This window comes from Chryseobacterium sp. FR048 (genome assembly GCF_056844665.1).
In genome coordinates this window covers 115343-173013 of sequence record NZ_JBXDSE010000011.1, presented here as the reverse complement: position 1 = coordinate 173013, position 57671 = coordinate 115343, and the positions used below count along the sequence as shown (strand labels likewise).

General features: G+C 39.2%; 36 protein-coding genes (1 of these 36 cut by a window edge). 26 read left to right on the top strand and 10 right to left on the bottom strand.

Features of this window, described 5'->3' with window-relative positions:
• The 5 genes in view from AC106K_RS24865 to AC106K_RS24845 are tightly spaced (at most 19 nt apart) and all read right to left on the bottom strand, a layout consistent with a single transcriptional unit that may run on beyond the window.
• On the bottom strand, positions 1-1352 hold the 5' portion of the coding sequence (locus AC106K_RS24865; protein ID WP_482448248.1) for a glycosyltransferase. The gene continues 1051 nt to the left of window position 1, outside the view; 1352 of the gene's 2403 nt are visible here — the first part of the coding sequence; the start codon lies at positions 1350-1352; its stop codon lies beyond the left edge, outside the window.
• A complete protein-coding gene (locus AC106K_RS24860; RefSeq protein ID WP_482448247.1) occupies positions 1345-2127 on the bottom strand; it encodes an alpha/beta fold hydrolase in 783 nt (260 codons plus the stop codon). The genes AC106K_RS24865 and AC106K_RS24860 overlap by 8 nt, the downstream gene beginning before the upstream one ends.
• Complete coding sequence (locus AC106K_RS24855) at positions 2118-2417, bottom strand: acyl carrier protein (protein ID WP_002977699.1); 300 nt, start codon at positions 2415-2417, stop codon at positions 2118-2120. The genes AC106K_RS24860 and AC106K_RS24855 overlap by 10 nt, the downstream gene beginning before the upstream one ends.
• Entirely contained in the window at positions 2405-6670 is a 4266-nt protein-coding gene (locus AC106K_RS24850) for a type I polyketide synthase (RefSeq protein WP_482448246.1), read from the bottom strand. The genes AC106K_RS24855 and AC106K_RS24850 overlap by 13 nt, the downstream gene beginning before the upstream one ends.
• Before the next feature lie 19 nt (positions 6671-6689).
• Positions 6690-13730 carry an SDR family NAD(P)-dependent oxidoreductase gene (locus AC106K_RS24845; protein ID WP_482448245.1) on the bottom strand — a complete coding sequence of 2347 codons (7041 nt, stop codon included), beginning with the start codon at positions 13728-13730 and terminating at the stop codon, positions 6690-6692.
• A 1216-nt stretch (positions 13731-14946) separates the two neighbouring features.
• Here AC106K_RS24845 and AC106K_RS24840 point away from each other — a divergent pair.
• Positions 14947-15801, top strand: coding sequence for an alpha/beta fold hydrolase (locus AC106K_RS24840; protein WP_482448243.1), 855 nt, complete (start codon positions 14947-14949; stop codon positions 15799-15801).
• 63 nt (positions 15802-15864) lie between these two features.
• Here AC106K_RS24840 and glsA read toward each other — a convergent pair whose 3' ends face one another.
• Together glsA and AC106K_RS24830 are read right to left on the bottom strand one after the other, a co-directional pair.
• Complete coding sequence (glsA, locus tag AC106K_RS24835; protein ID WP_482448242.1) at positions 15865-16878, bottom strand: glutaminase A; 1014 nt, start codon at positions 16876-16878, stop codon at positions 15865-15867.
• A 365-nt stretch (positions 16879-17243) separates the two neighbouring features.
• Positions 17244-18476 (bottom strand): hypothetical protein, encoded by a 1233-nt coding sequence (locus AC106K_RS24830; RefSeq protein ID WP_482448241.1) that lies wholly within the window; start codon positions 18474-18476, stop codon positions 17244-17246.
• Positions 18477-18930: 454 nt separating this feature from the next.
• Here AC106K_RS24830 and AC106K_RS24825 point away from each other — a divergent pair, with 454 nt between their 5' ends.
• Together AC106K_RS24825 and AC106K_RS24820 are read left to right on the top strand one after the other, a co-directional pair.
• On the top strand, positions 18931-23796 hold the full coding sequence (locus AC106K_RS24825; protein WP_482448240.1) for a PKD domain-containing protein: 4866 nt from the start codon (positions 18931-18933) through the stop codon (positions 23794-23796).
• A gap of 69 nt (positions 23797-23865) precedes the next feature.
• Positions 23866-25731, top strand: coding sequence for a T9SS type A sorting domain-containing protein (locus AC106K_RS24820; RefSeq protein WP_482448239.1), 1866 nt, complete (start codon positions 23866-23868; stop codon positions 25729-25731).
• 360 nt (positions 25732-26091) lie between these two features.
• Here the strand turns inward: AC106K_RS24820 and AC106K_RS24815 are convergent, their stop codons facing one another.
• Positions 26092-26370, bottom strand: coding sequence for a hypothetical protein (locus AC106K_RS24815; protein ID WP_482448238.1), 279 nt, complete (start codon positions 26368-26370; stop codon positions 26092-26094).
• Positions 26371-26695: 325 nt separating this feature from the next.
• On the opposite strand from AC106K_RS24815, the gene AC106K_RS24810 reads away from it, so the two are divergent.
• The 18 genes from AC106K_RS24810 (at position 26696) to AC106K_RS24725 (ending at position 51475) form a co-directional block, all read left to right on the top strand.
• Complete coding sequence (locus AC106K_RS24810; RefSeq protein WP_482448237.1) at positions 26696-27262, top strand: hypothetical protein; 567 nt, start codon at positions 26696-26698, stop codon at positions 27260-27262.
• A gap of 133 nt (positions 27263-27395) precedes the next feature.
• On the top strand, positions 27396-27923 hold the full coding sequence (locus AC106K_RS24805) for a hypothetical protein (RefSeq protein WP_482448235.1): 528 nt from the start codon (positions 27396-27398) through the stop codon (positions 27921-27923).
• Between the two features lie 160 nt (positions 27924-28083).
• Entirely contained in the window at positions 28084-35577 is a 7494-nt protein-coding gene (locus AC106K_RS24800) for a beta strand repeat-containing protein (protein WP_482448234.1), read from the top strand.
• 176 nt (positions 35578-35753) lie between these two features.
• A complete protein-coding gene (locus AC106K_RS24795; protein ID WP_482448233.1) occupies positions 35754-36362 on the top strand; it encodes a TMEM175 family protein in 609 nt (202 codons plus the stop codon).
• A gap of 58 nt (positions 36363-36420) precedes the next feature.
• On the top strand, positions 36421-36852 hold the full coding sequence (locus AC106K_RS24790; protein WP_185287727.1) for a transposase: 432 nt from the start codon (positions 36421-36423) through the stop codon (positions 36850-36852).
• Between the two features lie 23 nt (positions 36853-36875).
• Positions 36876-37217, top strand: a complete 342-nt coding sequence (locus AC106K_RS24785) for a helix-turn-helix domain-containing protein (RefSeq protein ID WP_482448232.1) — start codon at positions 36876-36878, stop codon at positions 37215-37217.
• Positions 37218-37429: 212 nt separating this feature from the next.
• On the top strand, positions 37430-37768 hold the full coding sequence (locus AC106K_RS24780; protein WP_482448231.1) for a helix-turn-helix domain-containing protein: 339 nt from the start codon (positions 37430-37432) through the stop codon (positions 37766-37768).
• Positions 37769-37862: 94 nt separating this feature from the next.
• Positions 37863-38561, top strand: coding sequence for a DUF1826 domain-containing protein (locus AC106K_RS24775; RefSeq protein ID WP_482448230.1), 699 nt, complete (start codon positions 37863-37865; stop codon positions 38559-38561).
• A gap of 224 nt (positions 38562-38785) precedes the next feature.
• Complete coding sequence (locus AC106K_RS24770; RefSeq protein ID WP_482448229.1) at positions 38786-40414, top strand: helix-turn-helix domain-containing protein; 1629 nt, start codon at positions 38786-38788, stop codon at positions 40412-40414.
• Between the two features lie 309 nt (positions 40415-40723).
• Complete coding sequence (gene gndA / locus AC106K_RS24765; protein ID WP_482448228.1) at positions 40724-42121, top strand: NADP-dependent phosphogluconate dehydrogenase; 1398 nt, start codon at positions 40724-40726, stop codon at positions 42119-42121.
• A 12-nt stretch (positions 42122-42133) separates the two neighbouring features.
• Entirely contained in the window at positions 42134-43654 is a 1521-nt protein-coding gene (gene zwf / locus AC106K_RS24760) for a glucose-6-phosphate dehydrogenase (protein WP_482448227.1), read from the top strand.
• On the top strand, positions 43647-44375 hold the full coding sequence (gene pgl / locus AC106K_RS24755) for a 6-phosphogluconolactonase (protein WP_482448225.1): 729 nt from the start codon (positions 43647-43649) through the stop codon (positions 44373-44375). Before zwf ends, pgl begins: the two co-directional genes overlap by 8 nt.
• 22 nt (positions 44376-44397) lie before the next feature.
• On the top strand, positions 44398-45273 hold the full coding sequence (locus AC106K_RS24750; protein ID WP_482448224.1) for an AraC family transcriptional regulator: 876 nt from the start codon (positions 44398-44400) through the stop codon (positions 45271-45273).
• A gap of 530 nt (positions 45274-45803) precedes the next feature.
• Positions 45804-46955 (top strand): iron-containing alcohol dehydrogenase, encoded by a 1152-nt coding sequence (locus tag AC106K_RS24745; RefSeq protein WP_482448222.1) that lies wholly within the window; start codon positions 45804-45806, stop codon positions 46953-46955.
• A 347-nt stretch (positions 46956-47302) separates the two neighbouring features.
• Positions 47303-49339 (top strand): M13 family metallopeptidase, encoded by a 2037-nt coding sequence (locus AC106K_RS24740; RefSeq protein WP_482448220.1) that lies wholly within the window; start codon positions 47303-47305, stop codon positions 49337-49339.
• Between the two features lie 241 nt (positions 49340-49580).
• Positions 49581-50678, top strand: a complete 1098-nt coding sequence (locus AC106K_RS24735; protein ID WP_482448218.1) for a thioredoxin-like domain-containing protein — start codon at positions 49581-49583, stop codon at positions 50676-50678.
• A 120-nt stretch (positions 50679-50798) separates the two neighbouring features.
• Entirely contained in the window at positions 50799-51017 is a 219-nt protein-coding gene (locus AC106K_RS24730; protein ID WP_482448217.1) for a DUF4287 domain-containing protein, read from the top strand.
• Positions 51018-51037: 20 nt separating this feature from the next.
• Positions 51038-51475: a nuclear transport factor 2 family protein gene (locus tag AC106K_RS24725; protein WP_482448216.1), complete on the top strand. Its 438-nt coding sequence runs from the start codon at positions 51038-51040 to the stop codon at positions 51473-51475.
• A 76-nt stretch (positions 51476-51551) separates the two neighbouring features.
• Here the strand turns inward: AC106K_RS24725 and AC106K_RS24720 are convergent, their stop codons facing one another.
• A complete protein-coding gene (locus AC106K_RS24720; protein WP_482448215.1) occupies positions 51552-52265 on the bottom strand; it encodes a 2OG-Fe(II) oxygenase in 714 nt (237 codons plus the stop codon).
• 626 nt (positions 52266-52891) lie between these two features.
• On the opposite strand from AC106K_RS24720, the gene AC106K_RS24715 reads away from it, so the two are divergent.
• Positions 52892-53515, top strand: a complete 624-nt coding sequence (locus tag AC106K_RS24715) for a hypothetical protein (RefSeq protein WP_482448214.1) — start codon at positions 52892-52894, stop codon at positions 53513-53515.
• A 138-nt stretch (positions 53516-53653) separates the two neighbouring features.
• Here AC106K_RS24715 and AC106K_RS24710 read toward each other — a convergent pair whose 3' ends face one another.
• Positions 53654-54367, bottom strand: a complete 714-nt coding sequence (locus AC106K_RS24710; protein ID WP_482448213.1) for a 2OG-Fe(II) oxygenase — start codon at positions 54365-54367, stop codon at positions 53654-53656.
• Positions 54368-54502: 135 nt separating this feature from the next.
• On the opposite strand from AC106K_RS24710, the gene AC106K_RS24705 reads away from it, so the two are divergent.
• The 4 genes from AC106K_RS24705 (at position 54503) to AC106K_RS24690 (ending at position 57561) form a co-directional block, all read left to right on the top strand.
• Positions 54503-55435, top strand: coding sequence for a ring-cleaving dioxygenase (locus AC106K_RS24705; protein WP_482448212.1), 933 nt, complete (start codon positions 54503-54505; stop codon positions 55433-55435).
• A gap of 93 nt (positions 55436-55528) precedes the next feature.
• On the top strand, positions 55529-55822 hold the full coding sequence (locus AC106K_RS24700) for a GNAT family N-acetyltransferase (protein ID WP_482448211.1): 294 nt from the start codon (positions 55529-55531) through the stop codon (positions 55820-55822).
• 155 nt (positions 55823-55977) lie between these two features.
• Positions 55978-56931, top strand: a complete 954-nt coding sequence (locus tag AC106K_RS24695) for a ring-cleaving dioxygenase (protein ID WP_482448210.1) — start codon at positions 55978-55980, stop codon at positions 56929-56931.
• A gap of 9 nt (positions 56932-56940) precedes the next feature.
• On the top strand, positions 56941-57561 hold the full coding sequence (locus tag AC106K_RS24690) for an alpha/beta hydrolase (protein ID WP_482448209.1): 621 nt from the start codon (positions 56941-56943) through the stop codon (positions 57559-57561).
• Positions 57562-57671: the final 110 nt, after the last annotated feature.

Genomic DNA, 57671 nt, shown 5'->3' with positions numbered 1-57671 from the left:
TAAGATCCTCCTTCCGGAATATGTTTGCTGTCTAAAGGCGTAATTCCAAACCATTTTACTTCATGGCCACGGGCAATCAGACTGGCACCCACGCTTAATGTAGGGCTCACATGTCCGAAAAACGGCGGAACAACGAATAAAAATTTAGATGGTTTTTCCGGTTTTGAAGCCTTTGTGATGGCTTCTTCCAATAAATTAGCTGCTGTAGCTGCACCTCCTGCTTCCATAAAAGATTGTCCTACTTTTTGAGCCGCCTCACGGTAGCTCGGGTTATTTAATATTTGTTGTACAGCCTCTCTCAGGTGATGGGCTTTAAATCTGTTGAAATTCAGTCTCTCACCTGCTTCCGTACGCACCACACGTCCTGCAACATGCGATTGGTCATAAGCAATAGGAATCACGACTAAAGGAATTCCGTTGGATAAAGTTTCAGAAACGGTATTGTGACCGCCATGGCAAACCACGCCATCAAGATGAGGTAACAGATCCAATTGAGGAACCTGCTGATAGACCATAAAGTTATCCGGCCATTGCTCGAAAAGCTGTGGATCAGAAACTACAACAACGGTTAAATCTTCATCTTTAAAAGCATCCACAACCTTTTGGAAGAATGCTTTTTTATGATCGTGATCGAAAGTGGTTCCGATGCTTACTAAAATCTTTTTGTTGGTGGCACTTTTCAATCTGTCCCAATCAAACTCACAAGAGATACGACGCTCGGTAAGAACGGGTCCTGTGAATTTGTATTGAGGTTCCAGATCTTCCATTTCCCCAAAGAAATAATTCGAGGTTAAAACAAGGGTTAAAAGATCTGACGTTGCTAAAGAGCGTTCTTCATTAAAGCCTAATTCTTTCTGCAGATCAATGATCTGATTCACTTCCCATTCGTGAACTTTAGGCAGTTCATTCATGATTTTAATGGCAGCCGGAGCGGTAACGGAAGTAGCACAAGGAATTCCTAATGCTTTGGCAGCTACCGGAGCTGCAAATAACTGGTGGTCACCAATGATTAAATCAGGTTGATATGTTTTTAATAAAGCAACAATTCCATTATAGCAATGTCTGTTCAGTGGAATAAGAACTTCTTCGTAAAGGAACTTCACGCTGTCGATTCCGTAGACTACTTTTTTGGAAATAATATCGAGATACTGTTCGCTTTCTTTCTTTTCTGCGTCGGTCTGATCGTATTGGATCAGTAATAATTTTCCGCCTTCGGGAAGTTTAGCCTCTAAAGTCGGGTCAAGGCTGATCCAGGCTACTTCGTGCCCTCTTTCCAACAGAGTAGCACCGATGCTTAGGGTAGGGTTGACATGTCCTGTCAAGGGTGGAACTATAAATGCAAATTTAGCCATGGTTCTTCGTTAAAATATTAGATAAAAACTGAGCGATCGTCTCTGCGATAAGCTGAGGTTCCTGAATCGGAATATTGTGATCGCCGGAGATTAATTCAAGTTCGGATGAACCGATTTGAGTCTGCAGCCATTCTCCTGTAGGTCTGCAGTTGGAATCAGCACCGTAAAGCAATAAAGTGGAAGCGGTCAATCCATTGAAATCGGCTTCCCCAAGGAAATGTTTTTCCTTAATCATATCTGCTTTGATGCTGGTTTGATTAAACAGAAACTCATACATACGATGGTTCTTTTCCATTTGTCTTTTGCCCATCTGCACTTTGGTAGTATCTGTAAAATTGGCTACATAATGCTCAAGGAATTCCTTGCTGTACTCATCAATGATATTACGGGCTTTTTCGTCCTGAGGATCCGGAGCTTCCATCACCACCAGTTGATTAATACGTTCAGGGTATTTCAATGCTGTTTTTAAAGCAATAAGACCTCCGAAGCTATAGCCTACAAGATGTACTTTTTCCAGTTGAAGGTGATCTATTAAACCAATCAGATCGGATGACATGTTTTCAAGGTCGTACCCATCCAAAAAGCGTTCACTCATACCGTGACTTTTCAGATCGTACATCACCACATGGAAATGTTTTGCCAGAATAGGGGCAATATTAAAATAATAAATGGACAGGTTACTGAACATACCGTGGATTAAGACCACGGTTTGTTCGGCTCCTTTATTGAGTTCCTGTATATGAACTTGTCTGTTATTGACAGTGATTATTGGCATTCGTAGATATAATTGATGATCATACTAAGGTCAAGATTAATAAGCTGGTCAAGATCCATAGAAGATAACCAACCTGTAAAGTCGATCTGATCGCCAAAATGCGCCTTGATCTTTTCAGAGAAAGAGACAATCTCGATGCTGTCCATTTCAAGATCTTTGGTGAATGAACTTTCCGGAGTAATGTCCATCTCCTCTACAAATTCAGCACCTATCACTTCAGTAATAAAACCTTTTAATAAAGTAAAAAGTTCTTCGTGGTTCATTTTTAATGTTGCGTTTACAGTGTCCATCCGATAATATAATTTTTATGTTTAATAGTTTTGATTTCAATGTTGTTGATCCACAAGTGATCGTCTTTTATTTGTTCTACTTCGAAGGCTTTTGGATTTCCTTTCAATCCGGTTCCTAAGAATTTTCCGTAGGCTTCTTTGGCTACCCAGAAACGGGTGGTCCATTCTGCCTGATCTTTTCCTTTTAATAAGGCTAATTCATTGTCTGTAAATACCAGATCATAGAATCCTTCGCTGCGTTCTTCCATAAGCTCCATATCGATTCCTACAGATTTACCATATCTCGCAATTCCCACAGCTTCTTTTCCTTTGTGAGCGAGTGAAATATGAATGTCTTCTGTAAAATCACTGATGAGGTAAGGTTTCCCCACTTCATCGGAACGGATCTCAAAGGTGATCGGGAAGCAGGCATGATTTTTTTCCTGACGAAGAAGGTTTCTCACGGCATCTTTCACGGCAACACGGCTTACCATCCAGTTTTTCTTTTTGTTGGGTAATAATTGCTGGTGATGCTGTTTTTCTGTCTGGTTGAAATATCTTTTCAGGATAAAATCCCATGAAGCAACTCTGGTATAGGCCTGGTGGAAGAAAAATACTTCAGGAGCAATCTCTTTAGAAAGACGGTTATGCAATGGCGACATGGAAACATTCCATAGTGCGGCATCAATTTCCAGTCTTCTGTTCTGCCAGCCTGTGATGGCACACCATACTTTTCCGTCTCTTTTAAGAACGATATTAGCAATGGCAAACTCATCATTAAGCTCAGTCTGCATACAGGTACATTCAAAAATACCTTCCTGATCGTGCATGTCTCCGAAGAATTCAATATCTCTGATCTTCACCGGGAAAGCGATACGGTCTTTCACTAAAGTAAGCTGCAGCCAAAGCCCAAATAACTGTCCGGCATTATCCAATAGAGATCCTTTTCCGCCGTTTCCTTTGATCTTTCCTATGATTCCTTTGGTTCCAACCGCTGAAACTTCAGTAATTCCCTGGTATTTGTCACCATGAAACATATGCATGTCGTAGATTTCTTCAGGGGTTCTTTCAATCGGTAAAAGATCACCAATGGAAAGGTTGAAGGTTGGAGTAGGAACAGGACCTGATTTTAAGGTAACTTCTGCATTGGCGAAGTTCTCAATATCCAGATACGCATGATTTTCCCCACGCCATTGTCCTTTCACGGTTTTCTCAAAAGGCTGCGCTACGTTCATCCATTGGAATACACTTACGTTCATGATTTTATGAACCTGCGTTCCCGGGATTTCTGCTTCTGCAATTTCTGCAAGCTGTTCAAAGATCATGGTCATCGGAATTACCGGTTCCATATCGGCTACATGAGCCCATCCTTTAGGCTGTCTCAATAAGCTGTGATCGATCAGGTACGGATGGCTTTCCAGTGTTACGTACAGATCTTTTGTGAAGGTTGTACTTCTTGGTGCTTGTGTAGCAGCATATTGTGCTACAGGAGCCACCTGAGCAGGACGTGGAAGGGTAATCTCCGGACGGTTTTGGAATAAAGTCAATACTTCTTCCTGCATACGGATCATATCATTAACATTGTCCTGGAATGCCTGTACCAGCGGATGACCACTTTTAGCAGTCCTGGCTGAAGCTGAGGCAGTGTATTGTTTTGGTGTTTCAAAGGCTTGAGCTAAGGCTTTTACTTCTTTAAAGTTTCGGATAATAGGTGAGCCTAATTCCAGTTTAATGCCTTTTCCTGATGATTTTTTTGATGGCTGTTGAAGCTCTAAAAAGTCAAGAGCAATGGTTTTCCCTTCTACAAATAACGAAGCGACAACACGTTGTAGCTGTGCCAATGCAGAACGGGCAGGAACGCTGGAAGGAATCGTACTAAATGCTTTTCCTTTCAAGGTATCATCAATAAATCCGAGCAGACCACCGGTACCCACCTGAATGAATACTCTGGCGCCTTCTTCGTATAGTTTATCTGTCAGTTCACGGAAACGAACAGGTTCTACCAAATGCTCCGCACTCAGTTTTCTGATCGCTGCCTGATCTGCAGGATAAGGTGCTAAAGTAGTTGCAGACCATAAAGGAATCTTCGTTTTCTGGAACTGTGCTTTTTCCATTCCGGCAAGGATTACATCCAGTTTATCAGCGATAAATGGAGAGTGGAATCCAGACTGGAACGGCAGTACCTGATGGAAGATCTGTTTTGATTTTAATAACGGAACCAATTCATCCAATGCGGCATTGCTACCACAAAGAATCACCTGATTAGGGCAGTTGTCATTAGAAATATACAGGTCTGAAATTTCAGAAATAAAAGGCTGTACAACATCAATTCCGGCTCCGATGGCAATGAATTTAGAATCTTTTAGTTCAAAAGTTTCAGGATTCAGAACATCGATTAAGGCTTTTACAGAATTGGCCTCTGCTAACTCTGATGAATAGCCTGCCAGCCATTCTCCTAAACTGTGTCCTGCATTCATGTCTGGGATAATACCCAGTTTTTTCAATGAATTGTCAAGGATACTACAGTTGTTGAAGATGTTTAAAGCATCGGTTAAAAGCCCTTCACCTTCAGTTTCTATAGGCGCTGTTAATCCGAAATAATGGCTAACGCTGTCTACTTCACCTTTTGCCAGACCATCTAAACCAGGGAATACAAAGGCTACTTTGCCGCCATCTTTTAATAATGGGTTAGAAGTGTACCAAATATCCTGTTTATTTTTCCAGATCAGGTTTTTAGAAACAATTTTAAGGGCTTTTTCTATTCTTGCAGGAGTCGGATCAAATATCGCTACTCTGAAATCTCCTTCTCCTAAAGTCGTATCATTATTTTGTAATGCAGAAATTAATTCTGCATGCGTAGGTCTTGCCAATAGCAATACTTTGTCTTTTTTCGGCATATCATAGCCTTCAAGAACAACGTGAGCATTGATTCCTCCAAATCCGAAAGCGTTTACCGCGGCTACTTTTGGTAATCCGGTTTTTGACCAGTTTTTAGCTTCCTGTACCGGTTCAAATCTTGTGTTCTGCATGTCAGCAGTCGGATTTTCACAGTACAATGTTGGTGGTAAAGTATCGTGGTGTAAAGCCAGGCATGTTTTAATCAATCCCGCAATTCCGGCAGCCGGCATGGCATGTCCGATATTGGATTTCACAGAACCGATTCCTGCTACCGGAGCCGCTTCTTCTTTTCCAAAGAACTGTGCTAAGGTCTGAAGTTCTGTTTTATCTCCAAGCGGAGTTCCGGTACCATGGGCTTCAAGGTAACCTACTTTATTTTTATCCAGATCAGCATTGATCCAGGCTTGTTCTAAAGCTTTCAACTGACCTTTTACGGATGGGCTCATCACGCTGGTTCCGTTACCGTCACTGCTTACGCCCACACCTTTAATCACCGCATAGATTTTATCCTGATCGCGAACAGCGTCTTCCAGTCGTTTTAACACAACGAAACCACAACCTTCTCCAATCAGCAGTCCATCAGCATCCCTACTGAACGGCTTGATCTGTTCCTGGCGGGACATAGCTCCCAATTGAGCAAAAATACTCCAGAAAGCAGCATTCTGTCCGGTGTGAACTCCTCCGGCGATCATCATATCAGAACGTCCTCTTTGAAGTTCCTGTACAGCATGATCTACAGCGATTAAAGCACTGGCACAAGCGGCATCCACTGTAAAAGCAACACCTCCAAGATCAAAACGGTTGGCTACCAATGAAGCTACCAGATTGGGAATTAATCCCATGGCAGTATCGGCAGCGAAACGTCCTTTACGTTCCTGGAAAGCATGTTTTACTTTTTCAATATCAGCAGAAGATACCTGAGGCAGCAATTCCTGTAATAAAGAGGAAATCTGTTCTCCGGTTCTTACAATTTCAATGGCACGGGTAGCTCCCGGCCCGGTATAATTTCCTTTCCCGATGACAATTCCGGTCTTTTCAAGGGAAGTATTCTTTTGAAATACTCCGGCATCTTCTAAAGCTTTCTGAACTAAATCAAGGGTCAGTAAATGATCGGGTTCTGTTCCTTCCACGGCAAGGGGTAAAATCCCAAAAGTGGTAGGATTAAACTCATAATCAGGAATAAACCCGCCTCGTTTGCAATAGAAACGATCGACAGGGTTGGTGGCATCGCTAAAATGCACCGGATCTATCCTATCAGCCGGAGCGGATTGGGTAGAATCTACTTTATTGACAATATTCTGCCAAAAAGTTTGGGCATCCTGCGCCCCGGGAAAGACGCAGGATAGTCCAACTACAGCAACATCTGTTTTTTTCATGCTTAGTGTATACAGAGGGTTACCAATTATTTCCTGACATGATAAGCACCTGGCTTTCAGTTCCGTATTTTATTTCGTTAAGGAAGATTTCTTTTCCTTCGTCCAATGGGATCATGGAAATTCCTCTACGTTCGTATTCAGATTCAAGGGTGGAAGAAACCATTCCTGCTCCTTTCCAAGGTCCCCAATTGATGGAGATTACTTTTCCTTTTAATCTTTTATTCAGAGCGTTAGCGTAATCATCCAGTACACTGTTGGCAGCCGCATAATCTGTTTGGCCTTTGTTACCGTATACGGATGCAATACTTGAGAATAATACCACGAACTGGCAGTCTGTACGAAGTTGTTCAGCCAATACACGAAGGGGTTTTACTTTGGTATCGAATACACGTCCGAAAGAAGAGGTAGTCTTTTGTTTGAATAATTTATCTTCTAAAAGACCTGCTCCGTGGATCACTCCGTCTAAACGGCTGTATTTTTCATAAATACTGCTGATTAAATTACTTAATCCTTCTTCGTCACAAAGATCTAAAGACCGATAGATAATAGTGTTTCCAAGCGCTTCCATATCACGGATGGTGCGTAGGATCTGGTTGTTTTTATAAATTTTTGTGGTCTCTTTTTCAATCTCAGCAGGTGAAGTGAATTTTCCGGATTTAATCAGGTAAGCTCTGATTTCTTCCTTAGTTTTCATGCCTTCGAATTCTTTAGCAGAAGCTTCATTTCTTGGATCTGCTGATCTTCCTACTAAAATATAAGTACATGGATATGCCTGAGACATGTGTTTTACCAATTCTGCAGTGATTCCCTGTGCCCCTCCAAGTACCAATACCACTGATTTTTGATCCAACTGAATGTGAGCTTCATTTAAACTTGTTGACAATGGGGAAGGGATAATGTCTACCTTGTGTCTTTGCTCGTTTTTATAAATAACTTCAGCAGGTTTATCGTTGGTTAAGATTTCCTTTAAAGTAATGTCAGCAATCTGATCTACTTCCTGAGGAGTACTTAAGCTGATGAATCTGCAAGTCGTATGATCGAATTCTCTCGCCAAACTTTTGAAAAGTCCAGGATACCCTTGATGATGACGTAGAACACTTACATCAGTTATTTCCTGAATATGAGCAGCAATATCAGAGATTAAATACACCCATTTTGCTTTATCGAAATCCAGTTTTTTAATCAGATCAACGTGATCGATAATGCTTGGTTTATCTGTTGCTGAGAACAGGTCTAACATGATTAATCCGTCAACATGGGAAAGATCTTTGTCTGCGTCTACCAATTCTACGATCGCTCCGTGTTTTTCCAACTCAGTTTTGATGGCTGAGGTTTGTTGAGTGTCATCCTGAGTGATGGCGAAACGCTTTCCTTGAAGAACTTCTGTATTTTGTACTGAAGAAGCATCTGTAGGCGTGATGTCAAAACGAAGACGTGATAATACATTGTTAGTCGGTTCAGAAGTTATTTCTTCCTTTACTTCGTTTTTTGTTTCAGTAGTGTCACCACTCATTTCACTGATCCAGCTTGCCAATCCACGAAGGGTTTTAATGGCTGCCAGTTTTTCCATCACATCATCGGCTTGTTCAAGATTTTCTCCGAAACCGATCTTGTTTTTCAGATCAGCAATGATTTCCATACGTTTGATGGAATCGATACTAAGGTCTGCTTCTAAATCTAAGTCAAGCCCTAACATTTCTTTCGGATACCCTGTTTTCTCGCTTACGATATTTAAAATACCGTTTTGAAGGTCTTCTAATGATAATGTAGATTTAGCCTGTGGCGTTGAAACCACTTCAGCAGCTGTTCCGTTTTTTTCAGGAGTGGTTGTCGTTTCAGCCCCAGAGAATTCAGTAAGCCATGAAACTAATCCGCTTAAAGTTTTAATAGCCGCCAATTGTTCCATCACCATATCTTCATTGGTGTTTCCATTGGCTAATGTTCCTAATTCGCTGCGAAGTGTTCCGATGATTTCCACTCTTTTGATCGAGTCAATACTTAAATCAGCTTCAAGGTCCATTTCCATACCCAGCATTTCTTGCGGGTACCCAGTTTTATCACTTACAACCTGTAGTAATAAAGCTTTTATATCTCTTGTAGGAGCAGCTTTTACGGCAACAGCAGTAGCAGCCACTGCAACAGTTCTTTCCTGCTGAACTGCTTGTACCGGAATGGTACGTTCAGGTGTAGGAGCCGGCATTGGAGTATTGTAAACAGGCATCGGGTTCACCTGAGGATTCTGTCCCATAAAGGAAAGCATCACATCACGTTGTGCCTGTATCATGAGTTTCATGCTGTTCAAATATTCCTGCAGCATACGTTCTGCCGTAGATAGGCCTTCCGGTGCAGGAGCTTGCGTATTATGAGTAGTAAAATTGTTCATAGGAATAGGATTAATGATAGGGAGTGCACCATTAGCAGGCAATGAACCTGTTGTCGGATGTGCAGCTTGTCCGTTAACACGCCAGATGGCAGGGCTTTTCTTATAAAGTTCAGGCTGATTGATGTCAACACGCTGAACGAAACGGCCATCGAAAAGTTTCTCAATATTGAAGCTGCGGCCTGTTCCTAAATACTGAGCCAACATGCAAAGTAAATGGGTGAACTTATTACGGCTGCTGTCTTCAACGTATAAAGTCAACTGATCTTTTTCAAGACATGATTTTGCCAATCCTGTAAGGACTTTTCCTGGTCCTACCTCGATGAAGATTCTTGCTCCATCGTTATACATCGCCTGCATCTGCTCTACGAATCTTACAGGCTGAACTAAGTGATCAGTCAATCTTTCTTTGATGTCTGAAGGATTCGAAGGATATACTTCTGCTGTTGTGTTAGACCATACAGGGATCTGCATTTCCTGGAAAGGAACATCTTTTAATACATCGGCATATAAACCTTTAGATTTTGCCAATAATGGGCTGTGGAATGCACATGCCACTTCTAGTTTTTTAGCAGAAATACCTTCGTGTTTAAGGACTTCCAGCAGTTTATTGATAGCTTCCGTACTTCCAGCGATAACACATTGAGTAGGAGCGTTGAAGTTAACCGGATAACATCCTTCTACCTTTGCAATGATCGGTTGTAAACGTTCGTGAGTAGCACTTGCAGCTAACATAGAACCCGGATCACCACCTTCAACTGAGTTTAAGATAGATTGAGCTCTCTGAATACTTAAATCAACTAACTGATCTTCTGCAAATACCCCTGAGAAACATAAAGCCGGTAATTCACCATAGCTGTGACCTGCCAGCATATCAGGAATAATTCCCAATGATTCTAAGAATTTAGCCAATGCTAGATCAACAATTCCTAAAAGCGGTTGTGCCAGACGGGTATCTTTAATGGTTTCTTTCTGTTGTTTTAGATCCGCTTCATTGAATGTTGTTGAAGGGAAAACCACTTTTTCAAGCTCAGGATAATTGTCAATAATCTGACGCATAGCCGGGAAGACTACGAATAAGTCACGAGCCATATTGATTCTCTGACTACCTTGTCCAGGGAATGTGAAAGCTACTTTACCTTCTTTTTTGTTAACAGTGAAAGTGTCTTTTGTCTCAATCCCTAGCAATACTAGTTCGAGCTTCATCATCAGGTCAACTGCGTTATCTGCAACAATGCTGAACTGAATTGGTTTTTCTGAAGCGATGCTTAAACTATAGGCAATATCTTTTAATGGAATTTCATCATTGATTTCCAATAATGTTTTGATCTGGCTTGATTGTTCTTTGGCCTCTTCATACGTATCTCCACGGAACACGAATAATTCTGAAGGCCAGGACTGCATCGCAATTGAGTCATCTTTTTTCGGATGGTTTGCAATGACAGTGTGAAAGTTAGTTCCTCCAAATCCGAAAGCACTGATTCCTGCATATCTGTTTTTCTCAGTCCATAATCCTGTTTCCGCATGGAAAGAGAACGGGCTGGTTTGTGCGTTATAATAAGCGTTCGGCTTCTTAAGGTGAAGGGTAGGAGGTTTCACACCATGATAAACCGCAAGAGAAGCTTTGATTAAACCTGCTAATCCTGCAGCGCACTTGGTGTGTCCGATCTGTGTTTTCACAGAACCTAAATGCGTTTGTCCCGGTAATGCACCTGAACGGCTGAATAAGTTAGTCAAGGCACTTAATTCTGTTTTGTCTCCAACAACAGTTCCGGTACCGTGAGCTTCTACCAATCCTACAGCTGCAGCACTAATTCCTGCCTGAGTATAAGCACGTTCTAATGCTCTTACCTGACCTACTTTTCTAGGGGCAGTCAATCCAAGGGCTTTACCGTCACTGGATCCGCCAACACCTTTGATTACTGAATAAATACGGTCACCATCGTTGATCGCATCTTCATATCTTTTCAGAACAAGGATAGCGATTCCTTCTCCAAGGGCAATACCGTCTGCTTCACTGTCAAATGTAGCACATCTTCCTTTTCTGGAAAGGGCATGCGTACTGGAGAACATCAGGTAATCGTTGATGCCGTTGTGTAAATCTGCACCTCCGGCAAGAACCATATCGGATTTTCCTAATACAAGTTCCTGACAAGCTAAGTCCAGAGCAGCTAAAGACGAAGCACATGCTGCATCTACGGTAAAGTTTCTTCCGCCTAAATCCAGACGATTCGTAATCCTACCTGCGATCACATTGGCCAAGATACCCGGGAAAGAGTCCTCAGTCGTATGTGGGAAAGCTTCTTTTACTTCTTCGTGAAGTTCTCCGAAGACTTGTTTATAATATCCTCTGAAACTATAGCTGTTGGCAAGGTCGTTGCCGCCTTCAGCTCCGATAATAACAGAGATGTTTTCTCTATTGATATGTTTTTCGCCATATCCGGCATCTTCCATCGCACGTTTTGCTACCAATAACGTAAGCAATTGGGTAGGTTCAATAGCGGCAAGAGACTGTGGCGGAATACCGAATGCCAATGGATCAAAATCAATTTTTGGAATGAAACCACCCCATTTTGAATGAGACACATCTGCTTCGTCAGAATCCGGCTTATAATAAAGTTCTTTGTTCCATCTTTCGTCAGGAACTTCAGTTACACTGTCTTTTCCTAGAATAATATTTCTCCAGAATTCATCCAGATTTTTAGCTCCAGGGAAGATACATTCCATTCCTACGATAGCAATGTCTAATGGTTTTTCACTGGATGTTGGTAATTCTGATAATTCAGCGTTTTGAATATATTCGTAGTTGTTGATGCTAACGTTCTGATGAAGTTCTTCAAGCGTAAGCACCTTGTTGTGCATGGTCGCAATCTGCCCGATCATGTACATTCCAAGATCCAGCTGATCGTCTTTAGGAATATTCACTAACTGATCTCCCTGACGTTCGATTCCTTTAGCGGCAATTCTTAAACGACCTACATTGAGTTTTTCCAGCTTTTCCCAAACTTCTTTTTTATCTGTTCCGGCAGCTAAAAGTTTAGCTTTCTCGGTATTGAAGTGGTTGGCAAATGCTGTATTTAAACAACGGGTTTCGTGACCTGGAGCTGTTTCTAATAAAACAGTATCCTTAGCCTGCATCGCCTGTAGCTGGAACTCTTCCTGAATAGCTCCTGTTTGTACTGCTTCCTGAGTGTACAGATAAGCAGTTCCCATCAAAACACCCACTTTCACTCCTCTGGCAGCTAATGGAGCAGCCATGATAGAAACGAATGCAGTTGAGAAATCATTATGGATTCCACCTGCGAAAAATACACTGATATTTTCCGGATGGTCTTCTTTTAAGATACGTTCAATTTGTTTTTCCCAAAGCACCATGCTGGATAGTGGACCTACGTGGCCACCGCATTCACGGCCTTCGAAAATAAAGCTCTTAGCTCCTTCTTTAAGGAAAATATCTAATAGGGCAGGAGATGGAACATGTAGGAATGTCTTTATTCCTGCTTTTTCAAATACTTTAGCCTGTGCCGGTCTTCCGCCTGCAATTAAAACGACAGGTGGTTTCGCTTCAAGGATATAAGAAGTCTGTTCATCCCTTAGTTCCTGAGGTGCAAATCCTAAAATTCCTACACCCCATGTTTTGTTACCTGCCAGCTCCTTGGTTTCCATTACCAAAGATTTTGCTGAGTTTCCTTTCAATAAGGATAAGGCAACAAAAGGTAAGGCTCCTGCTTCTGCGACTGCATTGGCAAATCCGGGAACATCACTTACACGGGTCATCGGTCCCTGTGCAATCGGATAAGTAAGTCCAAGTTCCTGAGCTAACGGATTATTCTGATCGATCACCTGAAGAGCTTTTGCCTGCTTCAGATGGCCGTACATGGCCTCTTTAAGTCCGAAGGTTAATTTTTTTAATGTTCTGAATTCCTCATACAGATCTACTGCCAATGAGATGTCTTGCCCCATCGGAATGTAATTCTTACTGACATCCAATCCTGTGAAATATGATTTGAGTTCCTCAGCAGTGATGTCTTCAGGTAATGAAGGGGAATTAGGTCTTACCAATACGCGGTGATTGGCAATGATCTTCGTCTCTGTTCCGTTCAGTTTTGATGATAAATCTTTAATATCTTGCGGGACAGAGCTTTCAGGGAATAAAGCAAGTTGGCTGTCCAGAACAACTCCTGTTGCTCCTAAAGCTTTTACAGCTGCAGCGGTATGGAGTCCTATTCCTCCTTGTACCCATACAGGAATGCTTTTTATTTCCTTGATAATGCGCTGGAACAATACGAATGTAGATTCGTAACCGATTTGGCCTCCTGCTTCATTTCCTTTAATAATAATTCCTTTTGCTCCTGCTTGCTCCGCTTGTCTTGCTTCCTCTAAACTGGTTACCTGACAGATAAGATTCAGGTTTGAGTTCTGATTAATTGACATTCCGGACGGTAGGATGGCAAATGTCACTTTCTCGGGAAATTGAAGTGCCAAAAAAATCTCGTTAGAAATGTAAATACCATACGAAGGTATATCTAATTGGTCAAGGAGGCTCAAAGCTTCCTCGGCAGTTGACAATTCATGCCCTAAGCTTAAAACAGGAAATATACCCGCCTGATGCATTTTAGGCATAAGATTGACATCCGGCCTTTCAAAAGGCGTTAGTCCAATAATGGTTAAGTTTTTCATGGCGTTGATATGTTAGTAAAAAATTCCACCACAAACATCAACTCTTTGATATAGAGAGTTAATGCCTGCTATGAACGAATAAAATTGGTTCTTGTTATATCTTTAATTATAAAGTCTTTTTTATAATTATTTTTCAATAAAGTACTGTCAGCCCGGGAATCGTCGGGAGTAAGGTCGGTTTTCGGCTTTTCATAAGGCTTTAGCCTTGCATTGGTCAAGTTTTTCATCTCATCTATAGTATTGAAAATAATATACGGTTTCATAATAAAACTCTAATCCTGTAGGGAAAAAGAGTGTTTTCTTATTATGAGTGAATAAAAATAATAAATTTATGATATATGTTCAATCATAAATGCAATTTAGTAATAATTTTTTAACAAACAAATGTTAATTATTCAAACGCTATTAAAGTATACAGTTTATTTTCTTATTCATGATAAACAAGCCGGCACAATCCTAGTAACTACAATTATAAAGAATTATAGTTAAAGAAATGTTAAGCAAAGATAGGAATAAAAAATAAAATATTTCAAAAAGAAGAGATTTGTTTTATTTAATATTACCAAAAAATAATATACCAATATTGAGGTTAAATGTCTGTAAATCGGCTTTCCGAAAATCGTAAAAATTCCAATTTATTTCACATGAAACTGAATTGTAATAATATAGAAGAAAAATAGGGAAATGTGTTTTGTGAATTATTTGTACAGGTAGGTTAAGAAATTGATAATTTTAATAGGAATAAAAAAATTGTTTTATACATATCATTTTATAGTTTATTGTTATGATCATTTTATTTTATAGTGTTTTTCCTTCTGAAATTTTCATATCAGTTCAAAAATGTTACGGATGAATCCTGAAAGTGGAGTGGCAGAATGAAATTTTCAATTTATTAATATGATTCACTTTTTTTCCTTGCCGGAATTTTGTAATTTTGCCCCGTTATAAACCTATCGTATTCCATGATCTATTGGAAATCGGTTTTATATATGCCTGCCTCAGATAATACATGATTAACTTTTTTAAGTCATTGCTGTTATCAAAATCCATTAATAAATTGTACTGATCCACCTTTATCCGGCGGATTATCTTTCATTATTATCCATTTTGAATGATTTTTATTTGAAAAGAAATGAAGCCCTCCTTTTTTAAGAATGACCAGATGCAGAAATTTATTTTGGATTCTAAATAAAATTTAATTCAAAAATAGGTATATATGAAACAGACTGCTGTTTTTAAATCAGATGATTATAAAGAAAGCGTATTGGTACAGTACAATGCTTCTTTGTCAAATTTCAATGGAAATATCCGGGAGGAAATAGTGGAGACCCGCTTTGGGAAAACGAATGTTTTGAGCTATGGAGATGAAACTGCTCCTAAGTTGGTTTTGCTTCATGGTGCTAATTCTAATGCTACATCATGGATCAAAGATTTTGCTGCTTATGCTTCTGAATATAAGGTGTATGCTGTCGATATTATCGGTGAGCCGGGGAAGAGTGAAGAAAACAGGCTGCCTTATGAAAATGATAGCTACAGTGACTGGCTGAATGAAGTATTTCAACAATTAAAATTAGATAAACTCTCTTTGGCAGGTCTTTCACAAGGTGGGTGGATTGCTGCTAAATTTGCCATAAAGTATCCGGAAAAAGTGAACAGGCTGGCGCTGCTTTCACCGGCAGGAATTGTAAATACAACGGGTAGTTTTATTTTTAAAGCTGTATTGTATTCTCTTCTTGGAAATTTCGGAAAGAAAAAAATCAATGAACTTATCATAGGAAATCAAAAGGTGAATCATCAGGTTTTTGATTTTATGAATCTTATGCAGTCAGCCGTTAATTCCCGGATGGATAAGGAGTATATTTTCTCTGATGAAGAACTGAAGAAACTCACGATGCCTGTATTTTTTATCGGTGGAGCTCATGATGTGGTTCGGGATTCAGAAAAAATCAAGGTAAGGCTTCAGGGGTTGCTGCCCGATTTTGAATATTTTATTGATCCTGAAAAAGGACATGTGCTGGTAGGTCTGGCAGATGCGATCAGCTCATTTCTGCTAAAAGAGAAAAACAAATAATATAAAAGCTCCAAAAAGTTATTGTTTTTGGAGCTTTTTATAGATTGTGACTTCTTGAAAAATTTAGAAAATACTCAGATTATACTGTTTGACCAGATCCAGAATCATATGATAACCTGCCAATGAATTTCCATGCTGATCCAATGCAGGACTGAATACTCCGATGCCCATTTTTCCAGGAACACTCACGGTGATTCCGCCTCCAACACCGGATTTACTTGGTAATCCCACCATTCTGGAATATTCTCCGCTGAATTCATACATTCCGGCAGTCAGCATTTGAGATTCGATAAGTTTGGCTACTTCTGCATTTTTATATTGGGAATCTCCGTCGAAACGAACGCACTGATTGGCAAAGAAATATCCGATTTTTGCAAGGTCTTCAGCGGTTAGTTCAATAGAACATTGTTTAAAATAATTATCCAGCTGGTCTTCATTCCCTGAGATCAGGCCGCTGTTTTTCATGATGTAAAACATTCCACGGTTACGGTGTCCAGTCGATTTTTCAGATTCATAGACTGATTTGTTGTATTCAATACCTGGATTTTTGGTGATGTATCTTACCATATCCAGCACTTTAAGGAACGGTTTTTCACCTTCTCCGGAAATTAAAGAAGTGGTAAGGATCGCTCCGGCATTCATCATCGGATTAAGCGGTTTACCTGTGGTTTCAAGATTGGAAAAATGGTTGAAAGGTTTATCAGAACCAAAATATCCTATTTTGTCAAAAACATTAGCTTCCCCTCTTTCATTGACTGCAACCATCAGAGCAATGATCTTTGAAATGCTTTGCATGGTAAACTTTTTCTGAACATCCCCTGTATTGAATACTTTACCATTCTTGTCTACCACTGAAAAAGCAATAGCTTTGGCATCCATTTTTCCAAGTTCAGGAATATAATCCGCTACTTTCCCCTGGGTGTAATAAGTTCTGTTTTTTTCCAGTATACTGTTTAATGTCTTTTCAGAAATCGTTGATATATCTGCTGTTTTCTGAGCATAAGTAATGGTATGTAAGGAAAGAAACGTTGCAAGAACAATTCCTTTTGCGGAAAATAAAAAGCTATTTTTTTTCATAAAGAATCTTTTCGAATAAAATGTTAACATAAACCTCGAGGAAACAAAGATAAAATTTTTCATCTTCTGTGAGCAATTCTCCGTTGCAATATCCGTTCCATCCCATATGGATTGAGGGAAAAAGTGGGGTAGAGGTCTGTTTTAGACGATTAAGTCTAATGTTATTTTCAGTTTGTTTTGCGATTTGTTTTAAAAGCTCCTCGATGCTTTGATCAGGATTGATGGATAATTAAGAATAAAATTCGTTCCTATAAATGAAAAATATATTCTAAGCCAGGTTCAATAAAAAAGAAATCCGGAAGTTACGATGGAACCGAAACGAATGCCTTTTCAAAGATCTGCATAAAAAATAGGAATCAAAAAAGTTAAAAAATCTCCCCGATATTGGCGAAAAAGCCATGAGAATTATTCTGTCCGAAGGCATAGTCAATACACAGATTGGTATTGCTGTGCTTGTTGAGTTTGATACGCAATCCTGCTCCATATCCGAAAAGGAGTTTTTTGTATTCATCAGAAAGATCGGCTGAGAAAGATTGTACATTCGCAAAAACGACACCACCCAGTAGGCCGTTTCTGGTGATTCCGAAACGGTATTCGTTTTCATAATAATACATATTCCGTCCACGGAACCTGCTTTGGATGTATCCACGTCCTGTATTGTTCTGATCATCCCAGCCGGTACTGGGAAGCATAAGGTAAGGAGGAGCTGTTTTGCTGGTATTCAGCCATGCGAAGCCCCAGAATGCCAATACATTTTCAGACTTTGCCGGGAAACGGATGTATTTTCTGGCATCAATTTGTAAGGATGACCAGTTGGACTGGCTTCCCATAAAGGTAAAATTGGGACGATAGGTAAGACTTAAAAATTCGCCGTTCTGTGGATTGATCTGGTTGAGTCTATTGTCATACAACGCTTTTATTGCCAATCCTGATGCTCTCTCAGCTGTTTTCAGATCGCGGGAGAGAATGTGGCTGATTCTTTTTCCCAGTGAATCGGTGACTTTAATACCCCAGAACTGGTCATAATAAATACCTCCGCCGAGATAAAAATCCTTTAGAACCTTAAACATGATAGACTGATGTAGTTTTATGTATTTAAAGTTCACTGTATAAGCCGTATTGGAATTCGCTTCTATTGAAATTTTCTTTCCTCCCAAACCATAGATTTCTGAAGGATAGTTGAGGTATTTGAAATCACTGATAAGGTTGATTTTGTTGTCTTTTGTCCAGATATTGGCATATAAAGGGAAAATAGTCTGTTTATACTGTGAATAGGTATAGCTTGTTGCAATATTGGAAATTTTCTGATCTCTGGATCTTTGCTGATAAAAGCCAATATTGCCACTTATAACCCCTGCAAAACCTGTCTGAAGGGTATATCCTGCTGCCGGAATCAAAGACCAGTTAAATTTCTTCCCTGCACGGATGGTGTCTCCGTTATTTTTTTTATGAAGTATTCTATGGAGAATGTCTACAATATCTTTTTGAGGTATTTCTGTTTGATGCAAGGTGTCGGATGGGAGTTCGGACTGATTGCTCTGAGCCTGGCAGAAGATAGAAGAGAGAGTAAGGAGGAAGCAAATAAAAGTCCTTTTCATGGTTATGGATTTTTGAGAAAAAGATTATCAAATGACGTCAATAATGATTTCAAAATTGCGGTGAATATTTCAAATAAAAGGTAATAATTGACTTAAAATATTATTAAAAAATTAAAACAGAGAGTAGATTATCCCTTTGATTGATGTTTTTGTTTAAAATATTTATTTTTTTAACGTTTTTATTTAAAATTTTAACTTAAAAATTATATTATGTTTAATTTTTTTATGGTATTAAATTATATGTGTGAAAAATAGAAATTTTAGCTCTCCAGGCCTCTGATAGTGGGTTTTTGTAAAATAATTATAATGCAAGTGAAATAGTATATGGTGTTAAACTTCATTATGTTATTGGTATTCAGTATTGAATTTCGTAATATTTTTCACTTTTAGATGATTTTTGTATTATTTTTTTTATTAATTTGGATAAAAATTAATAACACTTTTTTTAATAACTATGAAAAACAACACCTATTTCAGTAGGCAGCACATCTTCAGATGGCTACTACTATGTTGGCTTTTAGTACCGTGGGCACTACAAGCACAATCAGCTCGAATTACATGGAGCTCCCAGGTCGGATGTCAAGAGTACCGGGGCGAAAAAGGAGGTACCGATGATAACGGAACCACCTACTCATTTATCAACTCTTCCCAATGCCTTCGTGTATGTGAAAACAGTTGGGTTACTTACACCGTAAGTGGCCAGAATATTTCGTACGTACAGTGGACCATTTCGGGGGGAACAGCAACTTATTCAGGGCCTGGCAATACGCAGGCGAATGTCAACTGGGGCAGCACCGGCAGTGGAGCTGTACAGGCGGTCATCACTTATACAGACGGAACTGTTGAGAATCAGAACATCTGTATTGAAAAGATCAACAGCCCTGTTGCTAAATTTGAAATGCTCAATCTGGACTATAAGGTATGTAGAAATACCACGATCTATTTTGATAATACTTCTTATCAGAATGGTGGGTCTGATATTGTTAACTACTTCTGGGAATTTGGAGACGGAACTACTTCCACAGCGTTTGAGCCGTCTCATGCCTATACAGATCCTGGAACTTATTCCGTTATGTTGACTGTAACGAATAAGTGCGGCTGTTCCAGCAGTTACAAAAGAGAACTGGAAGTAATCAAATCTAATCCTGTACAGATCAACTGTGCTTCCGTAGTATGTGAAGGAAGTACTGAGAAATACAATGTTCAGGACGGATGTAAAGGAGAATGGAATGTAGTAGGTGGAACTATTGTTGGCCAAAATGGAAATGAAATTGAAGTGAAATGGGATCAGGTAGATCCGGCAGACGGTTTTGGATACGTGATGTACAGATCTGAATGCGGATGCCCTGAATGGACTACCATTAAGATTCCTGTTATTTTAAATAAAAGTAAGATCAAGGGTGAACCGGTAATATGTATCAACAAACAGTATACCTATTCTGTTCCACAATGGCCTACCACCAGCGTAAAATGGACGGTAACAGGAGGTCAGCTGGATTATAATCAGCAGAGAAATGAGGTTCTTTTCACGGCTTACCAGCCGGGAACTTATACCCTTACTGCAGATTATTTCAATACATTGTTATCATGCAAAGGACAGGCTACTTTTACTATTGTTGCAGAACAGCCGGTAACGATAAGCGGAGGTACAGATGAAATCTGTGTAGGTACCGTTCAGACCTTTAATGCAGTACCTAATGTACCTGTTATCTGGAAAATTTCTTCAGGAAGTTCAGTATATACATCTCCTCCAATGTCAGGACCTTTCAGTTATAATTTTGTAACGGCAGGTTCTTATACGGTTACAGCCACTAAAAATGGGGGCGGATGCGAAAGTAACGCAATCCTTGTAAAGGTATTGCAGGCTCCTATGCCTCCTGCAGGCCCAATCTCAGGAGACAATAAAGTATGCCCGGGAAAACCTTACGTATATAAACTTAATTCACCGATAGATCCTGGAACAGTACCGGTATGGGAAGTTACCAACGGAACAATTCAGGGAAGTAATACGGGGTCTTCTGTGACGGTAATATTTAATTCCGGAGCACCGCAATATGTGGTATCAGTACGAAACAGATTAGCGAATAGTACAGCAGGATGTGTTTCTGCTCCTATTTCTTTCAATGTTACACCATTGGATCTTAATACCATTACCATTAATCCGAATCCGGGACCATTCTGCCCAAGCAGTATGCAGTCTTTCAGTGCCAATCTGAACGGGATTACTCCGGATTCAATGTCATGGAGCCTTGGAAACACTAATTACGGAAGTATCGTTTCCGGACAGGGAACTCCTAATATTAGCGTAAATTTCAATGAAGTTTCTTCATCGGTTCCTACTACTCTTAATTTAAGAATTATTAAATGTGGGGTGATCAAAGATTTAAGTATCCCGATCTCGGTATTAACGCTTCCGACTGTCAGCTTTAATGTTGGTAATATTTGTTTAGGTGGTAACCTTAACTTTTCAGTTAATCAGGGGACTATTACTTCAGCAACCAGTGTTACGTTTACTTTTGCAAATGGATCAACAGCTACCGTGCCTTTCAATCCGTTTGGTAACTATTCTATTGTGAATAACGGAAATATTCAGAATAATACAGGAAATAATATTTCTCAGACAGTAACGGTAACGTATACCGGAACCAACGGATGTAATTATAAACCTACGGCATCAGCTAACTTTATTATTTACCCGGAAACGATTATTACAATTTCTCCGGTATATAATATTGCAGTCTGTGATCCTGCGACAATGGCTCCGTATACCCTTACAGCAAACAGCTCGACAGGTCTTACCAATACTACAGGATGGAAATGGTTTAGAAACGGTGTACAAATACCAAATGCCAATACCAACGTCTACACCATATCAGGACCTAACGCTTTGGGAACTTACAAAGTACAGGCAACTGATCAGAATACTTGTGTGGTTTATTCACAGGAGGTTAAAGTAATACAGTCTTGTCCAACAGGCGGAAACTGTACGTTAAATCCTCAGATTAACTTTACTCCGCAATGGACGGCTTGTAATACGATTAGCGTTACTAACCTAAGCTACGTTGGAACTCCTGATGAGATCCAGTGGGTGACGGATAATGTACTTACTTTAGTTTCTCCTCAGGGTGGCTCTACTGCTACTTATCAGACAAGTCTTGCAGGAGCACATATCGTTTTCGTACGTTTAAGATATGGTTCATGCTGGTATAGCAGAGGAATCGAGGTAAGAAAAAATTATGAGCCTAAGTTTAATATCAGCCAGGTATGTAATGGAAGTGCCTATAATGTTACTCTTTACAACACCTCTACGATATTTGATATTACGGCACCTATTACCTATACGTTCAGTCTTGCAGGACAGCCTGATCAGATTGGTCAGACGGCAACGTATAACAATTTAGCGCCAGGTACTTATACCTTTACGATGAAAATGGTTGCGGCAGGATTGCCACAGTGTATTACTACGCAAACCATTACATTGGCAGCACCTCCGACTCTTAATTTCACGCTTCCAACATCGGCGTGTTCAGGAGAGCCTATTAACTTAACAGTTCCGGGCTATAACTCTGCCAATACTTATACATGGTTCTTTGGAAATAATTCTATCGTTGCTTCTGGGGCAACTACACCAATTTCAATTGTTCCAACAGGTACTACAAATATATGGTTCAGAGTGAGAACTCCGCAGGGATGTACTTATGATTCTCCGATTAAGGGAATTGGGATTACTGCTGCAAACTTTAGCGGTACACTTCTTCCTCCGGTAGCTGTAGCTTGCGTTGGAAATGCTCCGACAATTACCTTCGTGCCTTCAGGACAAGCTCCTGCAAGTTACATCTGGATGAATGGTGCTCAGCAAGTGGCAGGAGCTCCAAACTCAGCAAGTTTTACTCCTACTCAATCAGGATATTACTGGCCGGTACTGATCGCATCAAATGGTTGTAAAACAGAATCTATGAGTACACAGCCATTATCTGTGACCCTGAAAGCACTTCCATATGTAAACATTTCAGGTAAAGCTAATATCTGTGCAGGATCATCAGTAACATTGAGTGGTATTGTGACTGACAATACATTGGAATACCAATGGAAAAAAGGTGGTACAGTAGTGGTGCCATGGGTTGCTTCTTCTTCAGCTCCTATTGTTTATAATACAGGATCATTGACTGTAGGAACTTATGTTTATACGCTGGAGGTAAGAACTCCGGGAGCAGCAGGATGTACAAGTTCTAAAAACTTTACGGTTACCGTAAGCAGCCCTCCGCCAGCAGTTACTATTTCTTATTCTCTGCAAAGCTGCCAGCCTTATGAAGTAAAACTTACGGCATCAGGATCTGCAGCAGGTGATTATAACTGGAGTAACGGTATGGTAGGACAATCTATTGTAGTGAACGAAGGTGGGGCTTATCAGGTGACTTATACAGCGCCAAGCGGATGTAAAGTAACCGGTAATGTACAGGTACCACTGAGTCTTGAAAGTCTGATGTGGGTATTCCCTACAGGATGCTATGATGAATGCTATAGAAAAAGCTACGTTATAGGACCGAAAGGAATATTTGATTACCATGAGTGGCAGTACTTCGGAAGCAATATTCAAAGTGGAAATAACAGTTTTATCAATCCTCTGTATCTAGGTTCATCAGGAACTTATAACTTACAGATCAACCATTTTGGATGCCAGTATACTTCAGGAGCATTGAATTATTTCCCTGGTAAAGAATGTGGTGTTACAACGGATTGTAAGCTGGAAGGTGACGTTTATATGAAGTGGGATAAAGATCACTTTAATATCCACGGAATCCTTCACAATAGTGCAGGTCAGGCTATAACACTTACAGTTTCAAGTGCAAACGGATTTGGAGTTTATATTCCATCTATGATTACAATCCCGGCAGGAGGCTCATACGATATGAATGCCAATCCACTGGTATTCTATCCGAATGCCAATTACCCTGGATGGGAGGAGATCTTATTCAGCAATGAAACTTGTAAATTCAGTACAAAAATGGAAGGTGGTATATGGATGAAAGGAGGTGCAGGAACAGAAAGATCAATGGCTGTGACCTCTGCTTCTTCTCTGAAAATAACACCAAATCCTGCAAAGGAAAATGTGAAAATCTCATACAATACAGGCAGTGAAAAGCTGCAGGCAAAACAAATTACAGTTTTTGATGCCATGGGCAATGTCAAATTCCGTAAGGAACTGAAAGCATCTTCCGGAGAGGTGGGTGTAGAAGTTTCCAGTTGGCTGCAAGGCGTTTATATTGTCATTGTACAGACAGGAGATACCTCATTGCAAGGTAAACTAATTAAAAATTAGTGATTTATAAAGCAGTGTTCTCTTCGGAGGACACTGTTTTTATAATAAATGATAACCAAATGAATTTTTATGACACGATTAAAAAACAAACTACAGGTATTGCTTCTGATGCTGCCCTTATTATCTTTCAGTCAGACTTATCAATGGCAATGGGCAAAACAGGTAGGGGGAGCGACAGGCTCAGCTGATCCGGGATTTACTTATCGGTATGATGAATCAATTCGGGATATTGTTGTAGACAATAATAACAATACGTATTATCTGACGACCGTATGGTCACAGGACCAAAACTTGGATGGGACTACAATACCCAATTATGGGACTCGTGATCTTTTTCTTTTTTCTACCGATTGTCAGGGAAATATAAGATGGTCAAGAACAATAGGGGGAACGGGCCCTGGTGAAAATGCATGGCACATAGAGGTGGATAATAACGGTGGATTATATGTTATGGCCACTCTATATAACGCAGCAGATACTACTCAGCCCAATGAAATTCCTATCAAGCTGGATGATACCCATTCTCTTCCAGCCTATACCTATGTTGACGTCAACACACCAGATCCGGGATTCAAAGCAGCTTATCTGTTAAAATACCATACTTCTAACGGTACATTGGCATGGAGTAAGCCTTTACAGGGAGATGTCAATTTTCTAAGCCGATACTGTGATGTGCAAACCATGTATATGGATGCTTCGAAAAATATTCATGCAATCATGGGCTTTAGAGCAGGAACTCATTTGGATGGGATGATTACCGTACCTTCTACATACACTACAAGCTATCAATATTATCTGGTAAAATTCAATTATAGCAATGGGAATATGACCCTTGCCACTCCGCTGCTGCTTCCTATTACAGGCGGAATAAGTACGGGGGGAGAGGATGGAAAGGTAAATCTGTTGTATGACGAAAGTCTGAACCGGTATTATCTTGCAGGGAGAAGAATGGATGGAAGCTACAGTACATATTTTGAAGATTTTTCATACAATAACGTTCCTTTTACAAAAGATGGCTATTTACTTGCCTTTGACGGAACTACCGGGGAAGAAGTATGGCGAAAGGAGCTTGATACTAATATGCCGGGATATGTGGATAATGAAATTCATTCAATTATTAAAGACTCCGGTTCTTCAGATATTTATATTTCAGGACGGTATTTTGCCGGAACTACTCCCGGAACTTTCGGAACTTACACTTTTCCTTTACCTCCTTATCAGGGGCAGGTACCTTTTGTCATGAGATTGGCAGCAGACGGATCGGTAAAATGGGCTAAGATTGCTGATGGAATAACTACTTATGGCGCATACCGTTTCGTGAAAGGGAGAATTGTACTTAATGGGAATGAACTTGCTTTTGCTAAAGGAAGCTGGAATGATATATGGGGCAGTTATTCGATGGTGCGCCCGAATGGAGATAAAGCAGATCCGTTATTGGTTCGTCTTAATAAAGATTCAGGAGCAGTAATCGATGCAGGTGATATTTATAGCAGTTATTTTTCTCAGGACGAATTTACGGCTATTGCTGTAGACAGAGAGGGTAATTACATATTGGGAGGTTTGTTTCATGACCAGTTATTTACTGATCCTAATGATGGGGTGAATACGATGGGGGTCAATGTAATGGGAGGGAAATCCCAATCTTTTTTTACAAAATATGCCAAGTCGGCATGCAGTCAGATGTCGGTAGAAGAAACGGCTGCTCAGGCCGGTATACAATTATATCCGAATCCTGTACAGGACAATCTTATGATAAGAAGTAAGGACCCATTGGTTTCTTATGAAATCTACGGAGCCACAGGACAGCTGATCAAACAAGGAGCTTTGAATAGTACGCAGGAGCAAATCGTAGTATCTTCTCTTCAGACGGGAGTATATTACATAAAACTTAAAACAAAATCTTCAACAGTAACAGAGAAAATATTGAAGAAATAAAGATTTTGATTCAACACTGAAACTAATAACCTTTATATAGACGGTGCTTTCTTCGGAGAGCACTGTTTCTTTTTAAATAGATCATGAATGGGAAATGATGCAGAATTCTTGAGTTGTTTCACAAAATAAGAGGGCGTAAATCCCGTCTCTTTCCGGAAGACATTTAACAAATACCCGTGGAGTGCTGTACCCGCATTCTTCGGCGAGATAGGTTATTTTGTATTCCCTGTAGATCAATAGCAGTTTTGAAATCCTTCATACTGGCAGTAGCAAGACCGAGATACCCTGAAGCAAGAGCTTTTTTGCGGTAGATATTCGATATATAACCATCTTTATCCCTCTTATTCCGGACAATTTTCTTCAGCCCTTCTCCCAGATTAATAGTTTCTTTATTTCTGCCTGCAGCCCATATAATTTCATCAAAAGGTTGCCACTTTGTAAGATTCCTAAATCATAATTAAGCTTTTCAGATTCGGCTTTTAATTGGAGCAGTTGATTTTCCTGCGATTTTGGATCATCATTGATATGCTTTGCAATCTCTTTTAACTTTTTATCAATAAACTCAATCTGCTTTGCATTTTGGGCAAAAGTAACGTAATAAGAAAAAAAGATAAAGAGTAAGGAGAATAATTTTTTCATTGGAAAGCAGATTAGTTTTTAGAATACGATAATAGGATTTGATATAAAGAATGAATAAAATCTGAGAATGTAGTGGAGCTTTTTTTTGCTTTTTTTCAAAATTAAAGTAAATATTTAAGGTAAAATGGCCAATGTCTATTTGGGCACATCATGCATTTTCTTTTGAAATAAGGATTGTGTTTAACTTGTTGATTTTCAGTTATGCCTATTTGTAAAATGAAATTAGTTACCTATGAAACTTTCAGAATTATTCCTCTATTAACCTTGTGATGCTTATCACGGAGTTCTAATATTGCATCAGATGATAACCGATTCTGAAAATAACATGATGAACAAAATCTTCTCTCTGCATTGGATTGGAGAGGGGAGATTTCTTTTATTTGTTCTGTTATTTCTCAATCTTCAGATGGGGCAGGCTGTGGGCAGGTCAGGCGAAACGGTTTCATCAGACCTTCCGGAACAGACAAAGATATTTATCTTGGATGATGCTGTTGTTTCCGGGATGGAGCAGATCTATGTCTCCGGTTCAGAAAAAGAAAAAATAGAGAAGAAATCTAAAAAGAAAACTTCCGTTACCAGAAACCGGAAAAAGCTCCAAAAAGAACAGCCTGTTTCTTCCGCTGTTCATCGTACCAATAAAACCGTACCCATTTTTTGGCGGCATACAACATCTGATACCTCTTTACTGGAAAGTACCGGTATTACGAAGCAGTTGATGACCCCTGTTCAGTACAGAATTAAATTTTTTCTGCTTCAGCCTGAAAATATCATTCTCATTTTGACTTACTTATTAAGCATTCTGCTTATACCCATTTATAGAAATTACTGGTTTTCAAATCTGCGTTTCTATCGAAACTTCAATAGACCACCACCGTCGTCATTCCCAATATAGTATCTGTTTAATCAAGGTTATCAGATTTCTATATTCTGCTCTCACGCAGGAAAAATCAACGTTATACCTAATTTTCGCAAGGACTATTCTATGCGGACAGGTATTGTCATTCATAAAATCAAATAAAAATACCATGAAAAAAACATCACTGGCAATAGCAATGCTGGCGGTCTGTGCCTTAAAATCACAGGTGGCGATTGGGAAGCAAAGTGTGACCAATACTTCAGTGTCTCTGGAATTCTCCAATACTGAAAACAGAGGTCTTATTCTTCCTTATATCGAAAACAAGACTCCGGTAACAACTGAAGGAGCTATGATCTATGATACTACAGATCATAAGGTAAAATACCTGAAAGATGGATCCCAATGGGTAAACCTGAGTGAAGATGACGGAACCGCTGCAACCATTGGAACTGCTGATCTAAGCATACAGGGAGTAGATAAGTCAGAAAAGGCAACAGCCAAAACAAGCATCGGAACTCCCACCTCTGCAACAGGAATTCTTGTACTGGAAGCAGTGGATAAAGCCATGATCTTACCAAAAGTAGCGAGCCCGCATCTCAACATCATTGATCCGGCTCCCGGGATGATGGCCTATGACACGGTGAAAAAGCAGGTTGCTGTATATAATGGTAAAGTCTGGACTTTCTGGAAACCTTAATGATAAGCAACATCAGACTTTAGATTAAAAATTGATCCCTCTTTTAAAAATGAAAAAAACAATTTTACTGGTTTCGCTTTCTATAAGCATGTCCGCTTACAGTCAGGTAGGTATTAACCCGGAACTTTCATCGGATTTCCGATCAAAAACTACTTAAATCATGAAAAAACAAAACCTCTTTTTATTCCTATTGCTCTTTCTGGGTAATATGATCCTTTACGCACAGTGTAGCGTCAATGCAGGAGGAAACGCCACGATATGCGGCACATCCTATACCCTGCAGGGAAGCTCATCGGGCAGTACCGGCGGGCCTCCGGTATGGACACTCGTGTCCAAACCTTCAGGCGCACCCGACCCGGTAATAAGCAACGTAAATTCTCTGACACCTAATGTCACCGGAATGACAGCTCCCGGCAATTATGTATTTCAGGTGGCACAGAATTGTAGTCCCTCTGGCTCTGCATCGTCCCAGGTAACAATTACCGCACCGGGAGATGTGTCTACCTTTACTGCCGGGACAGATATTACGAATGTCCCTGCTACTACGGGTACTGTTACACTGAATGGCGTTGTACCTGCAGGGTATACCGCATCATGGAGTGCATATAATATATACAGATGGCAGCGAAGTAGTATAAAGAACATGCAGAATGCTATGTTTAGTTCTACTACATCGGCTACAACTACATTCAGTCTCATCAAAAAAGCAGATCACGATATAGATCCGGCTTATCTGGTAACGCTCAGGATAACATCAACTCTTAATCCCAACTGTTGGTACGAAAAATCGATCACAGTAAGATTTATACCTAATCCACAGATAGTACCTGCATTATCACCTTCCCGATGTGTTTCTTCAAGTGGAGGAAGTAGTCATTTCGTATCCTTACAAAGTGCTTCCCCAATTTTTTCTCAGGGATATTCAAGTACACCAGGATCTTCGGGAAACTTTGGTACCACTATTACTATGGCTGTTAACAGTCAACCCGCAGGAGGAAACATAGTATATTCGGATATACATGATGGAAATATATATCTTGGCGGTATAACTGTTCCGGGGGTCTATAAGTTTACATTAACTGTTTCTAATGCAGCAGGGTCATACACAACCCCCGAGATTACCTATACTTTTAATGGTATACAGCCTAACTATCCAAGTTTCTTAGTGGCTTCCAGACCTGAACAGATGATGATTTATGATGCCGGTGATTCGGGAGGAGAAGTTCATTGCAACTTTGCAGGACAGACAACACCTATTACTTTTCTTTTTACACTCAATCCTTCTGATCCAACCTCCCTTATTACTAAAACAACCAATAAGGGCACAACCCCACCTGGTGGAGTTCCGTCTATAGTAGATGCAGGGGCAGGAACAGCGAATAGAAGTGCAATAATAACACCGCCTGCAGGTGGATGGAGAGTAGGAACATACGCATTCACTGTAAGTACCAGTAACGGGACTTGTAACGTTTCTCAAAGCTATTACATACATATTTCTGATGGCAATCGTTCCAATGTCACTGTACCCAATACTACGGTATGTTATCCGGGGTCAGGTGTAGTAACAGCCACTATTCCATTACCTGCAGTGTATAAAGGTGTGCCCAACAGCAGTTATTTACAGGATTTTGACGGACGATACAGATTAACATTAGTTTCAAAACCTTCAGGAGCTGCAAATCCTACATTTGAACCTTATGCTAATACATTATTTACCAATGCTTCTACTACAATTTCCAATCTTGATACGCAAGGAGAATATGTATTCAAAATAAAAGCGGATACATACGTTCCGACAGTAGGTGCTTTTTTAGATAAAGAATACGCCTGTTCAGGGGCTTCTCTAGAAGGTACATTCTCTGTATTCGTATCAGGGCAGGTGGGCGCAAATGCGGGCTCTGCCCAGACTCTGATAGGAACTTCCCAAACTACATTTAATGGGAATAACCCGGGAGTTGCCACGGGCGCATGGACATTGTTATCCAAGCCTTCCGGGGCTACTGATCCGGTGATTGTAACACCATCAGCTTACAATACCAATGTTACAGGATTCAATACTCCCGGAGTATATACTTTCCGATGGACAGTTACCACAGGCACCTGTGCCAGTACCAGTGATCTTACGGTTACTGTTGCTGCTCCGGCTCCCGGAGGTGTAACGGCTGCTGTATGGTATAAAGCAGATGCCGGTGTATATTCCAATGCAGGGACCACTGCAGCGGCGGACAATACTGCCGTTCAGCAATGGAATGATCAGATGGGAACAGGTTATCATCTGGTTCAGGCAACGGCTGCTCAAAAGCCAACTTTCTCTAACCAGACTACGCTGGCTAACTTCAATCCTACCGTAACCTTTAATTCTTCAGGACATGGAGTAGGACAAGGTGGCTTTATGGCTGCAGATCCGGGAACAGGAAATGCAATTATAAATCGTGCTCAGGGAAGTATCTATATTGCCGGTAAAATGACTACGCTGGGAGCTGCCGGATTGGCAGGTTTTGACCAGACAATGGATTATCCGGGTTTACACATTTCCAACAATGCCACTACGGATAAGCTATTATTCTATACGGCAGGAAGTGGCTATACTACATTATCTACCAATTTATTTGCTGCCAGAAGACCTTTTGTAGCAGGATCTTCATGGCTGAATGCAGCGGGTTCTACAGCAGCATATACACTGGCTAAAGCATGGTTAGACGGCAATGAGTCCGTTTATAATAATACGGATATTAACGTTAATACAACTGATAATGCAACGACCCGTGTTTTCAGAATCGGACGTGATACCAACTGGGGAAGCCATGATGGACAGATGAATGAGGCTATTGTATTTGCAAACCCTCTTTCTGCGTCAGAAAAAGCCCGTGTAGATTCTTATTTATCCGTTAAATGGGGATCAACATTGCTAGGTGATTATGTGAATTCTACAAATAGTGTGATATGGAATTATACGGCTGCTTATCAGAATAATATTCTTGGGATTGCAAGGGATAATCTTTCCACTTTATACCAGAAGCAGTCAAGAAGCGAAAACCCTAATCAGCAATTGATCATAGGTGCTGGAAGCTCATTGGCCAATACCAATGCAGCCAATGCCGGAACTCTTGCGGACGGACAGTTTCTTCTTGCTGGAGATAACGGTCTGAAGCAGGTACTAAGCACACCATTGGCATACACGGCTGGCTCTAATGGAGTTACCAATTACCGTTTCGAATCCATCTGGAAAGTGCAAAATACCAATTCGATAGGAACAGTAACGGTTGCATGGCCTAAAGGCGTGAACAACCTTTATCTGGTACAGTCTGCCGATGAAACTTTTGACGGAACCGATACCTTTAGCCCAATGGTTACTGAGGTTACGGTAAACGGAGTGGTATATAATACTGCTAATGTAACTTTAGCCAACGGGCAGTATTTTACCTTTGCAGGTTACCTGAATGCTCCGGGAGGGGTGGTTTCTTCTCTTTGGTATCGTGCAGATAAAAATCTGACTCCGGTGAATGGTGCTGTAACTTCGTGGAAAGACTATTCTGCGGGTGCAATTACACTTACACCTAATTTAGCTACTACCACCTCAGCACCTACGGCAACAAACGGAACAGGGCTGAATCTTAACTTTAACCCTGGGGTGACATTTGTACCAGCCAATGCGCTAGGAAATTCATCTGTACTCAATGCTGTTTCCAGTACCAATTACTCAATATATACCAGCACAACACCAGTTACCGGATCAGGTTATGATAGGGTTGTAGGATTAAATTATTCTGCGCTTGCGGGAGGTAATAAGTATGACAGCCCGGGGATTGCAGCCGTTAATATCAATATGAGGGACAATGCGGCAGGTTCTCATATCAATGCAGCTGTAACACCTGTTGCTGCTCAGTATGCTCAACTAAGTAATACAACTATCGTAAGAAACAGTTTTACCAGCAATCAGTTCCAAAGAGCATTGAACGGTGCGGCTGCTATTTCAACGATGACAATGGCTCCAGCCCTTACCACCTGGCCGGATGGAGGCTTCCTGTTGGGAAGAAATGCGAATGACGGTGGTGATGACAACGGTGTAGGAATGACAATGTCCGAAACCATAGTCTTCGATAAAGCACTTACAGCAAACGAAATCAATAGAGTAGATTCTTATCTGGCTATAAAAGGAGGGATCACTCTTGATATGACCAGTACTCCGAACTACCTCAGCAGTAATTCTCTTTCTGTATGGACATCCGGAAACAATACAGGATATAATAACAATATCTTTGGTATTGCCAATGATAAAGTATCTGATCTGAATCAAATGCAGTCCAACAGTATCAATCCGGGACAAAAGTTAATTATTGGAGCAGGAAGTTCATTGGCGAACACCAATGCAGCCAATACCAATACCCTGACAGACGGGCAGTTTCTGATGACCGGAGATAATGGTCTTAAACAAAGTCTTACAGTACCATTGTCTTATACAGCTGGTTCTAACGGTGCTGTAAATTTCCGTTTCGAATCGATCTGGAAAGCACAGAACACTAACAATATAGGAACTGTAACAGTTGCATGGCCAAAAGAATTAGCGAATTTATATCTGGTGCAATCATCAGATGCTGTATTTGACGGAACCGATACCTTTACTCCAATGACAACGGAGGTTACCGTAAATGGAGTGGTGTACAATACGGCGAATGTAACATTAGCTAATGGACAGTATTTCACTTTTGCAGGTTTTGCACAGGGACCAGGAGGAGTTATAGGGGTTGATTTCTGGGTGAAATCTGACGATGCAGGAACAATTTCTACAGCATGGAAAGACAACTCCATCAATGCAGATCATATTCCTAACGTAGGAGGGGTAACATTATCCGCGGCAGACAGGAACCACAATTTCTATCCTTATACAACAGGGTATACTTCTGGCAAGTATTTCCATAACAATACTTCGAAGATGAACCCGCTGGGTAATGTGGAATACCCTAACATCAATACCTCTATTTTCTCTGCGGTAAGACCTACAACTCTTGCTGCCGGGCGTATTATCGGAATAGACAATGATGCGGCCAATGCTGCCGAGCCAGGAGTTTCCATTACTTCGGCAGGAAATCCAAGACAATATGAATTTTGGAATACAACAACATCATCAGATTTCTCCACGTCGTTCAATATCGGGCAGTCTAATATATTTTCTGCATTAGCCGATAATACGATAGCTAACGGAGGAACTTCTGCCATTGCGGGGGGAGAAAAGCGATTAGGTCTTAACGGTTCTTATCAAGCCTTTTCTGGTTTTGCTGCAGCCAATAAATTCCAGATTTATGGGACAAACCTGAGATTGGGATATGCAACATGGGATGTTTCCGGTGCTTTCCCGGGAGACGTGATGGAGATCGCATGGTACAACCGTACGTTAACGGCTAATGAGCAATCGAGAGTGAACACCTATCTTGCGATTAAGAATGGGGTTACTGCTGCGGAGGATTATCTGGCCTCTAACAATAACACAGTATGGAATATAACCACCAACACAGGGTATAACAACAATATATTCGGTCTGGCAAGGGATAATTCTTCCGCACTGCACCAAAAGCAGGCAGCCAGTACAGCAGCAGGCCAACAACTTGTTATTGGTAACGGAACTTCTTTATTTGATTCCAATGCTGCCAATACCAACAGCCTTACAGAGATGCAGTTCCTTATGACAGGTGATAACGGTCTGAAGCAAAGCCTTACCACGCCATTGTCTTATACAGCAGGTTCTAACGGAGCTACTAATTTCCGTTTCGAATCCATCTGGAAAACACAGAACTCAGGAAACGTAGGAAGTGTAACGGTGGCATGGCCAAAAGGAGTGAAGAATTTGTATCTGGTACAATCTTCGGATGCCGTTTTTGACGGAACAGATACCTTTACTCCAATGACGACAGAGGTTACTGTAAACGGTATTGTCTATAACACTGCTAATGTTACATTAGCCAATGGACAATTCTTTACTTTTGCAGGATTTGGACTTGCCCCTGGAGGGGTTGTAAACAGCCTGTCTTATTGGTACAGAGCAGATAAAAATGCGACCAATACTGGTGCGGGAACAGACGTAACCGCTTGGACGGATATGTGGAACGGAACTACTGTTGCACAAAAAGTAAGCAATGCCTTACCGAAATACGCACAGGGTGCTGCTAATTATTTCAACTTCAACCCAGGGATTAATTTTACAGCCATTACCCAGACATTAGGTAATACAGATGTACAAACGGTTACCAATACAAGTAATGATATATTTACGGTGACTAAGGAGGGAATGACCGCGCCAAGCAGTCCGAATCCGCACTTCCTGAGTATAGGTATGGATAACGTAAATACCACGATCAGCAATTGGGATTATATGGGAATGTATCCTACTACCAACGTAATCGAAAGAAGAGTTGTAAACGGAGGAACGCAGATGGTGAATTCCAACTTGCTTTACTCTTCTACAATTCCGAGTATCATGTACAATACCTTTAGCAATACCACATTGTCCAGAGGATTGAATGGTGCCGCAAACGCAGCTACTGCAACTTATTCTGCGGTAGGATTGGCTTTAGGCGGACATATATTCGGAGATACACGTTGGACGGGTAATAACAGTGACAATGGTGGCTTTATCGGTAATCTTGGGGAAACCATTATTTACGGATCAGGTAATCTTACCGCAACTGAAAGAAGAAAAGTAGATTCTTATCTTGCTATTAAGTACGGAATTACACTGGGACGTGTAAATACGGACCATTACCTTGCCACCGACGAAACCATTGTATGGAACGGAACAACGAACACTGCTTACAACAATAATATTTTTGGAGTAACCAGAGACGATATTGAAGCTTTTGAGCAGAAGGTATCAAAAAGTGTTAACGCAGGAACTGTTCTTACGGTAGCGACTATTAATGATTTTGCTTCTCCTAACCAGGCTGCGGCAAGAACTGGATTTGCTAATGACAAAACGTATTTCCTTTTAGGAGATAATAACATCACTGCGACACCGCTTGTTAATCTTACAGTTGCCGGGAATACCATGAAAAGAATCCAGAGAGCCTGGTTATCTCAACGTCTGAACAATACGGGAGCCTTATATTTCGAAGCTGACCTATCGGCTTACGGAGCGACTTTCACAGCAGGAAATAGTATTCAGATGATTGTAGCAGATGATGCTGCCTTTACAACAAATGTTAAACTTGTACCTGGAGTATTTACAGGAGGGAAATGGGTATTTGCCGATGATTTCAATCCGGACAATGTACTAAGGTATATCACTTTCGTTGAAGGTAAAACATATTGCTACAAGCCGGGAGCTATTGCTACAGCAGGTAATCCTGCATTGCCTACAAAAGTGGGAATTACCTCTATTGGAAGAGCAGGAGCAGGAAATGCTGACAATTGGCCAATGGTAAGAAAGGGCGGTTGGATCGCTCTGGAAGCAAAAACCAAAGGTTTTGTACCGAACAAAGTCAAATTCAATGCGGCTAACCAGCCTGTTGCAGCTGATGGAGTAACCCCTGTTATTACCATTCCTGTAGAAGGGATGCTGCTATATGATACAACCAACAAATGTATGAAGATATACACCCAAAAAGAAGGGGATGCTTCTTCAGCATGGCATTGTATCACGACGCAGACCTGTCCTGATTAATTGATCAGATAGATCAGTTATTTCTCTGAACATTCAAAGAAATAATAAGATCCAGAACCTATAGCCTTGTTGAGGCATTGATTCTCAACAAGGCTTTTTTAAAAAAACAGCATAATACTGAAAAAATACCCTCTCTGATATTTATCGGATTCAATTCTGGGTATACCAATTATATAATGGATAATAATTACAATACTATAGCAGGTAGAGATACAGGAAGACTTATTGCGATAAGTGATGCTGTATTTGGAGTGGCAATGACACTTTTGGTGCTGGAAATAAAAGTACCTGAGGTGAAAGGAACAGATAAAGAACTGATGATGGCTTTCCTGGAGCTTTTACCAAAATTTATGGTCTACTTTCTGAGCTTTATGACGGCCGGTATCTTTTGGATGGGGCAGTCTGCGCAGTTTGATCATATCCGGAAAAGTGACCGGAATCTTAGCTGGATCACCCTTCTGTTTCTCCTGTTTGTTGCCGTATTACCTTTTACAACAGCTTTCTTAGGAGATTATCTGGATCATAAATTTGCTCTGGGCCTGTATTGGTTCAATATCTTTTTACTGGGCCTTATCCTGTATATCAATTGGAGTTATGCAGAAAGAAAAGGACTGGTTTCCGATACAGACAAACAGATTGGAACCGCCATCAAGAGAAGGATTGTAACCGCTCAGACCCTCTATCTTTTAGGTGCTCTTTTAGGACTGATTAATCCTTATTGGGGTATAGGAGTTATCATCATCATTCAGTTAAATTATGCTTTTGCTGTCATTTCAAACAAATAAATACTACCGGCTGATAAATAAAAGCCTGTAATATTCCTCTTTTTAATAGTTATTAATAATGAATTCAAATTTTAGAAATATCCATATCGGAAAGCTTATCAATACCCGGGTGATCGAAACCAATATCGATGTACCCCGTATCTGCAACTTTATGGATTGTACGGAGAGTGAAATTAGAGAAATGTATTTACAGGAAAATCTTCCTACAAATATCCTGTTAAGATGGAGTAAGCTATTGGAATATGATTTTTTCAGATTGTACTCCCAGCATTTAATACTGTATGCTCCGCCCTCAGCTTCGGATAAAGTGAAGGATGGATCCAAACTTCCCAAATTCCGAAAAAGTATCTATACCCGGGAGATCATCAATTTTGTTATTGAGCTGATCAGTACAGGAGAGAAAACCAAACGCCAGATTGTGGATGAATATGGAATTCCTCACAGTACCATAAGCAAATGGGTGTTGAAATATAATAACCGATCATATTAAATCTGATAATGAAAAAAAACTCAATGAAAAAAAATACTCAACCTAATTATAAAAGGATCTATTCTGACATCATAGACCGGAAGTTTCCTGATAAGAAGAAGGAGTGTGAAAAATTATTAAATAAAAAACATCTGTCGGTCATCGATATTTTAGAAATCAATAAAAAGATTTTTGAGAGTACAGATAAAGAGAATGAAAGAATCAATTCCATGCACCGGTCTTACAATGTCTCCGATATTATCAGCGTTCTGGAATATCAGAAAACAAAAAAGATGAATAATAAACAGGTGGCCGAACACTTTGGACTGAGCATGAATACCATGACCAAGTGGCGAAGAATATTTCAGGAATACAGAAGAGTCTGATATTACAGTGAATAAAGTGATTGAAGCTTTATTCTTTATTAAAGGAATGAAAATTTTTACAATAAAGAAATCCTGTGATTTGAATGCATTGCAGGATTTTTATATAGAGCTGCTCAAGGCTGTACTTACAAAGAAGAATCTGGAAATACAAAGAGAGTTCTGAAAATACTCAATTTATAATGACAACGTAACTCTTTAAGAGCTGAATACACATGATGAAAAAAAATACGCAACCCAACTACAAACGCATTTATTCCGATATTATTGATCAGAAGTTTCCCCATAAGAAGGCGGAATGCCACAAATTATTAAATAAAAAAAATCTGTCCAGTATAGATATTTTAAAACTTAATAAAAAAGTTTTTGGTTTCACAGATCAGGAATTGGAAAAGGAGAGCCAAAAACACCGTTCCTACAATACCGCAGACATCCTTAATATATTGGACTATCAGAAAAATCATAAAATGAATAATCACCAGGTAGCAAGGCATTTTGGTACAAGCCGGAATACCATTGCCAAATGGAAAAAGATATTTGATTATTACAACTAATCTGGAACAGGAGAGCAACCTATAATCCTGGTGTAATCTTATGATGGAATTCTTATTTTTGCAGAGAATAGTGACTCAATTGTCTCTTCTTAATATGACCGATATATTTTCTGATAATGCTCAAATAGGAGTAGTTTCTACTTTTTCCGAACTTGTCAATACCCGTTTCGGGGGAGCTATGAATGCTATTTGCTGGCATAGAAACCTGGCCGGAGATTTTAAAGAAATAGTGTCCATACTTCAGTTAAAAGAGAATATTACAGAAGTTTCTAAAGAAGACCTTTTAGGATTGCAGCTATCCGAAGAGGGGAGTATGGCACGGGAGATTATCCTCAATGATTTGCAGTTGTTAACGGATTTCGGGGCATTGCCTTCTCTTAATTTATTGAAATGTTATGAGCGGGATGATGAGCTGGATTTCATTTCAACAGATGTATATTCTTATCATGTGGACCGTTCACCTATCGGTACAGATACTTTTTTATGTACGTATCATGGTGCTGCCAGCGATATTCTTCCGAATGATCAGGTGGAACAAAAGATTCTGATTCCGGAAATCCGTGAAAAGCTTAGAGCATTGCATGATGGTCCCGAAGAGGAATTTGAAGACTTTCTGAAAGACTATTTCTTCGATTTGCATTATCAGCCTAAACCCAATACAAAACCTGTCAATTTAGGATCAGGACATCTTTGGCGTCTAGCGGTAGATCACCCTGCACAGGAGGTTTTACCTTGTGTACACAGAGCTCCAGTTGAAAATGACGGAGAATATCGGCTGCTTCTCATTTGCTAGAGAATACCAGAAAGAAATTTATTTCAGATTTTCATATAATAGATCATTTGCTTTGTTTCAGATTGTTTTAAATAGTATTGTATTCAAAAAATAATTATTAATTTAAATCTGTTATTCATATAATGTTTTTAATGATATTGTAATAATCGATTGGCCCGAAATATACATATATTTGTAAAGCCTCTTTTTAAACAAATACCCATTCAACTTCAAACTTTAAAATTATGAGATCCTATCCCTCTATTTTATTTTTCATTGTTTTACATCTGTTTGTTTTAGGAAAAAGTCAGAAAATATCCGAAGAACAGCTAAAAAACGAACTGCGTCAAATACAGAACGGAGTGGCCAGCACAGGTATTGTGAATAATACCATACAGCAGCTGGAGAAAAATTACAAAACAGCCAAAGAAAATAAATACAATATTGCTTTTAGCATTGGAGCGGAGTTGATGCTGACTTATTCCACATTAGATAATAATGAGAAAGTGATTGAAGTTTCAAAAGACCTGGAAAAATACATTAATGAGAGCTCTTCTCCGCAGGAAGTATCCAATATGTATAGGATGAAAGCAACCTCATTAGGGGCTTTGGGGTTTCTTGATGATTCCAGAAAAGCTTATCATGCTTCCAGAAACTATCTGGAAAAAATTAAGAACAATGATCTCCGTCATTACTACAGCAGCTTATTGTATTCTAATTATTCCGGGTATTTTGATCAGAGCAAAAAGCAGCCTGATTCTGTACGCTTATGCCTTATAAAAGGATTGAGTGAGGCAGAGAAAATTTCTGATGATGGTTCTGAAATAGCGCCCAAACAAAAATATGATTTAATAGTTTCTATACAGGCAAACCTGGCATTGTATTATTTATGGATCATGCAGCCTGGCAATCCTAAAACCGCAGAAAACTATCTTTTAAAATCATTGAAGATTGCAGAAAGCAGAGATATAAGTCCGCTTAATAAAATGAATTTATACAGAACTGCAGGTGATTTTTATTTGGACCAGAAAAACAACCACAAAGCGATTTATTATGCTAAAGAAGGGTTGAAGCTGGAGCAAAAGATCTCTTCTCCTTCCGGCAGGGAAGTCTTTTATGAGATTTTGACTGAAGCTTATCTTGCCGAAAACAATACGGCAGACAGCAAAAAATACAGTAAGCTTCTTACAGAATTAAAAGACAGTATAAAAACTGCGGAGAAGCACTCAGTCAATAAAGTGACTACAGCGATCAAAAAAGAAAAAGACCTGGAAAAGGATAATACATTGAAAAATTACCTGTATATTTTCCTGATCGCAATCCTGATCGCTTGCGGTGGAGTCTGGTACTATTGGAAAAACAGGAATAAAGTTCTGCAGCGAAGATTTCAGGAACTCATCACCAAAATAAAATCTGAAGCGGAAACCCAAAAAGAAGAAAAAGAGACAGAGGATGAAAAAATAGTAAAAGTTTCAAGCTCAATGGCTGAGGAAACCGTGAATCAGTTGCTAAGCAAAATCGCAAAATTTGAAAAAACGGAAAAATATCTGAAAAGTGATATTACCATTGCTGGGCTTGCGAGTAATTTCAATACCAATACAAAATATCTTTCAGTGGTTATCAATGACCACAAAAACAAAAATTTCAATCAGTATATTAACAGCCTTAGAATAGAATACATTACCAGAAAGCTGTATGAAGATGCCGTGTACCGAAAATATAAAATCAGTTCATTAGCAGAAATATGCGGTTATACTACTCCCAGAGCATTCCAGAATGCATTTAAAAAAGAAACAGGGCTGACTCCTTCCGACTTTGTTGAAAATCTCAAAAAAGAACTGGAATCAGAAGTGCTGAAATATGAAGCGGTCTGAAGCTAGAAGCTAGAAGCTGGAAGAGGGAAGTTATGAAGGCCAGAAAATCATTATTACAGCTATTTTTAATTTTTTAAGAAGCAGTATAGTGAAACTATTGACTAAAAGAAACTTCCATCCTCCAGCTTCCCTCTTCCATCCAAAAACCTTCTATTGATTATATAAATATCTCTCTTTTTATCTCAGACATGTCGAAAATAAGGATTAATTTTAATCAAGTATTTTAAATACAGAGTCGCTGCTGGTTCAATTCACCCGATTTATTAGCCGCACTCAAGATCAATTGACATTCATAAAAATATTTTGAAAATGATTACATACAATTTTGGTATAGTTGGCTTAGGCGTTATGGGCCGGAACTTATTGCTTAATATGGCTGATAACGGATATGCTGTTGCCGGTTTAGATTTAGATCAGGAAAAAGCGGCTTCATTACAGGCAGAAGCGCAGGAAGGCCACCAAATTTATGCTACGGTTCAGGCGGAAGACTTTGTGAAATCTCTTGAGCAGCCAAGAGCCATTATGCTGTTGGTACCGGCAGGAGCACCTGTAGACGGCGCTATACAATCCCTGCTTCCGTTTTTGGATCAGGGAGATATTATCATCGATGGCGGAAACACTTATTTTACAGATACAGACAGAAGATATAAAGAACTTTCTTCAAAAGGAATCCATTTTTTCGGAATGGGAATCTCCGGTGGAGAGAGTGGGGCGAGAAGAGGACCAAGCATGATGCCTGGCGGAGATAAAATTGCTTATGAACGTTTACGTCCCATCTTCGAAGCCATTGCCGCTAAAGTAGATGGTGAGCCATGTGTAGAATTTTTAGGCAACGGATCAGCCGGAAACTACGTGAAAATGGTACACAATGGGATAGAATATGGAATTATGCAGCTTATTGCAGAGACCTATGACATCATGAAGAATGGGTATCATTTGAATCACGAAACCATACAACAGTCATTCGAACAATGGAATAAAGAAGAATTAAATTCATTCCTTATCGAGATTACAGCCGATATTCTGAAACAGAAAGAAGGCGACAAATATCTGGTAGACCTGATTTCCGATTGGGCAAAATCCAAAGGAACAGGAAAATGGACCTCACAAAATGCTATGGATCTGCAGGTTCCGGTACCGGTGATTGATGCAGCAGTAAACATGAGGGATATATCCAAATACAAACCGGAAAGAATTCAAGCCTCAAAAATATTGACCTGGAAGAATGATCAGGAAATAAATAATGCTGATTTAAACCAACTTAAAGAAGGTCTTTTCTTTGCTGTTATAACTACGTATGCTCAGGGACTTGCTCAGCTTAAAATCGCTTCAGAGGCTTATGGGTATGACTTACATCTGGAAACGGTTTGTAAAATCTGGAGAGGAGGTTGTATTATCAGAGCTACTTTACTGGAAGATTTCAGAAAGGCATTCGCGGCACAACCGGATTTACCAAATGTATTGCTTGACCAGCAGATTGCGGATAAACTAAATGCAACACAAGGCAGTATCCGTTCTGTTCTGAAAGAAGCTATTCAAAATGGAACTCCTGTTTCTGCATGGATGAATGCATTGTCTTATTTTGATGCTTATCGTTCAGAAAATTTACCCACTAACCTTATCCAGGCCCAGCGTGATTTCTTCGGAGCACACACCTATGAAAGAATTGATAAAGAAGGAATTTTCCATACCCGTTGGGAAGCATAAAAAATAAATCAAATGAAAAATAATGATAAAAAGCCAACCTCTATTGTCGTCTTTGGAGCGACAGGGGATCTGGCAAAAAGAAAATTGTTTCCTGCATTTTTCAATCTGTTTCTGGAAGGCTGGATGCCGGATGACTTTGAGCTTCTTTCATTAGGAAGAACAGAGCATACCCAGGAAGATTTCAGAAACTATATCTTAGAAAATATCAAAGCCTTCTCAAGAAATAAAAACTTTTCTGAAGATCAATGGAATGCGTTCAAAGAAAAAATCAAATTCATCAGGTTTGATATTACTCACGAAGAATCATTTATCCAGTTAAAAAATCAGCTTGATTATATTGATACAAGTTTAGGAATCAGAGCTAATCGTCTTTTTTATCTTTCAGTAGCGCCTAGTTTTATTGAAAAGGTATCGAAGAGCCTTAAGAACAATGGTCTGGCCGATAATGTAGAGCAGGACCGTATGATTATTGAGAAACCTTTTGGGTATGATAAAGAATCGGCAGTAGCGCTTAATGCAATGCTGGCAGAAACTTTCAAAGAAGAACAGATTTATAGGATTGACCACTATTTAGGGAAAGAAAATGTACAGAATATTCTGGCTTTCCGATTTGGAAACACCATTTTTGAACCACTGTGGAATAATAAATATATCGATTCCGTACAGATTACCGTTGCAGAAACAGTAGGTGTGGAAGACAGAGGTGGATATTACGACGGATCGGGAGCTTTACGTGATATGATTCAGAATCACTTAATGCAGATCCTTTGTATGGTAGCTATGGAAGCACCTACGGAATTTGAATCTACAGAGATCAGAGACCGGAAAGTAGAGGTTCTGAAAAGTGTCAGAAGGATTAATCCGGAAGACATTAATCATTATACAGTCAGAGCACAATATACCGCGGGAGAAATTGACGGACAACCGAAGCAGGGATATTTACAGGAACCGGGAGTTAATCCAAACTCAAATACCGAAACGTATGTGGCTATGAAGTTTTATGTTGATAATGAGCGATGGAGCGGAGTTCCGTTTTACATGCGTACCGGTAAAAGGATGTCAGAAAAAACATCTTCTGTAATCATCAGTTTTAAAGAAGTTCCTTGTACTACCTTTCAGAAAGGCTTAAACAAATTACAACCCAATAAATTAACGATCGATATTCAGCCTGAAATGGACATCAAACTATCGTTTATGACCAAAAAACCAGGACTTGATATGAAATTAAAACCCGCTGAGATGGTATTCGATTATTTTGCATGCTCACCAGATACACCGGAAGCCTACGAAACGTTATTGTTGGATGCTCTGGATGGAGATTCCACACTGTTTATGCGTTCCGATCAGGTAGAAGAGGCTTGGGATGTTATCGCTAATATCCAGGCTGCCTGGGAGAAAGGAGATGTTTCAAAAATGTATACTTATCCTGCCGGAAGTTCAGGACCGGAAGCAGCAGATGAATTACTGAAAAGACAAGGCCATTATTGGCTTACAAACTCCCATGAACCATTGAAAAGTGAAGAAAATGCTTAAGATATTACCATCAACAGAAGAAATTTTTAAAGAAGCGGCAGAACTATTTGTAACAGTTGCCAATGAAGCAATAGATCAGAAAGGTTATTTTACAGTGGCTTTAACAGGAGGTACTTCACCGGAAGGCTTATACAGACTTTTATCAGAAGACCCATACAAAAGCCAGATCGACTGGAGTAAAGTTCTTGTCTTTTGGGGCGACGAAAGATGGGTGCCGCTGGATAATGAGCTGAGTAATGCCAGGATGTCACAGGAATCCCTTTTAAAAAACGTCCCTGTCTTGCCATCTCATGTTTTTCCAATGTTTGAAGAAGGAGTAGAACCGGAAGATTTTGCCGTATCATACAATGCCCTTTTGAAAGAAAAAGTAGGAGAGAGCGGTGCAATGGATCTTATCCTTCTGGGAATGGGTGGTGATGGACATACCGCTTCATTATTTCCTGGAACAGCAGTATTGGACGAAAAAGAAAAATGGGTGGCTGCCTATTATCTGGAGGCTCAGCAAATGTACAGAGTTACCCTTACAGCTCCTTTTTTAAATAAAGCTAAAAAGATCATTGTTCTGACTTTTGGTGATGCGAAAGCCGAAGCATTGAAAGAAGTTTTAAAAGGAGAATATAATCCTTCAGTATATCCATCACAATTATTGAATCCTACTGAAGGTGAACTTTTATTTCTGGTAGATGAAAAGGCCGCGAAATATCTGAATGATCCTATTTAATTTTTATAAGTAATAAGAGAACATGGTTACACACCATCTGAAAGATATACAACACAATTCTGAAAGGGCTATTACGCCCTTTCATATTTTTGATCTGGACAAAGAGGCTTTAGAACAGTACAGAGAGCCCCATACCAAAGACCATTTCTGCCTTTTATTCGTCAAAAAAGGAAAAATGAAAATGCAGGTGGAAGACCGCCGGTATAACATTTCCGAGAATAGTATCTGCGTGATATTTCCGGGACAGTTATCTTCAAAAGAGCAGATCAGCAATAACTTTGAAGGGAAAATGATCTTATTTGATGAAGTATTGTTTTGTTCAGATATTCTAAAAAATGAATTAAGTATCTACAATCATAATATTTCTGTCAAGCTTAATTATATTGAACTGCCTGCAGAAGAAGCAGATGAAGTACAATTGTTATTGGAACAGATTGAAAAATTATATCATGATATAACCTCCATCAAAAAAGAACAGGCCCGATTTTATATCAAAATAACCTTATTGAAATTGGTGGAATTTGTGCATACAAGATGGGACAAAGATAAACTGACCAATGAAAATACAAGGCTGTATGGAAAGTTTCTGGAACTGCTGGAAAGGAATTATAAGACAGAGCGCACCGTTAGCTGGTATGCTGAAAAACTTCTTATTTCACCCAAAAAACTTAATGAAATTACTAAAAAAACAGCTGGCTTAACCTCCATAGAAACCATTCATGCAAGGATTATGAATGAGATCAAGCAGTTATTGTTGCTTTCCCATTATTCCCATAAAGAAATTGCTTTTGAACTTGGATTCAATTCACCTGCGGCACTCAATAAGTTTGTGCGTGCAAAATTGGATGAAACACCTACCCATCTGCAGCAGCAGTTGGCACAGATGTATAAAACCTAGATTTACCTTGGCAACGTCTTCAAACAAGAATTTTACACAAAAATCTGTGTAGATCCACGGTTGAAAATTAAACCATAAAAGGTGTAAATATTTTTAACACTTTAGTGATTTTAAGTTTAAAGCTTCCTGTATAGAAGTACACATAAGTTGTAAAAAACGAAGATTTTTTTTGATAAAAAAGAATATCTTCATCCAAATAAATTCGTGCATTCGTGGCAGATTATTAAAGTTGCAACGAATGCACGAATTTTTTAATGATCATGGTTTATGTGTTTAGTTTTTTAAATAGTTAAAGATATTTTGGAGCTTCTTCGTTTTTACTTCAACTTGATGCGGTAGTAAATGTATATCAGGAAATAGAGTCGGAATATATATGGTTTTAAGAATGTCGATGAATACTCTTTTATTTAAAAAAATATATTTCGGTTGTTTATTTTGAAGGGATCAAATGTATATCATATAGTATCTAATGTATAACATCAGCGGTGTAGGGCACAGTAACTTTGTATCAGAAATTTTAAACAAAAAATATGAGCAAGTTATTTGTTGCCAGCGAAGTATTTCATGGTGCTGGAAGTTTATCAGAACTGAAAAACCTGTCTGGAAAAAAAGCAATCATTGTGACAGGTGGACAATCAATGAAAAGAAGCGGTACACTAGACCGTGCAATAGGTTATTTAGCGGAAGCAGGATTGGAAACTATGGTTTTTGATGGCGTTGAAGAAGATCCGTCATCTGCTACAAGTCTTCGGGGAGCTGCAGTAATGCGCGATTTCCAACCGGACTGGATTGTAGGTCTTGGAGGATGTTCTGCCATTGATGCTGCAAAAATGATGTGGGTATTCTATGAACATCCGGATGCCGATTTCGAAGCGATGACCAAACCTTTCAGCGTACCGACATTACGTCAGAAAGCAAAATTTGTAGCCATTCCTTCTACCAGCGGAACCGGAACAGAAACAACAGGATTAGCGGTAATTACCGACAGAGAAAAAGGAGTAAAATATCCAATTGTCTCTTATGAATTAACCCCGGATATTGCTATTGTAGATGGAGAAATCTGTGCTACAATGCCAGCCCACATTACATCAAATACAGGATTGGATGCACTTACTCACTGTGTTGAAGCTTACGTTTCCAATATCGAAGACAATTATGCAGATGTATTGGCAAAAGGAGGACTGGAGATTGTATTCCAGAATCTGGAAGAAGCGGTAAAAAATCCTGCCAATATCAAAGCCCGTCAGAATATGCATGACGCTTCATTTATGGGCGGTTTAGCGTTCAACAATGCATGGTTGGGAATTGTACACTCTTTATCTCATCAGGTAGGGGCGTTGTATGGAATTCCTCACGGTGCTGCCAATGCAATTTTCCTTCCGAATGTAATCCGTTATAACCAGACAGCTACCACAAGATACCCGGATCTGGCTAAACTTGTTGGGAAAGAATCAGCGGAAGAACTGGCGCAGGAAATTGAGAAACTGAGAACTTCTGTGAACAATATCGGTTCATTGAAAGCATTTGGAATCTCCCGTGAAGATTGGGACAAAAATCTGGATTATATCACCCAAAATGCTTTGGAAGATCCGTGTACAGGTTTCAATCCGCGTAAACCTAGCCTTCAGGACCTGAAAGACCTTTACAACGCTTCTTACGAAGGAGAGGTTTATCAGAATTAATGAAAAGGCTGGAAGCTGGAGGTCTGAAGTTTCATCTATAGAAGGTTACCATAAATTAACGAAATAACTGTTTAAAAAAGATGAAAATACGGAAAAAACCGTTCTTTATAACCTGAATAACTTCCTTCTTCAAGCTTCCATCTTCCAACCTTTAATCATAAATCTCTGAATCTTCAAATAGAATGCTAATGGATACAAAATGCCATTGCCTCTGATAGAATGTATGTTTTATCCATAATATTTTGATACATTTGAAAGTATCTAATAAAAAATATAAACATATTAAACATTCCGATACTTTATGGAATGGATGAAACGCCATTCATAAAAATTTAATAACTAAAAGTATGAAAACAAAAATTCTGTCTATTACAACATTGGGAATTGCAGTTTGTTGCTTTATTTCATGTAAACAAAATAAAACTGAGGCTGGCCGTGAGCATTATATCGAGACAAAAAACATAGATAAATCGGTAAAGCCGGGTGATGATTTTTATGAATATGCCAATGGCAGTTGGATGAAAACCGCAAAAATCCCTGGTGATCAGACCTATGTGGGTGGGTTTTATGATGTGGTAGATTCTACTAAAAAAAGAATTAGATCCATCCTGGAAGATGCAGCAAAAGAGAAGGCTAAAACCGGAAGTATTCAGCAAAAAGTAGGCGATTTTTACGCCTCAGGAATGGATTCGGTAACGATCAACAAACGTGGATTTGAACCGGTAAAACCATTGTTAACAAAGATAGATGCCATCAAATCTGTCCCGGAGATGATGAAATTTGTTGCTGAAGAAGAAAAGAACGGCACTGAAAGTCTTATCAGCTTTATGGTATATGCCGACCAAAAGAACAGCGCGATGAATATTGCCTGGTTGACACAGAAAGGGCTTGGACTTCCGGATAGAGATTATTATTTCAAAAATGATAAAGAAACCAAAGCCGTTCAGGATGCCTATAAAAGCTATTTAACCTCGTTATTCAAACTTACGGGTTCTGATGCGGCAACGGCAGCTAAAAATACTGAGACCGTTTATAATATCGAGAAAAATCTGGCATCATCTCATAAAACCAATGTTGAGCTTCGTGATGTTGCAGCGAATTATAACAAAGTACCCTTCTCCAAAATAGTAAAAGATCAGCCCAACTTAAACTGGAATCAGTTCTTTACAATCTTAGGGACAAAAGTAGAATCATTAGATATGGAGCAGCCGGCTTATTACGATAAGCTGAACACGATGCTGAACACGGTTTCGCTTTCTGACTGGAAGCTATATCTGAAAGCACATTCACTTAATTCTTATGCGGATCTTCTGAGCAGTGATTTTGAAAAAGCCTCTTTTGAATATAAAAAAGCGCTTACCGGGCAAAAGAAACAAAAGCCGAGATGGGAACTTTTGGGGATAGCGACGGATGAGGAACTGGGAGATGCTTTAGGACAACTGTATGTGGAAAAATATTTTCCGCCTGAAGCGAAAAAAAGAATGGACGAGCTTATTTCTAATCTGACCAAAGCATTTGCAAACCGTATCCGACAGCTGGACTGGATGAGTGATGCTACCAAAAAAACAGCCGAAGAAAAACTGAATGCTATCGGCAGAAAAATTGGCTATCCGGATAAATGGAGGGATTATAGTAAAGTAAACATCGACAGAACCAAATATTTTGAAAATACGATTGCCTGTAAACGGAATAACTTCGAATTTCAATTATCCCAATTGGGAAAACCCGTTGACAAAACCTTATGGATCACAACACCGGCAACCGTAAATGCGTTCTATAACCCATATTTGAATGATATTAATTTTCCGGCGGCCATTTTACAATATCCGATGTTTGATAAAGATGCTGATGATGCGATCAACTATGGCGGAATCGGGATGGTTATCGGACATGAGCTGACCCATGGGTTCGATGATCAGGGTTCTCAGTATGACAAGATCGGGAATATGAAAGACTGGTGGTCAAAAGAGGACAAAGCGAAGTTCAATGAAAAAGTAAAACAGATTCAAAAGCTGTACAGCGGCTTCACGATTCTTAATAACCTTCATGTCAACGGCGAATTAACCACGGGTGAGAATATTGCTGACTTTGGAGGAATTGCCATTGCATATGATGCCTTTAAAATGACAGAGCAAGGAAAAGGAAATAAGAAAATTGACGGGTTTACACCGGATCAGCGCTTCTTTTTGGCAATGGGAAATGCATGGCGTACAAAAATGACCGATGAATTGTCCCGCCAGCTTATTAATATTGATACCCACTCTCCGGACAATTGGAGGGTTTTGGGACCTTTAATGAATTTTGAACCGTTTTATAAAGCATTCAATGTAAAACCTGGCGACAAAATGTACAAAGAGCCAAAAGACAGAATAAAAATCTGGTAATAGATTGATCTTTATCCATATGATTGATAATGGATATGGAAATTATATATTCAGGAGGCTGGTCGGAAGATCAGCCTCTTTTGATTTCCTCATTGATGAACTTTTTTAATCACCAAGTTTATATTTTTTCTAACTTAGGTCATGGAAAATCATTGATGGGATGAAGCGCTGAATGAAGTTTACAATTAAGCTCAGTCTTCACTTCGTCAATACGATTCTGCTATCCATAGTTTTTTTAACCATGATGAATACTAAATTATTTCTACTCTTATCACTTATTTGCCTATGTTTTTCCTGTCAAAAAAATTCAATAAAAATCGAAGGTAATATTTCAAACCTTCCTGACGGAAAATTAATCCTCTATGAAGATGTTTTCTCCAATAAACTTGACAGTATCAATGTCAAAAATGGGAAATTTGAAATGAAGCATATTTTCAATGACAGAGTTCCGCATTATTTAGGAATTGATTATTACGCTGATAACGGGAATAAAATTATGTTCCAGTTTCCTATGAATTCATACTTTAATCAAAATAAGGATAAATGGAGCTCCGGGGTTTTTCTTTCCGATGACATCATAAAATTAAACGGATCATTACAATATTCTGAGTTTGGAAAAAACTCACCATTTCCTGACCATATTAAAACAGCAACAATTACAGATTTTGAAGGAGGCGAGCAGTCAAAAGCCATGCAGGATACCAATTATGATCTGTTCACAAGAAAAAGTACGACTCAAGATGCTGAAATACAGAATCTGATTAAAAAACACCCTTCTTCTTTTCATGTTTTATTCGGGATTCTGAAAAACAGGTATCAGTTTTCCCCGATACAAATTGAGAATTATCTGAAATTATTCGATAAAACCGTTCAGAAGGCCCAGCCGTATAAAGATCTTCAACAGTATGTGGTAAATTCTAAAAAGATCGATACCAGGAATGTTTTAAGGCTGAAAAATGCAGATCATCAATTAAGTAAGGTAATAGACAAAAACTACCAAAAGCATTTAATTGTTCTCTGGGCAAGTTGGTGTGGCCCATGCAGGCAGGAAATTCCGATTCTGAAAAAGATCGTTTCTGAAAATAAACTTAACGGAATTGAACTGATTTCCATTTCAATTGATGAAAAAGAATCAGAATGGCAAAAAGCACTTAAAGAAGAAAACATGAGCTGGAAACAATTTATTGTATCAAATGCAGAAAGTGAAAATTTAAAAACGATTTTAAAATATGGCAGTGCCATTCCTTATTCTGTACTGATCGATAATAATATGAAGATACTGACCAACTCAACAGGATTATATAATGAAGCCGAAATACTGGAAATGTTAAATAAATAGAGTATCAGCAAAATAAACAGACTGTCTTAAAATCCGGAATATAATAATTAGTTGAATGAAAAATAATTTATTAAAAACGTGTATATTTATAAATAAATAACCACTTAAATCACAAATTATATGTCATTTCAAACCTACATTAAAAATATTGAAGAAAAAACTAGAAAATCCCGTTCCGATTTTGAAAATTTAGCTGCAGAAAAAGGATTTACCGATGAAGGTAAAGTAAAAAAAGGAATAAAAGCAACCGAAATAATCAATTGGCTTAAAGCAGATTTTGAATTAGGTCATGGCCATGCTACGGCCATGTATGCATACCTCAATGGAAAAAGAGAATAGCGAAAAAATGAGTACTTACAATGGAAAAAATAAACAGAAATCACCCAGCCTTTAACAACAAAAATGCAGAGCCATTTTATCATATCATTATGGAAGGCCTTAAAGGTGAAGTAGATGGCGAGCACTTCTGGGATGCTGTAGCTGAAAATGCTGTATTTGAGTTTATCTATAACATTCCGGGATTTACCAATAAAATTGAAGGCAGACAGGCTTATATGGACTGGTTTGGCGGGTATAGCAATGTGCTTCATTCCTCAGACAATTTACGGGTTTATAAATCTAATGATCCCAACAACGTAATCATCCTGGAATATCAGGTTCATGGTAGAGTGCCTCACACAGGGAAGGCTTATGATAATAACTTTTGTTCCATCATTACCATTAAAGACAGGCAAATCGTTCATTGGCGGGATTATATGGATACACTTGCGGTGATGCTTTCTGTTACAGCTGATTAAATGAGGTGATTGGAGAAACTATCTGGAAAAAATAACCGGAATGAAGGGAATCAGAAATCCCATTAAGGGAGTTCTGTTAAGATTTGGCATCGTGAAAAATAACACCTAAAGTGTGCCTTTCTCCACTGTGTATTGTAGCAACACCATGCTTCATCGTTACTCTATAATAGCCTTTTGTTCCTTTTACCGGACGGAAGTTGGTGGCAAATACAATCACATCCCCTTTTTTAGGTTTGATGACATGAGTACGGGATTGGGCCATCGGAATATTTTCCGTGAGAATAAACTCACCCCCTGTGTAATCTTCGTCAATATTATCAAGGAAAAGCACGATCTGCATGGGAAAATAAACCTCACCATATAAATCCTGATGCATAGCACAAAATCCTCCGGCACCATAGCCCAGAATTAAAGCGGTTGCTTTTTCCTGACCATTTTCTTTACACTGTTCAATAAATTCACTGTGATGTTTCGGATAACGGGTTTTTATCTTCAATACTTCCATCCAGGTATTGGCAGTGGGAGCGAGGTAACCGTAGAAATGAGTTCTCAACTCGGTCAGGATATTGGGTAATGGATAGTTGAAATATTTATAGACGCCTTTTCCAAAACGATAACGTTCCATAACTACGGTCTTCCTGTATTTGTATTCTTCTTTGAACGCTCCAAGCAGTTCACTACATTCCTGATCGTTGATAAGATCGGGAACAATAGCAAAACCTTTACTGTTCAGCTCATCAAGAATAATGTCCCATTTTTTTGTCTTTAACCTTTGTTCTATGGTGTCCATGTTTGTCATCATTAAAAATTGAAATGGGTAAAAATTTTGTATTTGTTTGTTGGGACAAAGGTAGAAGATGAAGTATGGAAATAAAATCCGTTTCTTGCGGTTTTTAAAGGCATTTATTCTCAATTATAGCAAGATTCGGATGGTATAGTGAAGTGTGAAATCTTTATATATCATGTTGTGAAAATCAAAAATCAGGAGATTTTAGATTAAAAAATAGGATGTTTTGATTATAAGTTTTCTAACGCAAAGTTTTAGTTTCATTGTATTTATTTTAGGGAGCAAAGGCTAGAATCAACTTTGTTGATTCGTCGAAGCGTGTGTATAAACATAACGCTTCATCAGCGACGAAGTCGCATTACTTGGCTCACTTAAAATAAAGCGAAATTATTCATCAACTTTGCGTCAATCTTTTTTACAGACTTGAAGAAATATAAAATTTAATTGACTCTTAGATCCTTAAAGGCTTTTTTTGATAGGCAAACAAAATAAAATATAAACCACAAGATTCGGATTGCAGAGACTTATTGACTGACATATATTTGTAATATAAAAAGTACATATTATAAAAGATTTAGAAGCAAATAGGCATGTGCTTTACCTTTCGTAGAAAAATAAACTTACTGAATATGCTGCAAAATCGAGTATCACCCAATGGCTCTTTTATCAAGACCAAAGCAAGAGGTTCATGGCTTGGCAACCGTGGGGTTATCCATAATGAAAACAAAGAAATAGTCAAGACTTATACCATTAAAGCCTGGATTATATGCATGCTGGAATTCCGGGGCAGACATCGCGAGATCATGCAGCCCGGCCACTGGACAGAACTTTTTTTCCTTGATGAAGCAACAGCATTTTCTGCAGGGCACAGACCCTGTTTTCAATGCCGGTATAAAGATCATATCCGATTTAAGGAATATTGGCTAAAAGGAAACCCTCAATACGGATTCGATATGAAGACATCTGTGAAAGCAATTGATGAAATTATCCATACAGAACGCATTGACAAATATGGAAAAAAGGTAAGCTATACGGAGCAGATTAAGAACCTGCCGGATGGAATAATCCTTAATAAGGATGATGAATGCTATCTTCTGTCAAAAGGTAAATTGTATCACTGGACTCCATCAGGTTATGACCGCTATGAAGATGCAGTACCGGAACTTGTTGTTGAGGTTCTTACGCCCCGTTCTGTGGCTAATACTTTTATGGCAGGCTATGATCCGAAAATAGATAAAAGTGCTGAAATATAGAATCATTACTGGATTTTTGTCATAAAATCGTATAACTTATATTTGAAAGGAATATTTTTTCAGATACGGTGATTGCTCGCATAACCTAAAGAATGAACTATTTTTGGCTTTTTTATGAATAATTAGGTTGGCAAGATGTTAGCTGAGCCCATCATGAAAAATAATACCTAAACTATGTCTGTTACCACTATGCAACGGACTTACCCCATGCTTCATACTCACCCTGTAATACCCTCTGCTTCCTTTCATAGGTCGGAAATTTGTTGTAAACAGGAGCATATCACCACGATTAGGCTTTAATACATTGGCTTTAGACTGAGCACGGGGAATTTGTTCGGTGATCACAAACTCACCTCCGGTATAATCTTCATCAGCCTGATCAAGCATAAAAACCATCTGCATTGGGAAAAAAATCTCACCATATAAATCCTGATGCAGCGTATTGAAACCCCCTTCACCATATTTTAAAATAAGGATTGTAGGTTTTTTCTGGCCATGTTCCTTGCAGAGCTTTTTCATTGCTTTATGGGTAGTGGGGAACTTTTTGTCAATATTCAGTTCCTGCATCCACTGATTGGCTACGGGGGCTATTTGGGCATAAACATTCTCCCTCAATGTAGTAATCAGGTCCGGTAATGGATATTGAAAGTACTTATATTCCCCCAGTCCGAAGCGATAACGCTGCATACTGATTGTTTTTCGGTAGGTGTCATCTGCTTTGTAAGCTTCAATGAAATGATTACACTCCGTTTGGGTCAATACATCGGGAACAATTACAAAGCCCTTGTCATGAAGCTCCTGGTTGATGGATGGCCAGTCTTTGGCTGCTAATCGTGTTTCTATAGTTTTCATACCATTTTTATAGAAGTAAAATTAGCAGTAAGAAAGGGGAGAAAAAATCCGAAACTTGCGGTCTTTTTGCATTTATTAAACTAGTTAAATGTACGGGCCGTTCGCGAGCTGTAATTTAGCATAAAAATTAAAGACATGGACAATAGAATATTAGGTCTGCATCATATCACTGCCATTGCAGACAATGCCAAAAGAAATCTGGATTTTTATACTCAGGTTTTAGGAGTAAGATTAGTAAAGAAAACCGTAAATTTTGACGATCCGGGAACCTATCATTTTTATTTTGGAAATGAAAACGGAACACCGGGAACAATCCTGACTTTCTTTCCATGGGAAGGAATCGGGCAGGGAACAAACGGAAGCGGTATGGCAACCCATATTGGCTACTCTGTTCCGAAAGGAAGCCTGGAATTTTGGAAAAACCGTTTACAAGGTCTTAACATCAATGTGGAAGAAAGTGAAATTTTCGGGGAAAAACTGATTTCTTTTAAAGATCCGGACGGGCTTCAGCTGCAATTGATAGAACCATCAACGGAAGACAGCCGAAAAGTATGGACCACTGAAGAATTAAAAGATGAAAACGCTTTAAAAGGATTCCATAATGTAACTTTAACTTTGAAGAAAGCAGAACCTACAATGAAAGTTTTGACGGATATTTTAGGATATGATCTTCAAAAACAGGAGGGAGAAAGATACAGATTGGCAACGAATGCGATTGATACCGCTAATCTTGTAGATATTATTGAAAATGATAAAATACCGGCCGGAAGAAATGCTGCCGGAACCAATCACCATATTGCCTTCAGGGTAAAAGATGATCAGGTTTTAATGCAATACCGTGAAAAAGTATTGTCAGCAGGTTTAAGCATCACTCCGAAGATTAACAGGGATTATTTCTACTCGTTATATTTCCGTGAACCGGGAGGCGTTTTATTTGAAATAGCAACCGATAATCCTGGATTTACGGTAGATGAACCATTGGATGAATTGGGAACTCACCTGAAACTTCCTGCTCAATATGAAGGAATGCGTGATAAAATAGAAGGCGTATTGCCGAAGTTATCATAGATCATTCACCAGGCAGAATAAAGATCATACTTTTGAATAATGATTTTTCACAGAAGGATCATTAAAAATGAACATCAATTAAAAAATAAAAAAATGGAAAGAACAGAAGTTATTCTGGAAGGAAGAAAAGGAGAGATCCAATTGTTTTCAGACGATCATAAAGCAGGAAAAATGGATATTTCAGTGATTGGTAAAAAACTAACGGTTTATCACACTGAAGTAAATCCCGAATATGAAGGAAAAGGATTTGCCAAGATTTTACTGGCGAAACTGGTGTCCTATGCAAGGGAAAACGATTTGAAAATCTTACCGTTATGTCCATTTGTACATGCCCAGTTTAAACGCCATCCGGAAGAATATAATGACGTATGGATGAAAGAAGGATAGTAGGAAAGAGGCCTATTGAAAAAAAACGGACTAATCCCCAATCAATTTGCCCTTTAGCAATTTCACGATTTTGCGATTTCACGATTTTACCATTTCACCCTTTCGCCTCCTCTATCCTCCTTTCAACAAAAAATATAACCTAAAACACAAAACCAATGACACTTATTACAGGACTACACCACGTAACCGCCATTACCGGAAATACTCAGGAAAATATAGACTTTTATACCGGAGTACTAGGGCTGCGTTTGGTCAAAAAAACGGTAAATTTTGATTATTCTGACGTTTATCACCTTTATTTCGGAGACGAATACGGAACTCCGGGAACCATTATGACAACATTTCCTTATGGTAAAGATCTGGTGAACGGAAGACATGGTAAAGGAATGCTGAATACAACTGCTTTTTCTGTTTCTATAGATGCCTTGGATTATTGGTTGAACCGTTTGGATCAGTTTAATATTGCTTATAAACAGCCTCAGCAAAGATTTTCAGAAGAAGTTTTCATCTATCTTGAAGATTTTGACGGACTGGGACTGGAACTGGTTTTCAATAATAAAGATGAAAGAAAAGGATATTTCAACGGATATATTCCCAAAGATTATGCTTTAAAAGGAATCCACCATGCTGAGATCTGGTATGATGCCTATGAAAGAACAGCGGCTCTTCTGACCACTCAGATGGATCATAAAGTGATCTTTGAAAGTCCTGATAGATTGAGACTAGGAACAGATAATCAGCCGGGGAAATATGTGGATCTGCTTTCTATGCCTAATGCACTGAAAGGGCTTGCCGGAAGAGGTACCGTACACCATGTTGCTTTTGCTACTCCGGATGCACAATCACAGCTTAAAATGGTAGAAAGATTAAATACATATGGATTGGAACATACCGAAGTGAAAGACCGCAAATACTTTACCTCAGTCTATTTTAAAGAACCCGGAGGTGTGTTGTTTGAAATCGCGACATCAGGTCCCGGATTCGATGTGGATGAAGAGCAGGCATTTTTAGGGGAAGCACTTCAGTTACCTCAACAGTTTGAAAAACAGAGAGAACGTCTGCTTGATGTGCTCCCTCCAATTAACTATCCAACAGAAAAATTCAGATAAGAAACAACAATGAGTCACACATTAAATATAAAAACAGCAGGAGTACCATTAAGACAGGCAAAAAAAGCACTGATCATGGTCCATGGAAGAGGAGGAAGTGCCCAGGATATATTGAGCCTTTCCCAACATTTGAATGTAAAAGATTATGCCGTATTAGCCCCACAGGCTCTGAATCATACCTGGTATCCCTATTCATTTATGGCTCCGGTGGATCAGAATGAACCCTGGTTGTCATCAGCCCTTGAAATGGTGGAAGAAACAGTAAAAGCAGCTCTGGATGCCGGGATTGCTTCTGAAGATATTTACTTTTTCGGATTTTCCCAGGGAGCATGTCTTACCTTGGAGTTTTTAACCAGAAATGCACAGAAATTTGGTGGAGCAGCAGCCATTATCGGCGGGGTAATAGGAGATAAGATCAATCGTGAAAATTATAAAGGAGATTTTGCAGGAACACCTGTGTTTTTAGCAACCAGTAATCCCGATTTTCATGTTCCGGTAGAAAGAGTCTATGCTACGGCCAATATCTTGAGAGAAATGAATGCTGAGGTTACGGAAAAAGTATATGCCAATTTCGGACATTCCATTAATCAGGAAGAAATTGAACTGGCTAATTCAATTGTATTTAAATGATATTTTAACCAATAAATAACCAGAAAAGGTTGGAAGCTGGAAGAAGGAGGCTGGAAGTTACTTTTAGTTATAGATACGAAAACCTTCGTAAAATCAAATAAGCTAAAAAA

Bases quoted from the DNA above. Each gene is read 5' to 3' on its own strand.
- AC106K_RS24855 (WP_002977699.1), bottom strand. From the start codon at position 2,417: ATGGACACTGTAAACGCAACATTAAAAATGAACCACGAAGAACTTTTT.
- glsA (WP_482448242.1), bottom strand. From the start codon at position 16,878: ATGAAAAAAAATAGCTTTTTATTTTCCGCAAAAGGAATTGTTCTTGCA.
- AC106K_RS24860 (WP_482448247.1), bottom strand. From the start codon at position 2,127: ATGCCAATAATCACTGTCAATAACAGACAAGTTCATATACAGGAACTC.
- AC106K_RS24735 (WP_482448218.1), top strand. From the start codon at position 49,581: ATGATGAATACTAAATTATTTCTACTCTTATCACTTATTTGCCTATGT.
- zwf (WP_482448227.1), top strand. From the start codon at position 42,134: ATGAAAAATAATGATAAAAAGCCAACCTCTATTGTCGTCTTTGGAGCG.
- AC106K_RS24750 (WP_482448224.1), top strand. From the start codon at position 44,398: ATGGTTACACACCATCTGAAAGATATACAACACAATTCTGAAAGGGCT.
- AC106K_RS24730 (WP_482448217.1), top strand. From the start codon at position 50,799: ATGTCATTTCAAACCTACATTAAAAATATTGAAGAAAAAACTAGAAAA.
- AC106K_RS24690 (WP_482448209.1), top strand. From the start codon at position 56,941: ATGAGTCACACATTAAATATAAAAACAGCAGGAGTACCATTAAGACAG.
- AC106K_RS24770 (WP_482448229.1), top strand. From the start codon at position 38,786: ATGAGATCCTATCCCTCTATTTTATTTTTCATTGTTTTACATCTGTTT.
- AC106K_RS24790 (WP_185287727.1), top strand. From the start codon at position 36,421: ATGAATTCAAATTTTAGAAATATCCATATCGGAAAGCTTATCAATACC.
- AC106K_RS24725 (WP_482448216.1), top strand. From the start codon at position 51,038: ATGGAAAAAATAAACAGAAATCACCCAGCCTTTAACAACAAAAATGCA.
- AC106K_RS24775 (WP_482448230.1), top strand. From the start codon at position 37,863: ATGACCGATATATTTTCTGATAATGCTCAAATAGGAGTAGTTTCTACT.
- AC106K_RS24810 (WP_482448237.1), top strand. From the start codon at position 26,696: ATGATGAACAAAATCTTCTCTCTGCATTGGATTGGAGAGGGGAGATTT.
- AC106K_RS24700 (WP_482448211.1), top strand. From the start codon at position 55,529: ATGGAAAGAACAGAAGTTATTCTGGAAGGAAGAAAAGGAGAGATCCAA.
- AC106K_RS24705 (WP_482448212.1), top strand. From the start codon at position 54,503: ATGGACAATAGAATATTAGGTCTGCATCATATCACTGCCATTGCAGAC.
- AC106K_RS24820 (WP_482448239.1), top strand. From the start codon at position 23,866: ATGACACGATTAAAAAACAAACTACAGGTATTGCTTCTGATGCTGCCC.
- AC106K_RS24815 (WP_482448238.1), bottom strand. From the start codon at position 26,370: ATGAAAAAATTATTCTCCTTACTCTTTATCTTTTTTTCTTATTACGTT.
- AC106K_RS24840 (WP_482448243.1), top strand. From the start codon at position 14,947: ATGAAACAGACTGCTGTTTTTAAATCAGATGATTATAAAGAAAGCGTA.
- AC106K_RS24695 (WP_482448210.1), top strand. From the start codon at position 55,978: ATGACACTTATTACAGGACTACACCACGTAACCGCCATTACCGGAAAT.
- AC106K_RS24720 (WP_482448215.1), bottom strand. From the start codon at position 52,265: ATGGACACCATAGAACAAAGGTTAAAGACAAAAAAATGGGACATTATT.
- AC106K_RS24785 (WP_482448232.1), top strand. From the start codon at position 36,876: ATGAAAAAAAATACTCAACCTAATTATAAAAGGATCTATTCTGACATC.
- AC106K_RS24780 (WP_482448231.1), top strand. From the start codon at position 37,430: ATGATGAAAAAAAATACGCAACCCAACTACAAACGCATTTATTCCGAT.
- AC106K_RS24830 (WP_482448241.1), bottom strand. From the start codon at position 18,476: ATGAAAAGGACTTTTATTTGCTTCCTCCTTACTCTCTCTTCTATCTTC.
- AC106K_RS24740 (WP_482448220.1), top strand. From the start codon at position 47,303: ATGAAAACAAAAATTCTGTCTATTACAACATTGGGAATTGCAGTTTGT.
- AC106K_RS24710 (WP_482448213.1), bottom strand. From the start codon at position 54,367: ATGAAAACTATAGAAACACGATTAGCAGCCAAAGACTGGCCATCCATC.
- AC106K_RS24715 (WP_482448214.1), top strand. From the start codon at position 52,892: ATGCTGCAAAATCGAGTATCACCCAATGGCTCTTTTATCAAGACCAAA.
- AC106K_RS24745 (WP_482448222.1), top strand. From the start codon at position 45,804: ATGAGCAAGTTATTTGTTGCCAGCGAAGTATTTCATGGTGCTGGAAGT.
- pgl (WP_482448225.1), top strand. From the start codon at position 43,647: ATGCTTAAGATATTACCATCAACAGAAGAAATTTTTAAAGAAGCGGCA.
- AC106K_RS24795 (WP_482448233.1), top strand. From the start codon at position 35,754: ATGGATAATAATTACAATACTATAGCAGGTAGAGATACAGGAAGACTT.
- AC106K_RS24805 (WP_482448235.1), top strand. From the start codon at position 27,396: ATGAAAAAAACATCACTGGCAATAGCAATGCTGGCGGTCTGTGCCTTA.
- AC106K_RS24845 (WP_482448245.1), bottom strand. From the start codon at position 13,730: ATGAAAAACTTAACCATTATTGGACTAACGCCTTTTGAAAGGCCGGAT.
- AC106K_RS24850 (WP_482448246.1), bottom strand. From the start codon at position 6,670: ATGAAAAAAACAGATGTTGCTGTAGTTGGACTATCCTGCGTCTTTCCC.
- gndA (WP_482448228.1), top strand. From the start codon at position 40,724: ATGATTACATACAATTTTGGTATAGTTGGCTTAGGCGTTATGGGCCGG.
- AC106K_RS24800 (WP_482448234.1), top strand. From the start codon at position 28,084: ATGAAAAAACAAAACCTCTTTTTATTCCTATTGCTCTTTCTGGGTAAT.
- AC106K_RS24825 (WP_482448240.1), top strand. From the start codon at position 18,931: ATGAAAAACAACACCTATTTCAGTAGGCAGCACATCTTCAGATGGCTA.